Source organism: Moritella sp. (genome assembly GCF_033791185.1).
In the GTDB taxonomy this organism is placed as follows: domain Bacteria; phylum Pseudomonadota; class Gammaproteobacteria; order Enterobacterales; family Moritellaceae; genus Moritella.
Genome location: NZ_JASJHF010000079.1, coordinates 1 through 40,516 on the forward strand (window position 1 = coordinate 1; position 40,516 = coordinate 40,516).

Sequence of the window (40,516 nt, forward strand, 5' to 3'; positions counted from 1 at the left end):
CAGCATGATTAGTGAATTTCAGACATAAAAAAACGCTAACTGATAACAGTTAGCGTTCTCTCGAATGGATGGCGGAGGAGGAGAGATTTGAACTCTCGAGGAGCTATTAACCCCTGCTGGTTTTCAAGACCAGTGCATTCGGCCACTCTGCCACCCCTCCGCAGCAATGGAGCGAATATTAGAGTAAGTTCAGTATCATGTAAATACACTCGGCTAAATAAAATAAAAAAAGTGGTTATTGCAAATTCAAACGCTCAACATACCAACAAATAGCACTCATTTAGATCGACACTTACACTTTGCTATTATTTATCCATCGATGTAGCACCAATTCTATGTATAGAAATATCGGCACCGTGATATTCTGATTCTTCATCGAGACGTATACCGACCAATTTATGAATCGAACCATAAACGAGGAAACCGCCGACAAGTGCAATAGCTGTACCAGCAAGAGTACCAACAATCTGCGCCATCAGGCTGACACCACCGAGACCACCAAAAGCTTCTGAACCAAATATCCCAGCAGCAATCCCCCCCCAAGCACCACATAAGCCATGCAAAGGCCACACACCTAGCACATCATCGAAATGAGGGAACTTATTCTGCACCAAAGTAAAAGCAGCAACAAATAAACCTCCAGCAACACCACCAACAACGAGCGCGCCAATCGGGTGCATTAAATCGGATCCAGCGCACACAGCAACCAGACCAGCTAAAGGACCATTATGAATAAAACCCGGATCTTTATTACCAACCAGCATAGCAATGAGCGTACCGCCAACCATCGCCATTAAACTATTTACCGCAACCAATCCGGAGATCCCATCTAAAGTTTGTGCTGACATGACATTAAAGCCAAACCACCCTACCGTGAGGATCCAAGAACCCAATGCTAAGAAAGGGATATTTGAAGGCGCAAAAGCAATAACTCGACCATCTCGATAACGTCCCTTACGTGAGCCCAGTACCATTATTGCTGCAAAGGCAATCCAACCGCCAACACTGTGCACCACCACTGAGCCAGCAAAATCATGAAATTCAGCACCAAACGTAGCACCAAGCCAAGCTTGAAAATCATAATTACCATTCCAGATCATGCCTTCAAAAAAAGGATAAACAAAACCAACAATTAGCACAGAGGCGAATAACATCGGATAAAATTTGGCGCGTTCTGCAACACCACCGGAAATAATAGCCGGTATTGCAGCTGCAAAAGTAAGTAGGAAGAAGAATTTTACTAATTCATAACCACTATTCTGAGTTAACTCATTGGCACTGGCAAAAAAGTCCATGCCATAAGCGATTTGATAACCAACAAAAAAGTAAGCTAATGTCGACATGGCAAAATCGGTCATGATCTTAACCAATGCATTTACTTGGTTCTTATGGCGGACAGTACCCACTTCTAGAAAAGCAAAACCTGCGTGCATGGCCAAAACCATGATTGCACCCAGCAGAATAAACATGGTGTTAGAGCTTTGCACTAACGTTTCTACCGCACTATTAACGTTTTCCAATTTTTCATCCCTCTTTTAGTACCAGCGTAATCCACTACGCAGATATCTCATCCTTGTAAACACATAATCAACGGCATTTAATTAACACCTTGATCACATTAACTATACATCAAGTAATTATCATGTCTATAGTAGCGCTATCTGCTGTTCGAAATGAGGGATAACACAGAATATAATACCTAAAAAGGCGTAACCTAAATTACGCCTTTATCAACTACGGTGCTTTTCTTTAGTTATTAAGCCATTTGTAATAACAAGGTAAATACAAATACCGTCACTGCAAATGCAAAACCATAACTCAGGACTTGCTGCCAATCTCGACCACGTTTAATACCCAAGTCATGCAATGCATGGAAGATACGGTGTAAGGTATGCCATAGCGGCAGCGCAACTAATACCAGGATAATTGCTGCGCCATACCAAGTGGTGGCAAGACCATGCAAGCTTTGATAATTAAAGTTGCCTTGATCTATGATACCCAACGGAATTAACAGTCCAGTGATCAAAATCATCACCGGCGTTAAAAATGCAGTTAGCATGCCTCCAGCACCAAACAATCCCCAGAAAACAGGTTCATGCGATCGTATGTAGGTTTTCTTGTTCATCTCAGACATAATCAGCTCCTTACAGCATGATAACTAATAGACAAAAAACAGTCGCTGCAGCCAACGCCGCATAATGTCCCGAGACAATGACCTTGTCATCGAGTCGCTTGCCTTTTATCCATAAATCAACCGCTTTAGGCGCTAAAGAAAACCACGTCACGGTATGATAGAGCGCTAAACCCAATGCGATAAGATGCACAATAATCGCAACAGGACTCTGTAAAGACGTCATCCAAGCATTAAACGCCACTTCACCTTGGCTTAATCGCAATACCCCCCAAGCCAGTATTAAGCTATAAATAGTGATAAACACACTACTGCCTTCGCGGATCATATATTTAGTGTAAAATAGTTGCTTCATCCACCAGTCAGTAGGCAGTTCTCTTGTATACGGTTTACGTTTACTCATTGCTTTCTCCTTACTGCTCGGGTTTAAACATGCCAATTAGATAATCTTTACTACTTTCCACTTTTAACAGCTGAATTGCACCGGCAGGATCAACCCCTTTTGGACAAACCACTGAACAGTAACCAACAAACGTACAACCCCAAACACCTTCTTCTTGATTAACAATCTTCATCCGCTCTGCAGTACCAGCATCGCGACTGTCACGGTTATAACGCGCCAATAGTGCCAGAGCGGCAGGACCAGTGAATTTTTTATCGAGTGCATATTGTGGGCAGGCTGAATAACACAGTCCACAATTGATACACATAGAGAACTTTTTATATTTCTCCATTTGCTCTGGTGTTTGTTTATAAGCACCATCAGATAAGCATCTCTTTTCGTTCGATGCACTTTTCTCTGGAATAATATAAGGTTTTATTTCTTCGAGTTTTTTAATAAAATCATCCATTACCACCACTAAGTCACGCTCAATAGGGAAATTAGCCAGTGGCTCTAAACTGATTTTATTCGGGTAATAATCACGTAGGAATGCCTTGCAACCTAGCTTTGGCACGCCATCAACCATTAACCCGCAACTACCACAGATCGCCATACGACAAGACCAGCGGAAGCTAATCGTGCTATCGAGATTATCCTTAATATATTGTAGCGCTTCTAATACTGACATATCCGCTTTGTAAGGCAGTTCAAAAGTTTGCGTAAATGGCTTGTCATCCATCTCTGGACGATAACGCAGAATATCGATTTTTATATTTGCTTGAGTCATTATTTTGCCTCCTGCGCTAATTTATCGCCAGCAGCACCATAGGCACGGACAGCAGGTTGGCTCTTGGTGATCGTCACTTCGCTATAATCAATTTTAGGGGCTTTATCACCCTGATAATAAGCCAGTGAATGTTTTAAGAATTTGTCATCATCACGCGCTTCAAAGCCATCAATTCGTTGATGTGAACCACGAGACTCTTGACGTAAGATCGCACTATGCGCCATCGCTTCGGCGGTATCAAGTAGATAACCCAGTTCAATGGTGTATAAGAAATCCGTGTTGAACACGCTAGATTTATCTTCAACCTTGACGTTTTTATAACGCAGTTTTAGCTCGGCCAATTTATCAATGGTCTTTTGCATCGATTCTTGAGTACGGTAAATACCAACCCCCTCTTCCATACAATCGCCCATCTCTTGACGGATAACAGCGGACTTTTCACTGCCATCACTGTGCAGCAGATCGTGCATGCGTTTAATCACCGCTTCGGTTTGTGCTTTCAGTGGCGCGATATCTTGATGTTGATTATTTTCGGCATATTTAGCCGCTTCTTGTCCTGCTAGCTGACCAAATACAGCCAGTTCAGTCAATGAATTAGACCCTAAACGGTTAGCACCATGTAAGCCGACCGACGCACATTCACCAATAGCATATAAACCAGCCAGTGAAGTCGCTGTTTTAGCATTAGTGGCAATACCACCCATGGTGTAATGCACCGTTGGACGCACTGGGATTGGTTCATGCACTGGATCAACACCAACATACGCTTTTGCTAACTCTCGAATGAAAGGCAAGCGTTCATTGATCTTTGCTTCACCTAAATGACGTAGGTCTAGGTAGACATAATCACCACGTTCACCTTCAACAACACGGCCTTTTTGTTGCTCTTGCCAGAAACATTGACTCAATTTGTCACGTGGACCGAGCTCCATGTATTTATTCTTGGTTTGGCCGACAGGTACTTCGGGTCCTAAACCATAATCTTGCAGGTAACGATAACCGTCTTTATTAACTAAAATACCGCCTTCACCACGGCAACCTTCCGTCATTAAAATACCACTGCCAGGTAAGCCTGTCGGATGGTATTGCACAAATTCCATATCGCGCAGTGCGATACCATGGCGATAAGCCAGTGACATGCCATCACCCGTAACAATACCGCCGTTAGTATTGTAGCTATAAACACGCCCAGCACCACCGGTTGCCATGATCACAGATTTAGCTTGGATGAGTTTGATTTCACCTTCAGCGATATCAAGAATCACCACACCTTGGATCTTGCCATCTTCAACAATTAAATCTAAACAAAAATGCTCATCGAATCGGGTAATTTTAGGATGTTGAATAGACGTCTGAAACAGGGTATGCAGAATATGAAAGCCACTTTTATCAGCTGCAAACCAAGTACGTTCGATTTTCATGCCGCCAAATGCACGCACGTTTATCGAACCGTCAGGTTTACGACTCCATGGGCAACCCCAATGTTCTAATTGGGTAAGCTGTTTTGCGGCGTTCTCGACGAAGTATTCAACTACATCTTGGTCACACAACCAGTCGCCACCAGAAACGGTATCGTTAAAATGATTATCTAAAGAGTCATGATCTTGCGCAACACCTGCTGCACCACCTTCAGCGGCAACGGTATGGCTACGCATTGGATAGACTTTGGAAATAAGGGCGATATCAAGCTCAGGATGATTTTCCGCTATTTCTATCGCAGCTCGTAAGCCTGAGCCTCCAGCGCCAATAATGGCAACATCTGTTTGAATAATTTTAAATTTATGCACATTTCACCCGCATCAAAAGTTAGCTTAAAAGTAAGTAACCACTAGGGGGTATTTTAATGGGAATTGTCATTACAGGGCTTGATATGAATCAATAACAATATCTAAACTAATCAAGCTTATAAATTGAATTAGGTTTTGTGATCGAGCTTTCGTTATAGGGTTGATTAAACATACTATAGCGCCACACAAGCCATCAATATAGCGTGTGTAGCGTATATTAAAAACCGCCTTTATTATTTTTTCTCCGTCTCTCTATTAGTGACTTTCAATGATGAATAGTAATGACCTGACAGCACTAATAAACCCGCAAAAATACCTAAGTTTTTAATGAAGTTTTGCATTTCATGGGCACCTTCAACGCCAGTCAAATTCCAGAAATCATGTAAGTTGACATTAATCACCAGTACTAAAGCAGCCAATAACAACGCTACAATAGCAGTATAACGATTTGCAATTAGCAAGATGGCAGCGACAATCTGGAATACACCGGCCGCGGCTAACAGCACTGGTACGAACGGCATGTGATGCTTTTCCATTAAACCTATGTGCATGTCCCAAGACACAAACTTCATAATACCAGGGATTAAGAAGTACAGTGCCAACATCACCCGACCAACAGTTAATAATACCTTATTCATCTTATGTTTTACCCTTCATACTAAGTTATATTGCGCGCAATTCAATTGCAGTTACTATAATCCTGATGCAAGTCGATTACAACTAACTTGTGCACAATTTAAATTTCATTGATAAACATAACAGGTACTGATAATTAGAGAAGTAAAAATACTTAAAGGCAAGATAGCAGGAGTATAGATAATAAAAAGCCCCGTCATGCGTGACATGACGGGGCTTTTATAATCACAACAAAAACGAAAGATTATAGGCTTGCTACGTGATCAAGTAGTTGTTGGTTATTAGCAACAGCGACTAACTGGCCTTGATTATAAAAAGCAACATCATTATTGGCTAAACGTTTACCGATAATTGATTGTTCACTACCGTCAACGTAAGCAACGTGTAACTCTAGGCTATCATCATCAAGTACTTCCATCGAAGTCGATTGTACCGATACTTGCAGATTTTTCAGGGGGGCACTGCGTAATGAAGGATCGATATCATTATTCACCTTCATCCATGCTTCAACTGGCGTATCAGCAACAGCAGGACCTTTCTTGGTGATAGGGTTAGTGCCCGTCCAAAACTCAATACTGTTAATAACCATTAAATCAACTAATGAAGTAATCGCATAAACAGGCGCTGCAACAACATAGATCCCAGCGCGACCATAACGGTTATCAACGGCTTTTAAATTCACGCCCACTGCTAATTGCGTCAGACCCATTTGACCAATACAACCCGTTAACCCAGATACAGATACTGCGATAACCGTTGCACAAATCTATTTTTTCATTTTCATTTTCATTTCCATTCGTTATTTATAAATATGACGGTTGTTAATAAATACGAATGATTACATACCGTATTTATTTGTTTTCTTGTGCGGTGAATTGCCCTAAAGCAATACCGACATTACTGTATAAAGTTAATGTATTATCAATCACTTTATAATTATCAGTTTCTGCTAATGCAGTTAAAAATTGGGTTTCCAAGTTCATTTGTTGAAAACACAGTTTCTTTGTTGCTAGCAACTGAGTCAGATTAACGTTGCTCGCCAGCACGTCATAACGCCCGCTAAAACGGTTGCAGCCAGCAAAGCCAACGACTTGGTTATCACCTTCAGTAAATGTAAGGTGAGGCTGTTGCTGAGTCACATCCGCAGTAACTGCTTGCGTACCTAACATAGACAGCTGCCACTGGGTGTTGGTCAAACTTACCAGCCCATTATCTTGGACTGCAGCGCGTACTTGTGACACTAAAATTTCGCTTGGTGTAACACCTTGATTAGCAAACGCATCTACCTGCTCAGTATTGGTAAATAATAATTGGCCATCAAGAGTGATCTTCGCACGCAAAGCATAACGATGCTGCGGCTTAATTTGTGCCACGTTATAACTTAAATTAAGTTGATATGGCGGAGCGCCAACCGCTGTCATGCTTTGCTCAGCGATCACTTCAGCTGGTGCATCCATTTTTGAAACGTCCTCTAATACCAGACTCACTTGCGCTCCTGGTGGTAGGGCAATACGCTGTAAATAGAATACGTTCGCTGTCATAGTCTGTTGTTGGAGAGCTTGCCCACCATTATTCGCCAGCTGGTCTGTGGTTACACAGCCGCCTAAACTCATTAATAAACCCGTGATCACGGCAGCGGTTAATACCGTTTTACGATTTAGTCGATGTTTATTTTTTTGCATGTAAATAGCTACCTTTAAAGAATATTTTGCACTTATTGCTTGAATCCAGTATCACACTCTCGAGATTAGAGCTAACCACCTTAATTAGCAAATGATAACACTCTTAGATAGCTAAAAGTAAGAGACTAAATACCGAGTCACAACAAGAGCTATACACCTCAATACTAAATAAAACGGCGATAGGCTAAATCACGGTTAATAACCCGAGACGGCATAGTACACAATAAAATAAAGCATACAATAGCACAAAGTATTATTCACCGATAAAACCGAGATTATGTCAACATAATGCTCGATCTCATCAAAACAAAACCTATATATAAGAAAGACTTACCGTAATGAAAGGCGTTATTGTGCCGGAGCTGATTGTAATTCTGGTTCGAGGTCATTCTCTACTGTTATTGGCGGCGGTGGGATAGCCTTAACGATTAGCTCAAATAACTGCCCTGACAACTGATTAAACTCAGGTAAATCTAACGTCGCAGAGTACAAAGGCTTACCATTATTTTCAATTCTCGCCCTCACCACATACTCACCGCTATTATCGAATTGAGTAGGATCATACTGCAGAGAAATATTATAAGGTGGTGGTGTCGTAGCCGCGATTGTTTTCTGTCCCAACATTGAACTGCTAATATCAGTTTTAGAAATATCTTCAAGTGTCACAGTGATCGTTGACGAGGCAGGTAAACTGGTTCGTTCTAAATAAATTACCCGCACTTCTAAATTTTGTTTTTTAGGCGTCACCGCAACCGTATTCACTTGGTCTTCAAACACCACCCCCCATACAGGTATATCTTTAATCTGCATCGGCGTGACTTTTAAAGGATTTTGTTCAAGCAAAGTAAAGTTAGCGGTTTTACCCACGCTGATTGAGCCAATACTCGCTTCGAGCCTTAACGTATGTGCCGCGTTAATGGTAATTGCTTGCATCGCTTGATACGCACTAATACGCTCTTCTTGTGATACTTTATTTAGCTCCGATGTTTGTCGATTAACCGCTGTCCACGCTAAAGTTAGCGGTTCCATTGGCGCCATTGAAAAATCTGAATGGAATGAAACAGGAACCTTACTTTTCATTAAACTATTAACACGCACTAAATTTTCGGCACGCTCGCTACCCAAGCCCACTTCCGAATACTTATCTGCTAATGCCCATAAATAATAAGGATTAACCGATGTTTCGATACCTAAGTCAACCAACTGCTTAACTTGATCTTTATTGAAATAGCCCATGTGATGTAAGGTAAAACGATGATCTTCACGCGCTAATTTAGCTTGGTCGGCTTGGTTAAAGTCCAGTACTTGTTGAATACCTAAATCGCCATTGGCATGCACATGGATCTGATAGCCTTGTTGCCAGTAAAAGCTGAGTTGTTGTTGAAACAGAGCCAGCGGTGTCATCCACTCCCCTTCATGACCGTCAAGATAACCGTCTTTCATCTGCATCAGCTGCGAATAAATCGCCCCATCAGCAAACAATTTAACTTGTTTAGGCAAAAATTTAATATTATCGGTATTGTATTTATCTGCTAAGGTTTCGATAAAAGCGAGCGCGTTTTCATTACTCCGCCCTTCGGCATTGTATAAATAACTGCCACTCGGAATTAAGAACACATCGTAAGGTGGTTGCTGATCCATTTCAGACTTTAGTAACTGATATTCTAAATCGAAATTAGAACTTGGAAAACCCGGCTCTGCAATTGTGGTGATACCATTTTTCAGTACCAACTTAGACATGATATTTAACCCGAGTTTATAACTTTCAGGGTTAATTAAATCTGCTGAAATTTTAGGTACTAATGCTAACCAGCCTCCTTCATAAAAATGGCCTTTTTGCCAATCAACTTGTGGGTTGTCAGCAAAATCAGCTTGTTTAAGACCAAACTTTTTAATCGCGGCATCGTTTAAGAAAACTTCGTGAAAAGAACGGTGAATAACGGCAACGGGTTTATCTGGAGACAGCTCATTTAACATCGCACGGGTTAACTCACCATGCCAAAGCTGATGATAGCCCCATACAAAAAATACCTTATCTTGTTCGGCATTTGCATCGATAGATTGTTTTAAACGTTCAAGGTAAGCAAAATGACCAGACACACCTTTCTTAACTTCGTGAGGTAACACCCAGTCATAAGGTGCAATTATTTCATTGGGCAGCATGATCGCAGCAATAGAAGGGTGTACATGAGGTTCGATAAACCCTGGTAGCATGGTTTTGCCACTGATATTAATGAGCTTGGTATTATCACCACTGAGCTTCATCGCTTCAATTTTTGTACCAACAAAGATGATTTTCTTATCTTTAGTGGCAACCGCTTCGGTATAACTTGGCAGCGCTCCTTCCATGGTCAGAATATCACCACCAAAATAAATTGCATCAGCAATCACTGGCAATGCTTTGACCGGGAGTACTTTGACAGGTGGCTCATTAACAGGTACGACTGTGGTACTTTTTATTGATGCATTCGTTGTGGTTTGAATTGCAGAATCTGTAGGCGACGGTGTTGGTAGCACATCGCTATCAGCAACTTGCGTTGCCGCTAGCGTTTTAGTTTTAGCTTGGTCTTCACTTAATGGAGTGGTCGTCAGCTCATTCGGTGCTGCATTTAAGCTTGTATTCACCTCAGCCTTATCCGTTGCATGAACTTGCAGGCTAAACAGTAGACCGCACAATAGTGTCACTTGCATAACCCATTGCACAAAAACAGAAAACCATCGAATAGGGCTAGTTAAGCCTTGAGTTGACATTACGCCACTCCCTTATAACTCAGTGAAAGTAGGCATAAAATAACATATCAGTCGCTATAAGACCATAAAATCACGGCCACAGCAGGACTGTTAACTCGCCGCTTTTGCTAATTCATAATCACATTGAGCTACAAATTTACCAATTTCAATATAAGCCTCATCAGCCTCTTCCAAATCAAATAAATGCCAAACATGTAACATATTCGACCAGGTTTGCAAGCGCACATCAGAACCTTGTGCACGGGCTTTATTGGCATAACGACGAGAATCATCGACCATCATTTCGGTATTACTGGCTTGGATCAAAATAGGGGGTAAATCAGCTAAATTGGCGAAAATCGGTGATACTTGCGGATCGCGAGGATTGATACGAAACAATATAGCGATCCAGATCAGTAATAAAAACTGCGGTAGGTGATGAAACTTACCCATAAAAGGATTTAATAAAAAGTCAGTTTTAGCGTTATAATTCAAGCTGTCGTAACTAAAGGTATTATCAATACAGGGGCATATTGCAATCGCAGCATCAACCTGACGAATGCTTTGGTGTTTAAGCCAGCCAATAAGCGCAAGGGTTAAATTGCCTCCCGCAGAATCACCCGCCGCGTAAATACGATGACATTCCTGCTTATGATAAGGGTTATTGGCCAGTAGCCATTGATACGCATAACGACAATCTTGAATACCCTTGGCACGTTTACCATCGGGGAACATGTCATAATTGACTGCAAACACGGCAACCCCAAGTTCGCGAGATAAGCGCTCGGTAACCACGCGATGACTTTTAGCACTGCCCACCGCAAAACCACCGCCGTGGATATAAAGTAAGCGCTTATTTACATCACTATTTTTACTGATCACCCACTCCCCAAGCACACCTTGATCTTGAAAGTGACTAGAGACGGGAATAATTTCACAATCTAATTCAACGTCACCTAGACGATCAATATTTTGACGTAATGCATAAAGATACTTACTCGGTTTCATAAAACGAATTGGTTCTTGGATACTTTCGATAAGTTCTAAGGCTTGCGGATATTTATATGACGGTTTAGGGCGATAGAAAGTTGCACTGAAATCGGTACTGTCATACTGACGTAGGTCTTCACCGTACAAGTTACGAATAAGCAGTACAAGGATAACGGCGATAATAGCAACAATCAAAAACCACATATATTGATAACTCCCAGTATTTAGATGACTCGACTCAGCCATTCAGTCGCCATTAATCTATAACAATAGCATCGTAAAAATACAATCTATGCATAGCAAAAAATGATAACAACTGCGCCATAGCCTCAAAATTAAGATAACAATATGAAGCTATGTCACATGGCACACTAAAAATAACTAAATCATCGAATTGAGCTGAGGTCTATCGCCTAATTTAAAATAACCAGATCATCAATTTGTACATTCGCCGTCGGCTGTCGATCAAGAGTAACGAGACTCGCTTGTTGATCGTAAAGCTTGGTTACTTCCACTTTACTACTGCTATTAATCTCTTTTTTGCGATTAATACCAAATTGATCGACATAGCTGCCCGTGTGCTTGATCATAAATTGGTCGCCTAATTTGAGCCCATTGTTACGGCCAATATTAATGTTCACTTCATTACCATCAACAGCAATAACACGTGCTTCAACCAATTTACATTGCAAGCTTGCATCTAAATCAAATAATACATCATCAATAATTAACTGCAAAGATACCCCAAATTCAGAACGCCAAAATTTTAGCGTATCAGTATCAACAATTCGATGCTTCGCAAATTCCCATTTGGTGACTTTACTGTAATTACGATCAAACAATAAACTACCGTTAAAACCATCAAAAACTCGGACATTAATCCGGAAGTTACGCTCCGGTAAATCATCTTTAAGTATTTTGGCCATGCCACGAATAACAGGTTTAAATGTTGATATATCGGTAATTGAGCCCAAGATTATATACTGGCTATCTGCAGACTTACTGATTTGCTTCACTTCATGTGACGTTAGATTTCCACGCAGCGGCAAAGAACTGCCGCTAAAACCGATGTTTTGATTAATAAATTCACGTGCATCGAACGTTTGGCTATTTTTACGCAGACTTTGGTATAACAAACGGCTAAATGACTCATTGATATTATAGATAGCACCGTAACTGGCTTGTTCACGGTGACGAATATCAAAACGTAATAGCGACACTGATTTTTGATAACCAGCACTTAAACACTTATTACGGTCCGCAACGATATCAGTAACTATCTGCACAGTGATTTTATCTCGTTTTATCGATTCACTTTTTAAGCGAATGTCCCTTACTTCACCATCCATCCGTACTTGAAAGCTATCCGACAATATTTTACCACCATTAAAAGATTGCAAGCTTGAAACCGATGCTCCGGCATAAAGTAATGCTTGTTTCAATGCGTTGCGTACCGCTAATTCACGGGCAATGTCCACATCATTGTCAATAATAATCGCTTCACCCTCAACCTCATACCACTCAGCATGTAAGGTGAACGAACAACAGACCAATAATAGTAATAGCAGTTTTTTCATTTTTTAATCGCATATGAATTCTGGAGATGTCTATTTTAAAAGCAACATTTGTACCAGATCAAATATTTATAAATATAAATTCATATCTAGGTTAATTTCATGGTTAATAACGCTATCATAGTAAAAATCAAACGATAAACATGTTTTGGCAAGCTATTTGCTTACACTAATTCATTAACCACGTATTTAACTAGCCATATACACTTTGTTGCCACTGACTAGAAGCACATAGCGTAAATTTAGGAAACAATATGAAGCGTTTTTTACTACCGTCGTTAGCGGTTGTGTTGACTTCAGCATGTACCGTGATTGAAGAACCAGGGCATGTATTACTGACAGGTGCGAATACCAAAGTACAGCCAGTCGTTATTAAACAAGTTATTGTTCAGCCTGTTTATCAATCAAATGGTTATAATGCAAATATGGCACAAAGTGTGCTTACTAAAGAACAGTATAACAATATATTTAGAAGTCCTTATACCTATCCTTACCGCCGCGACGTTTCAACCAGCGGTAAATAACGGTTTAACGACAATAATTAAAGCACTTAAGGAAGTAATATGAAAAAGGCAGTCATAGCTATCAGCCTAATTACCCTACTCACTGGTTGCGCATTAAAACAACCCGTACAACCAGAAGAAGAGAAGGATACACCGCCTCACTCAACCTGGGATGGTAATTCTTATGAACCAAAGTATCCAAGAAGTTTGTTACCAAACCAACCGATAAACTACACACAAGAACTCAGTTTTATCGTACGTGGTTTAGCGGATCAGCTGATCGTCAATGATTTGTCGATTATTCCGAACAATGAACCAATTGCCGTCACTTCCTTTGTAAATCTTGACGATCTATCGACGACCAATTGGCTCGGCCAAACGTTATCAGAATCGTTCATACACGAATTAACAATCCGTCGGATTCCGGTTATTGATTATAAGACAACGGGAACAATCAGCGTAACAGGTCAAGGTGACTTTGTATTTACACGTGATTGGAAAAAACTACGTGGTCAATTACCTGTCTCTCGCATCCTAACAGGTACCATGTCGCGTAACAGCGAAGGCGTTATTGTGAATATGCGTGTGATTAATATGGAATCAGGTTTTGTTGAATCTACCTCACAGGGTATCATTCCTAACCATTTAGTCATTGGTGGTTCAAATAGTATGGGGCCGCTAGAAGGTCGTGGCCGTTATATTTATCGTACCGGTACAGCACCTTCTGTTCGTATTACTAATTAAGGTTTATCAATGAAATATCTGCGTTTACTTATGCTTGCAACTTTGATTAGTTTAACAGGCTGTTCACTATTAGAAAAAAATACGGTTTATGATATCAAAGAACCAAAATCATTCCCTGTGCTTAAAGCCGTTGGCTATGCAGCTTTAAGTTCGCAGCCGGGCAATAGTGACAGTGAACGTATGCTTAATGCAATGCGCGCATCTAAATTAGATGCTTATCGTGAATTAGCAGAGCAAGTCAGTGGACAAGAGATTTACAGTGATACCAACTACAAATCACGTTCACTGCAAGGGGAGTCAATGGAAGCTTCGGTATCCGGTATCATCCGCGGTGCACGTGTGGTCCAAACTTACCCAGTAAATGAAGATGTCTACGCGACTGAATTAGAGCTCGACTTTAAACGTGTTTTTGAACTATATGAAAATACCTCATCAATGCCAACTCGCGTACAAAAGACTCGCTATTAAGCACTGAGCATATAAAAAGATAAGCGAAAAAATACCGCGTTAGAGTCTTAATCTAACGCGGTATTTTTTTAGCTATAAAACAGCTTGTGCTTTAACATCAAATTAAATCAATCATTTAATTATCAACGCAATATTAAATCCACGGCGTATAATGCGCCCCACAATAAAACCACCAACGAAGTTTGCGCTAACTGTCTGTTTAATTGCTTGCCATCACGTTGATAAATCGCTACGCATAAAGCCAATTGGACAGGCAATACCAAGATCATCATAAGTCCTTGATAGCTGTCAACAAGCAGTAATAACGACGGTAATAATACTGTAATACAGTAAAGATGTTTACTTGCCTTTACGCCTAAACGCGTCGCTAAGGTAAACTTTTGAGCTCGACGATCCGAAGCCACATCACGGATATTATTCACCAGCATAATAGCGACAACCAAAAAGCCGATTTGGCTGGCAGGAATAAATATATCGAGCGTCAGTACTTGAGTTTGTAAATAATAACTGCCAACGACAGCCAACCAACCAAAATAAAGAAAAACCGCCACTTCACCGAGTCCATGTGAAGCCAAAGGTCGCGGGCCACCGCTATAAACATATACGCCAACGAGGGATAGCACGCCTAACACCACGTAAGCCCAGCCACCGACGTAAATAAGATAACTACCACTGACAATAGCCAGTAAACACATCACGATAATGCCAGTACGTAAATGGTCTGCGGATATCAAGCCTTTTTGCAAAGCACGATCAGGCCCTAATCTATCATCGCCATCAACGCCACTCTTACCATCAAAGTAATCATTAGAAAGATTCACTGCAATTTGTAATGCCATGCAGCAAATCATACATAAGCTAGCTATATAAAAACTAAAATTAGTTGGAGAATCGACCCAAGCGAGCGTTTGCCCAAGTAAAATAACCGCCAATGCCACCAGTAGGGTTTTCGGACGCGTAACAAGAAACCAAGAAGATAATGTAGTCATAACATTTAGATATTCGAAAAATAAATAAAATCAGCATAAAATACCTATTTGGTAATGTCTACTTATATTGTTTGAATAAAAAGCTCATCCCAACGGGAATGCTCCAACGCACGATTACTAACCAATAAATAATATATTACTGTCCAATAGAGCGAAGTTACTAACTAACAATACTAATAGGCTTAGATCTATTGCAAGATATTTTCATAAGTGTCAAAACGCCGTTTAATTTTACGGATATAATTCACAGGCTCTTGTCCTCGTACATAACCGTAACGGGCTTTTGCTGCATACTGAGATTTCGACAGCAATAACATGGCTTTTTCAACATTGCCAAACCAAACATCATCTCGCCAGCCTTTTTGTTTAGCCAAACGCATGGCGTCACGAACATGCCCAGCACCCGCATTATAAGATGCTAACGTAAACCAGATTAACTGGTCGTCTTGCACTTCATCTTTACGCATACGTTCACGCACCCAGTTCATGTAAAGCACGCCAGCTTTAATTCCCTGCTCTGGTAGATGCACATTTTCGATCCCCAATTGTTTTGCAGTACGCGGCATTAATTGGAATAAACCTTTTGCGCCCGCCATTGATTTAGCGTTAGGGTTAAAGCGGCTCTCTTGATGCATCTGCGACACCAATAAGCGCCAATCAAAGTTATGCTGACGGGCATATTTTTTCACAATTTCATCATATGGCGATAAAACACCGGAATCATTCTGCTGTGCATAATCTCTATAATGCCTATCTAAGCGCTTTTGGTTTTTAAAGTATTTATTGTAAATCACATTATAGAATAAGCCTTTGTAATGCTTCTTAATAAACGCATTAGATTTTGCTAACAGCTTATCGTGACCTGATGCCACAGCCCAACTTTGAGATTTAGGCACACCCAGTGCGATTAACGATTGGATATCGTCACGAAAAGTCATCTCAATATCGACAATATGGCTATCTGCAATCGTCATTTCGTATTCTTTTTCCCCTACCTTATCAATGATGAGCTCGGTTTCTTGGCTTTCTGCTACGCCAACTAAGTTAATACCCTCGACTGTTTTCTTTAACGCGACCGCACTTTCCCAATACGAACTTGATGGGCGGATATAAATCGTACTGTTAGCCAGTTCAGTTGCAGCATTGATCTCGGCGCGATCCTTATGAGCAACCACCAATTCAGAAGCGTAATGATAAGGACGTGAGAAAGCGATACCTTTATTGCGTCTCTGCGCAGTGGGGGTTAAAAATCCCAACGCGATATCGGCTTTATCTTCAAGCAGATAATCAAGCAAGGCCACGTTGTTGGGTGCAACAATAATTTCATAACGTAAGTGATGCTCTTTAGCAAAGCGCTTGGCTAACTCATAGTGAAAACCGAGCAATTCTCCCCGCCAAATATAATAAGAAGAAAGGTTGTTGCGCAGCACAAAACGCACGGTTTTGGTTGCCTGGATTTTTTGCCATTGGGTTTTGTAACCATGCTTGGTTTTCGGCTTAGCTCTAGCAACTAAATACTGGTTTTTTAGAAATTGATTTAACTCGGTTAATAAGGCTTTATTGCTCGGAGCAACCCCCCACGCCAGTTGACGTGTAGCACTTGCTTGCAAACTCATCTTAATATCATCACGGTAAGTACTGGCTGACTTAAGTAAATTGTTATCCTGGATACTTATATCATATTCACCACTGGCGAGTTTATCGTATAAAGTTTCGTGGCTAATCGCGCTATCCACTAAGCGTATTTTTAGCTGTGGATAGATCTTTTGCAGTCCTAATGCCGTTGATTCATAGCTTTTACCCTTTTGAATCACAATCTCTCGTCCGTTCAAATCTTTACCCGATGTTAAGCTTTTGCTTTGGCTGCCCATCACCAGATATTCTTTGCTCAGTAAAAAAGGTTCACTAAAGCTGAGCAATTTTTCGCGTTCACGGGTCTTGGTTAAATTAGCGGCAATAACATCGCCTTCACCGGCTAATAACATGGGAATAAGATCAGCAAATTTTGTCACGCGGATATGCTTAATTTTCAGGTTTTTTTCATCAGCAAATTGCTGAAGATAATCTAATTCGATGTCTTGCGGGTGACCTCGACGAGGAAGGATAATCTCGCCCCCACCCCAGATAAGTACGCGTAATGTTTTTTGATTTGGCTCCGCTGCGGGTGTAACAGAAGCAGCCTGACTATCACGGCTAATCGCTTGACTGGAACTGGTCACTATATTTGACGATGAAGATACAATAACCATGGCAAGAATAAACATAGCAAGCAGTACCACATATACTTTTTTAGCTGTCTTAGTGATTAAAAATTTATACATTACATTCCTTTATAATGTTTATAGTCAAACTCGAGTGTTTTACAGCTACCTGATTATGTTATTGTAGATATCTTTAATTCACTCTCATATGAGGCTCTCTTTATGCTTATCTCTTTCTTTGTTGGCGTTACCTTGGTTGTTTACATTAAGCAAAAAGCCCTGAAACCACATTCAAAAGATACGATAGTAATATTAATTACTGATGGTTATAAAGCACTGCTCGATGACGTTAAGAAAGTAATGAAATAATTACACAGCAATAACAGAATCGTCAATAGTATCTCACCTTGATTAAACAAAGTTTACTTAATCAACAAAAAAACCAATCAAAACACATGATAAAGGGAATATAGCTAAGAATTAGATAAAATTAAGCATGAATGGCTTTACATTTACATCCTGACCGATAGACTTGACTTTCTTAACTGTGCTAACTGACGCTAAATACGCAACAGGTTATGCTCCACATTACGATACAGCAAGCAGAGGACGTCGATTTTGAGTAATATTGAATCCGTAGATACCCCCACTTTAGGCCAAAAACTATGGTTTAACTTACCCCTTTGGCAGAAAATTGTGGTCGGCATGATCCTCGGTATTACCGTAGGTATTATCTTCGGTGAAGATGCAGTGATCTTGAAACCAATTGGGTCGTTATTTGTAAACACCATTAAGATGTTGATTGTGCCACTGGTTTTCTGTTCAATCATTGTTGGCATTACCTCAATGCAAGATACCAGTAAAATGGGACGTATTGGTTTTAAAGCCGTGATGTTTTACTTACTTTCAACAGCTGTTGCGATCACCATTGGTCTTGCATTAGGTCATATACTACAGCCTGGTGCTGGTTTAGGCCTTATAGCAGAACAAGCTGAAGTGGTAAAAGCATCACCTTCGCTAGCCGACACCCTAGTGGCATTAGTACCTACCAACCCAATTAGTGCCCTTGCTGAAGGTCATATCCTCCAAATTATTGTATTTTCTGTTGCACTTGGCGTATCTCTGACGCTTATTGGTGAAAAAGGCAAACCTGCTGTAGCCGTTTTCGAAAGCCTTGCTGAAGCCATGTACAAACTAACAGACCTAGTAATGAAACTTGCACCCTACGGCGTATTTGCATTAATGGCATGGGTAGCTGGTAAATTTGGTTTAGCATTATTATTACCATTAATGAAAGTAATTGGTGCTGTTTACCTCGGTAGTATTTTACACGTACTAGGTGTATACAGTGCCTTGATTTTATTTATCGCTAAACTTAGTCCAGTACAATATTTCCGCGGTATTGTTGATGCGCAAGTGGTTGCATTCACCACGACATCGAGTGCTGGTACCTTACCTATATCAATGAAATGTGCACGTGAGAAATTAGGTGTATCGAAAGGCGTATCAAGCTTTGTACTGCCATTAGGTACGACAATTAATATGGATGGTACCGCGCTTTATCAAGGTGTAACGGCATTATTCGTGGCGCAAGCATTTGGTATTGATTTAGGCATGCCTGAATACATCACGATTATCTTAACAGCAACATTGGCATCAATTGGCACAGCAGGTGTTCCTGGTGCAGGTCTTATTATGTTGACGCTAGTACTGACGACAGTTGGTCTACCTGTTGAAGGCGTGGCACTGATTGCCGGTATCGATCGTATTCTTGATATGGCACGTACCACCGTTAATATTTCTGGTGATATCGCGGCATCAGTGATCATCGCGAAATCAGAAAAAGAATTAGATATAGAAATTTATAACGCAGAGTCATAATAAACCATCATTATTACGAGTTATAACTCGTACTGCTTATTTAAATTGTCTAAAAAAGCCACTGATGATCCTCTAAAAATTAGGGGTGATATCAGTGGCTTTTTCTTTTCTTTTCTTTTCTTTTCTTTTCTTTTTAAAGATAGCTGAAAACGCGATGATAAAGCAACTTACATAAACGCTAATTTAGCCACAAATATAGCCGTTAGTACCCAAATACTAATTGATACTTCTTTCGCTTTACCTGAGCCGACTTTCAAGAATGTGAACGCGATAAAACCAAGTGCAATACCGTTAGCGATAGAGAAGGTGAATGCCATCATGATGGCGGTAATACACGCAGGCACATAATCTGTGAACTCATCCCAGTTAACTTTACTTAAGCCACTCATCATTAAGAAAGATACAAAAATAAGCGCACCCGCAGTCGCATAACTTGGAATAATCAACGCAATATCAGTAAAGAAAGTCGCCGCTAAGAATAACGCACCGACAGTCACTGCCGTTAAACCCGTTCGACCACCAGCAGCAACTCCTGATGCACTTTCAACATACGATGTGACTGGCGGACAACCAACGCACGCCCCCAATACACTTGATACTGAATCGGCTTTAAGTGATTTTTTCAGGTTTTCGATCTCACCTTTTTCATTCACTAAGTTGGCTTTATCGGCAACGCCCATTAAGGTTCCGGCAGTATCAAACATGTTGACAAACAAGAATGAAATAATGACGCTGATCATACCAACATTAAACAGGCCTTCAGCACTAAAAAATAAGTGTTCAAAGTCCATCGCCATGAATAATGGCGCAATACTTGGTGGTGTCGAAATAATTGATGCTGGCGCAGACACTAGGCCCAGAGGAATGCCGGCAAGAGTGGTCACTAACATACCGATTAATACCGCCCCGAATAAATTGCGGCGAAATAACGAACCTATGATTAAGAAGGTTAACGCAGCAAGTAATACACTCGGCTCTTTAAAGTTACCCAAGGTAATTAATGTCGGTTCAAATGCAACCACAATACCTGCGTTTTTAAAACCAATAATACCCAAGAACAGACCAACACCCGCCGTCATCGAGTAGCGCAAACTCTGCGGTATACTGTCTAATATCCACTCTCGAATTTTATAGAAACTCATTATTGCAAACAGTACACCAGAAACAAAGACAGCAGCCATCGCCACTTGCCATGTGTAACCCATGTCAAATACAACAGTATAAGTAAAGAAAGCGTTTAGTCCCATTCCCGGCGCTAATCCTACAGGCCAGTTAGCATATAAGCCCATTAACATACAACCAATAGCCGCACCAATACAGGTAGCAACGACCAGCGCATCTTTATCCATGCCTGTTTTGGCCATAATTTCGGGGTTTACAAAAATAATATAGGCCATAGTAACGAAGGTGGTTAAACCTGCCATAAGCTCCGTTTTCACCGTAGTACCATGCTCTGAGAGTTTAAATAACCGCTCTAGTAAGCCAGCTTTAGCTGACCCCTGTAACTCAGATCCTTGTTGTGTTTTGTCCATCATACTTTCCTTGTTGTATTTGGTATTACCGATTTACGTTTTATAATATCTACATTCATTGTTAATTCGTTATTAACTAGCTACCACGATAAGTTGAATAACTGAATGGTGAAACCAGTAACGGCACATGATAATGCTCTTCGGTATTATTAATACCAAAGCGGATCACAATATCATCTAAAAAAGCGGGATCGGGAACAAGCGAACCTCGAGAACGAAAATAATCAGCCGTATCAAATTGTAGCTGATACTTGCCAACACGTAGTTCACCACTGGTTAATAGCAACGCATCAGTACGTCCATCACTGTTGGTGACAGTTGACGTCACCAAGTGTAATTGGTCCGCTTCAACCCTAAACAATTTAATACAGATACCCGCACCGGGTACACCATTGGCTGTATCAAGTACATGTGTACTGAGTCCACTCATAATTAAAACACCTTACTATCGCGATTAAATATCACTGTTGAAATATCGTCTAAACTCAAGATTGAATACATAGAACGATACAATATGTTAATTTTATGTTTCACATGATTACAGAAAAATACTAGAAAGTTAAATTATTAATCTTAGTTTTATTTAAAAATCACAAAAAAAGCAGCCAAAATATAATGATTAGCACTTAAATAGAGAATAAATCAACAATCTAACAGTAACCCCCCTCTGAACTAGGTATAAACATAAATATTACAAAGTTGTTACATATAGCTATAGATTTTGTATACAATAATTGCAATAATTGTTTAACAAGCTGATTACCTAGCTACGAATTACAGTGTGATTGGCAAACATAAGAGTAACAAGGAATCATAATGACCGTTGCCTACCCTCGAGATTTAATTGGTTATGGCCAAGCTGTACCACACGCCAACTGGCCTAATAAAGCACGCTTAGCGATCTCGTTTGTGCTTAATTATGAAGAAGGTGGTGAGCGCTGTATCTTACATGGCGACAGTGAATCAGAAGCCTTTTTATCGGAAATGCCAGGTGCAGTACCATTACAAGGGGTGCGTAATCTCAGCATGGAATCTTGCTATGAGTACGGCAGTCGCGCTGGGGTATGGCGTTTACTAAAATTGTTCGCTGACTATCAAATACCATTAACAGTATTCGCTGTCGCCATGGCACTAGAAAGACATCCTGATGTCGCCAAAGCATTTGTCGCCGCAGACCACGAGATCTGCAGTCATGGCTATCGCTGGCTTGATTATCAATACACAGATGAAGCCGAAGAGCGTGCGCATTTATATAAAGCTATCGACATCATCAAGGAACTCACAGGGAAACGCCCTACAGGCTGGTACACCGGCCGCTTGGGTCCAAATACTCGGCGTTTAGTCGCTGAGGAAGGTGGTTTTTTGTATGACTCAGATGCTTATGATGATGACCTGCCATATTGGGTTAAAGCCAACAATCAACCGCATCTAGTGATCCCTTACACCTTAGATGTCAACGATATGCGCTTTGCCACCCCACAAGGATTTAATAGTGGCGAACAATTCTTTCAGTATTTAAAAGACAGCTTCGACACGCTCTATGCCGAAGGTGCTGAATCACCAAAAATGATGTCAGTGGGTTTACATTGCCGCTTAATTGGTCGTCCGGGTCGTATCGCCTCACTAAAGCGATTCTTAGATTACGTAAAACAGCACGATGATGTGTGGCTATGTACACGTGAGCAAATAGCAAACCATTGGATCGCACATCATCCACATAAGGAAGCGTAACATGACACATTTTAATACCTGCACGCCAAGTCAGTTATCACAATCCGCTTTTGTCGCCGTGTTTGCTGACATTTATGAGCACAGCCCTTGGGTTGCAGAAGCTACATTTCAACAATTCAAACACCAAAGCATTGATGGTGAGATAGATGATGTTGCCACACTGCAACACTGCATGGCAGACATTTTACTGGCCAGTAGTCATGAACGACAACTTGCCTTAATCAATGCTCATCCAGACTTAGCTGGCCGCGCAGCCGTAAACGGTGAGCTCACTGCAGCGTCGACATCAGAACAAGCCGGTGCCGGTATTGATCAATGTAGCGCTGAAGAATTTGCCAGTTTCACTCGACTCAATGATGCCTATAAAGCGAAATTCAATTTTCCATTTATCAAAGCCGTGCGTGGCGCAAACCGTTTTTTAATCTTGGCTGACTTTAAACGCCGTATTCAAAATGATGCCGACACCGAGTTCAAGCAAGCATTATTAGAAATAAACAAAATAGCTGCATTTCGCTTAAACGATTTATAACAAGGACGACAACAATGACTACTGAATTAAACTTTGACCGCCATATTAACCTTGCAGATGAAAAACTCGGTGCTGAAGCTATTTTTGCTACGGATGACTTTTTTGCAGATAAGCAGCGTATGCTAAAAACAGCAGCGGCAGTATTTGTACCTGATTTATATGATGAAAATGGTAAATGGATGGACGGTTGGGAGTCTCGCCGTAAGCGCCATGAAGGTTATGATTACTGTATCGTTCGCCTTGGTTTACCTGGTTCAATTGCAGGTTTAAATATTGATACAGCAAACTTCACTGGTAACTATGCACCTTCAGCCTCGGTAGATGCGTGCAGCATTGCTGACGGCCAAGATCCACAAGCAGAAACACAGTGGACAGAGATCTTAGCGTCAGAATCATTACAGGGTGATAGTGAGCACTTATTTAGTTTAACAGACAGTACCGTTTATACCCATGTACGCCTTAACATTTATCCTGATGGTGGTGTTGCTCGGTTACGTGTTTACGGTAAGCCAAGTATTAACTGGGATAGCATCAGCGCCGATCAAGAAATTGACCTCGCCGCTACTGTTAACGGTGGCCGTGCGATTGCCTGTAACGATGAACACTTTGGCGTAATGGGCAACTTATTAAACCCAGGTCGTGGTATCAACATGGGTGACGGCTGGGAAACGGCACGTCGTCGTACACCAGGCAATGACTGGGTAATTATCGCCTTAGGTAATAAAGGCTGTGTTGAGCGCATCGAAATTGATACCGCGCACTTTAAAGGCAACTTCCCTGATTCAGTCAACATCCAAGCAGCTTGTGTGGCAGGCGGCACGGAAGAACAGATCCAAGCACAGAGCTTATTCTGGCGTGAACTGTTACCAGCACAAAAATTATCTGCAGATAATATCCACAACTATCAAGAACAAGTGAATGCACTGGGTGATATTACCCATATCCGCGTCAACATTTATCCAGACGGTGGCATTAGCCGCGTTCGTATGTTCGGTACTGTATCGAAATGATGACTAACATGATCACACTTGAGCCATTAACTGCAGATGCGTTTAAGCCTTATGGCGATGTGATAGCAACAGCTGACTGTGATCATTTTATGATCAACAATGGTTCTACCCGTCGCTATCATCAGCTTGCGAATGTTGATACCGAGGCCGAAGATGGCCGTACGATCATCAGCATTTTTCAAGCGACGCCACTGGATTACCCACTATCAGTCACTATGATGGAACGTCATCCACTCGGCTCACAAGCGTTTATTCCTTTATTTGGCAATGCCTATTTAATATTAGTGGCGGCACCAACTGGCGATCTTAATAATGATCGGTTAGACAGCCAAACCATTCGTGGTTTTATCAGTGATGGCAGCCAAGGCGTCAACTATCACAAAGGTGTCTGGCACCACCCTATTCTCGCGTTAACAGACCAAGATCAGTTCTTAGTTGTCGATCGCGCAGGTTCGGGGAATAACTGCGAAGAAGTGCATTTTAGCGATGCTGAAACGCGGGTATTTGCAAAGCCAGAAAATTAATTTAAAACGTACACAGTACGTAACTATAATAACAGGGAGTATTTATGGATCCGCATATTACGGAATGGCTGAATCTTGCGATTCGATGGATGCATATGATTTTTGGTATCGCTTGGATTGGTGCCTCATTCTATTTTGTATGGCTAGAAAACCACCTTAATCGTGTTAACCCAAAAACCGGTTTAGCAGGCGATCTTTGGGCTATTCATGGTGGTGGTATTTATCACTTAGAAAAATACAAACTCGCGCCCAGCAAAATGCCAGAAACCTTACATTGGTTTAAATGGGAGGCGTATACCACTTTTATAAGCGGTATTTCGTTATTAACCGTGGTTTATTACTTCAATGCCCAATCTATGCTTGTTGCACCAGAATCAGGCTTAGTCGAATGGCAAGGCATTGCTATTGGTATCGCAACGATCGTTGTCGGTTGGATTGTTTACCACCTATTATGTGAATCACCACTAGCACAAAAGCCAGCCTTGATGGGCGCGGTATTAATGCTGATGATCATTGCCGTGGCTTATGGTTTATCACTGGTATTCACTGGTCGTGCTGCTTATATCCATGTCGGTGCAATGATAGGGTCCATCATGGTCGGTAATGTATTCTTTGTGATCATGCCGGGTCAACGCAAAATGGTCGCCGCTGTATCAAAGGGTGAAACGCCGGATCCAAAAGATCCAGCCAAAGCGCTGTTACGCTCGCGCCATAACAATTACCTGACATTACCCGTGCTGTTTATTATGATCAGTAATCACTTCCCAAGTACTTATGGCAGTGAATACAACTGGTTAATATTAGCTGCGGTATCGATTATCAGTGTATTAGTGCGTCATTACTTCAATACGCGCCACCAACATCAGAAATATGCCTGGACCTTACCGTTTGCTGCTTTTGCGATGATCACGTTAGCCTATGTAACTAAACCAACGGTAGACAACAGTGCGCCACAAGTGGCCTTTAGTGAAGTTCAAAGCATAGTGGTAGAACGTTGTGCTATGTGTCATGCCACTAATGGGGTAGCGCCAATGGCAGGCGTACATCTTGATACACCCGAAAACATTAAGCTCAATTCAGATCGGGTATTATCGGCAGTACGCAACCGCGTCATGCCACAAGGTAATATCACCAAGATGACCACCGATGAACGAACGGTCGTGGTTAATTGGATCAACCAAGGCGCTAAGATTTAAAACCAATCCCTATTCTAAATTATGAATAGGGATTTTTTAATTTAAATGGAACAAAACTCTACAGTTGTTGTCTTAGCGCTATATAAAATAACGACAAGACCTTCAATGGAACAATTAAACAATAATCTTTTTTTAGCTATTAACCAATTTGCAGGCCAAAATAAATTCACTGATTACATTTTCATGTTCTTTGCCGAAGCAATGCCCTACCTCTTTATCATCTTGGTGATCGGCATTTGGTTTCGCAGTGACGAACAAACTAAACGTTTCCTTATTGGCGCAACATTAGCGTCCGTTGTTGGTATCACGATCAATTCGCTTATTGCACAAGTTTATTTTCACCCGCGCCCTTTTATGAACGACTTAGGCACCACACTTGTCGCGCATGCGCCAAATTCATCATTTCCTTCTGATCACACCACATTTATGTTTTGTATCGCATTCAGTTTGTTGTTTCATCAAGCAACAAAAAAATTAGCCTTGGGACTGACAGTATTCGCCATTATAGGTGGGTTGTCACGCGTATATATTGGTGTGCATTATCCTTTCGATATTGCAGCCGCATCAGTCATGGGGATGCTGTCAGCAATGCTAGTACACACCACTCGGTATAAACTTACTGGCATTTATAACCTGATTATTGCTATTGGCGATCGCTTAACCAATCGACTGTTATAAGAAAAGAGTCATGCAAGGTAGTTATAGATAGGTAATAGGGATAGAACCACCAGCAGCACATAAGGGGTTGCTGGTTATTACGCTTCACTAACCAAGAAACGCATGATCTCTTCCATGTCTAAGTCAAAATCATCAGCTCTCACCGACTGGGCTATTTCATCATCCCCCATCGACAAATCAATCTTATTCGAGAGTTCAAAATCACGCTTATCTAAACTGTAAAACGAGTTCACTTTAGGACGAATCGGATCAGCTTGATTATAGCCTTCGACAATCGCCAAACGATTAGAGTTTAACTTAACCAATGAACCGACTGGATATACCCCCATGCACTTGATGAAAGCATTCACTAGACTTAAGTCTAATTGACCCGATTGAGCCAAGTTACGCAAAATACCAAATGCTTGTAACTGCGTCGAGCCTTCTTTATAACAGCGGTTTGCCGTTAAGGCATCATAGATATCACAAATAGAAAGCATGCGGCCATAACGCGAAATTTGCAGCCCTGCTAAGCCGTAAGGGTAACCGCTACCATCTAATTTTTCATGATGTAAAGCTGCGACATCCAAACTAGTTTGAGAAATACCGGCAATGGATTTAATAATATCGATAGAGTGATTGACGTGTAACTGCATAACCCCAAACTCATCAGCTGTTAATTTTCCCGGTTTATTGAGGATCTGATCAGGTGTACGGATCTTGCCAATATCATGTAAAAAAGCACCGATGGCTAGCTCTTTGATGATCGTTTTGTCAATATCAAGGTAACGAGAAAATAACGCCATCAACATCGATACCGCAAATGAATGCTCTAACAAATATTCATTTTTTTTACGGATATTGATTGCACACATGAGTGCGTCAGAATCGGTGAATAAGGTATCGATTAACTCTGTGGTGAGACTTTTTACTGAACAAAGGTCTATCTGAGACCCTTCTTCAATATGCTGAAATAATTTTCTCTGTACATCTTTAGAGGCTGAAATAAGCGCCTTAGCTTGAACCATCTTCACATTGAAAGCTTGCTTACGTTCAAGTGCGTCTGAATTTAAGGCTGCGGCAACCGCTGCCATTTGCGCATCAAACTTTTCGGTATCCACTAATACCCGTTTAATTCCCAGCTCAATCAGTTTGTTAAGGACAACATCATTTTTTACCCATTCTGCTTTTGTCAGCCTAAAACTACCGGTTTGTAAAATGATTTTTTCAATGTAAGTACCCGCAGTAATTTCGGCAATATCTTGTTCGACAAGCATAATAAGTAACTCAAAAAAGTATAGATAATCTGATTAGAGCGTACTTTATCACCATATAGCTTGTAAATATACTGAGGTTAGCGCCTTAATTAAAGGTATAATAAAGCACCAAATTAAATTATTATATTAAACCTTATAAAATCAGTAATAATGCATTTATCCCTGATTCATTATTGACTTAACAAAGTCATTATTTATGCTAATGCTGCTTTTTGCATTTTATGTTCACTGTACATATTTTGTAGTTTAGTCATTAAACATTGTAAGTAGCATACACTGACCCAAATTACGACAAGGGTCGCCAGCAATAATTCAAACAAAGCGATGACATGAAGTTGCGAGATATAGTGTGCATTAATACCGATGCTGGCAAACCAATCTTCGGTACTATAAAGCGCTTTAGCACTGATAACTAAAGGGAATGTAAATGCCGCAAAACCGGGGTTAAAGGTTAACCGAGATAAGTGTAATAGCGCCATATAAATGACAGCTGTCATCAGAACCGCAATACCCAATAATACCGCCACAATGACCGGTGATGGTTGTGCCATAAACGCTAAGTAACCTGTTAAACATAAACTCGCAGGTGCTGCTAATATTGCAATTGACGGTTTTTCACTGGTTGGTATTTTTTCACCAAAAATAAGGCGATTGAGCATTACAGGTAATAGCAATGCATAATTAATAATGCCAAATACCAAAATCGCATAACAAATCGGTTTAAACACTTCAGGTTGAGGGCAAGTAAACACAGCAACAATCAAACCAATTGGTGGCACAAACCAACTCGGAACCATATGTTGTAATTGCATGTCTTGAAAACGATGATAAAGGAACAATAATAAAAAGATCACGTGCATGACAATCGCGGCTAACCACATAATAGAAGATGTCGCAGGGTAAGCAGCGGTGAGCGAACTTGAGACCACCATGATAGCCATTGCAAATGTAGGTACCACACTACCAACAACATGATGAGAAAGATCATTCCATAAAGTTTGTGGGTGAATAATAAAGCGTAACAACAAAACTAGCAAGATCGTTGCCGCTATCGCTGACGTTGCAGTTTGTATATAACCATTAAAATCATATAGCGATTCCCACAATGCGCCCAAAGACGATATACCCAGAGCAAGACCAGCAGCAGGAGTTGGTAATAATTTAAAGTTAATTCTAATTTGATTTAACATAACGCACCTCACTTATTGATGTAGCCATTATAACCCTAGCCCTGTGTTAATAAAAACTGTATATTTTTAACATTAGGTTAAAAAAAGTTGAACCAAAATGAATTTATCATTAAAACAATTACGCGTTTTTGTTGCCGTTAGTCAGCAGCAGAGTATTACCCACGCAGCAAAAACCTTATTTCTTACTAAGGCGGCCGTGAGTATGGCATTAAGCGAGCTTGAAAATCAATTAGGTCAGCAACTGTTTGATCGAACCAACAATCGTTTACACCTCAATCCATATGGCCAACGTTTATTACCGATTGCTGACGAGTTACTGCACCGTGCAGCCAGTATTGATACCCTATTTCAGCAATCAGGACAACTGATAGGTGAACTCGCACTTGGCGCAAGTGAAACCATTGGAAATCAAATATGTCCTTGGTTGCTGGCACAATTTCGACAGCAGACAGCCCATACCCAGCAAACGCTACATATCAAGAACAGCGCGAAGATTGCTGAAATGATATTAAACTACCAATTAGATATCGGTCTGATTGAAGGTGATGTAAACCATAATGACATCGAAGCCACACCTTGGATAAAAGATGAAATGTGTATCATTGCCGCTGCTAATCACCCATTGCTGACTACATCCTCCTTACAGCTAAGTGATTTAGCTGACCATGCTTGGGTGCTCCGTGAAGCAGGTTCCGGTAGTCGCGCTTTTTTTGATATCCATGTTGCTCCCGAGATCCAACAATGGCAACTGGCTTATCAACTAAATTCTATTGAAGCACAACTTAACTTTGTTGCCGCCGGATTAGGCCTTGCCTGTGTGTCTAAATTCAGCGCCACGCATGCCCTCGCCAATGGACGAGTGCGGATATTACCGCTCGATAGCAAATTAGAACGACAGTATAAAATAATCATGCATAAGCAGAAATACAAAAGTGAGTTAATATCTACGTTTATCGAATTTAGCCAGCACTGGGATAGCAGCAACTTAATCGTTAACTAGCACGTGTAAATCAGCCATATCGAGCAGCTACAAGCAGAAATATACACTAGTATTAATACCAATATAGGCTGATACTTGAGGCAATTAAATGTTGAATGGACGCATATTACATACTCTGCTGTGGCTAGGGATAGCCATAACAAATAACCCAGTGCATGCACATGATTCCCCCACTCTCACGATACAAGGCACGCCCTCACAGAATATTATTGTCAATCAGCTCACGGCCGGGGTTAGCAGCGAACAGCGCCATGGTCCGGTACGCTCAGGGGAAACCTTATCTTCGATAGCCAAACAGCACGCACCGACGAATATGTCACGTTCCCGATACATGGATATGATTTTTCAGCTCAACCCACAGGCCTTTATTAATCAAAATATAAATAAGTTAAAAGTGAAGAGTTTGCTTATCTTGCCTAGTTATCAAGATAACAATAAGATAGCTGATACCAGTATCGCCAAACAACGCACCCAGTTTAATAACCAAAAAATTCAACTGACGGAGTATAATTCAACATTACAGATTAAATCGAGCTCAGGACCCACCCCCTTTATTCCGCAAGTCCCTATTCGCGTCATAGTACCGAATACATTAAGCCAACAACAAAAACAGGCTAAGTTACAAGCACAGATGCAACAAACTCAGCAATCAGGGATGCACCAACAACGATTGTTATTACAACAGATTAGCGAATTAAAGCAACAGCTCAGCGCCAGTCAGAAAACCGTGACAGGGCTTAATCAGCAGCACCAACAACTCAGTTTAAAAAATCATAACTTGCTGCTACAAATCCAAGATTTGCATGTCAAATATGAACACATCATCAGCAATTATATTTTCACCCCTAAATTCTAGGTAAAAAGGAAAAGGAATAGCAACTGCCACTGCTATCGTAATAGTTAATTAAATTATTACGCCTGAATAGATAACCAACCTAGCTGTAAATTTCAGGATAAAGTATACTTACTTCTTTGCTATAAAATATTCAAATAGCTGTTGCTAGGCAAGTGGTCGAAAGGAATAAAAATACCCTTGCCAAATAAGTAAATATAATACTCAAACTTGTGTGAAGCTTAAGTGCCTGTACTAAGACCATCAAACAAAAACTGACCAGCAGGTCAAATTCATATGCGGCTTTTGTAAGTTTCCGCAACACAACTATAACTTTTATATAAGTAACGGCGAAGGGATGAATATAAGTATGTCTACCATACGGAAGAAAAACGAAGGAAAGATTTTAAAGGCTGCCAGTCAAGTGTTTGCCAGTGAAGGTTACGCAGCAACAAAAACCATAGATATCGCGAAGCTTGCCGGTGTACCTAAGGCTAATGTCTATTATTATTTTAGTAATAAAGAGACACTATACTCAGCGGTATTAGAAACTATCATTGAACCCTTACTCAGCGCAACCCATCCGATTGAAACCATCGATAACCCCGCAATTGCTTTAACCGAATACATCAAGACTAAGCTAATCATCTCACGAGATTATCCTCATGCATCCAAAGTATTCGCCAATGAGATCATGCGTGGTTCGCCATTGTTATCAGCGGAGATACGTCAACGTTTAATGAATCAAAGTACCTTTTTACTCGGCAAATTTAGCCAATGGATTGATGCTGGTCAGATGGACAACGTATCGCCACACCACCTGCTATTTATGATCTGGTCTTCGACACAGACTTATGCCGACTTTAGCTGGCAGATAAATGCGGTAATGGGTAAATCATCGCTGGCAGCCAGTGACTATGATGATGCTGCACAACTCATCAGTCAATTAGTGTTAAAAGGCTGTAATGTAAGGACTTTTGACGATACAGCGAACGCTTAATAAGCGTTAGACACTTGGGTTTAAAATTACTTTTTTGATATCCCCTAAACCATTTTTAATACGTCGCATTTGAGGGTTAAGTAAAAAAGCATAACCCTCATAACAAAGCGCACTCATAAACTTCTTCTGGGTACGGTAATAATCAGCATAGCCTTCTTTTAATTTGGCATCCGCTAAGGCAAACGTACGCTTACTTAATCCCACATCTCGCTGTTTATAATCTGCAATAATGTGTTCGATACACGCGAGATGCTGTAAACGCTTATTATCCGTCTGAGTAATAGAATCACTGCGCATAAGATAACCGGTATAGCTTTTAGTTAAGACCGCCACTTCAAAATGCTCACAAATCTTTAGCCATAACTGCCAATCTTCGCAATAACTCATATCAACATCAAACAATCCAACCGTCTTAAAAACAGACGCTTTCACCATCACAGTTGATGTACCAACTACATTATGAGCCAACACCAGCGCTAAAGGTTGGTTGATATAATGACTCGCCGTTTTCACTGCTGTAAATTGATTCCAATAACCGAAACAATCAACAATATACTGATATTGCTCGTTCACATGATCATAATTAGTAAATGACATCGCCACGCTCGGATTCGCCTTATGCAAGGCTAACTGCATAGTTAACTTTTCTGGGTACCAATAATCATCAGCATCTAAAAATGCAATGTACGTGCCTTCAGCTTGTTCTATCGCCATATTACGCGCGCCCGAAGCTCCGAGCCCCGAGGTTGTAATAACCTTAACGCAAGCCTCCTGCAGACTTAAAGCGTCAAGGTATTGAGCCGTCTCATCAGTGCTATTATCATTGACAATAATGATTTCAACATCGTTTCTGTCTTGCTGTAAAATACTCTCTACCGCTTTTGGCAAATATACCAAACAGTTATAACTGGGAATAATCACAGAAACTGTAAACACCATAACACCACTCCTTATGTTACCAGCTGAAACCTTTGTTAACAGCCCCAAAAAAATCCCATTTATATACTATTATTGACCAAAGGCTCATTTATTTATCAAAGGCTTAATTTTTATTAATTGATGTTGATAAGCCTAGTTAAGAAATTGATTTTTGGATGCTAGATAGAATAAATTATGGATCATCGAATACAGAAAGAAGGACCTTAGAATGAAAAAAGTGGCATTTATCGCCCCTACATTTCCCGAACTGAGTGAGACATTTATTCGCACAGAGGTTGATTCAGTAAAAGCCTGCGGCCACCACGTTTGTGTCATGACATTTATCAAATACCATGACTGTAGTGAATTTAGTTATGCGATTCATGTTATCGGTGTGAACGTTTCGCTGCCTTTATTTACTACTCTTAGCCCCGTTGGAATGGGCAAAGCACTGTCTTTTATTGCCAAACAGCGTTCTATGCCTAAATTATCTTTATTTCTGTCCAGTCTTAAACTGGCATTGCAAATGCGAAAAGAAGGCATTGATCATGTTCATGCCCATTTTGCCCAACATACCAGCGCACATGCTATTTCAGCCGCGAAAATGCTGGGTATCACCAGCTCCTTTGTCGCGCATGGCCATGATCTTTATGAAACCCCTTTTGATGTTGATTTGAAGGTTAATCACAGCGATTTTGTGGTGGCGGTGTGCAAAGATATGGAAAACGATTTAAAGAAAATAAACGATGATAAAATAAAATTATTACATTGTGGTGTGGAAACCAATAAATTTAAGCCGCCCCAATTAGTGCCAATCCAATACCAAGATAAACAGCCGATTAAACTGGTATTTTTAGGCCGCTTAGTTGAACAAAAAGGCATTAATTACCTGATCCAAAGTATCTATGATTTAGAACAACCTCACCGAGTCACTTTAGATATTATTGGTGATGGGGAGCAACGCGCAGAGTTGCAGCAGCAAGTGGATAGTTTAGGTTTATCAACATCGGTGAATTTCCTCGGGGCTAAATCGCCATATTGGGTAAGCCAGAACCTTGCTAGCTTTGATTGTCTCATCGCACCATTTTGTATGTCTCAGTCAGGGTGCGTAGATACCGGCCCGTTAGTATTAAAAGAAGCGATGGCCGTCGGCGTCCCAGTGATAACCACTGACCTAATGGGCTGTAAAGAAATTGTCGCGCCTGGGACAGGCTTAATTGTACCACAACAATGTAGTCAATCATTGACTCACGCTATCACTGAGTTTATCCATTACCCTCCACAAAAACGTCAAGAGATGAGGCGTTTAGCACGATTAAATATAGAGCAGAACTTTGATGCCTTGGATCAGGCCAAGAGTCTATCGAATTGGATTGAGGATTGCGCCAGCTAGCGGGAAGCTTAATAGAACCTAGAAAGTAGAGAATACAGGCAGCAGTAAACAAGCTTGTTTACTGCTGCCTCATTACGTTAGATCACCACGATTAAACTAAATCGTTACAGACTGCTATAACGATTTTCACCGTATACGTAAGTTTCACATACCACGCGATCATCACCCATTAACATTAACGCGAACAAGGTTTCTTCTAATGACGTTGAGTTATCCATACGGAATTTAAGTAACGGTGTTGCGGCTAAATCTAATACCACGAAATCAGCTTCTTTACCTACCGCTAAGTTACCAATCTTGTCTTCTAAGCGTAATGCTTTGGCACCACCTAATGTCGCTAAGTATAATGATTTAAACGGGCTTAGTGCCTGTCCTTGCAACTGCATTACTTTATACGCTTCATTCATTGTTGACAGTAATGAGAAGCAGGTACCCGCGCCTACATCCGTACCCATGCCGATATTAACACCGAATTTCTCTAACCGTGGTAAATCCAATAGACCCGAACCTAAGAACAGGTTTGAAGTTGGGCAGAAAGCTACTGCAGAGCCAGTATCAGCCAAACGTTGACATTCGCTATCACACAAATGAATACCATGTGCGAATACCGACCGTTCACTCAACAGACCATGATGGTCGTATACGTCAAGATAGTTAGCGCGCTCAGGGAATAACTCCTTAACCCACTCAATCTCTTTTAAGTTTTCTGATAAATGCGTGTGCATATATAAATCAGGGTATTCGCTTAACAAACGCGCCGCAACATCAAGCTGTTCAGGCGTACTTGTTGGGGCAAAACGAGGCGTTACCGCATAATGTAAACGGCCTTTTTGATGCCAGCGCTCAATTAATTCTTTACTGTCTTCGTAACAGCATTCTAACGTATCCGTTAAGAAGTCAGGTGCGTTACGATCCATCATAACTTTACCGCAAATAATACGTAAGTTACGTAATTGTGCTTGAGTAAAGAAGCTATCAACTGACTCTTTATGTACAGTACCGAATACTAACGCTGTCGTGGTACCGTTACTCATTAATTCTTGTAAGAAAATCTCCGCTACTTTCGTCGCATGCTCTGGATCATCAAACTTACCTTCTGCAGGGAAAGTATAATTATTTAACCAATCGAGTAATTGCTCGCCATAAGAGGCAATCATACCCGTCTGTGGATAATGTACATGGGTATCAATGAAACCCGATGTAATGATCTTATTTTCAAAGACTTTAACATCGATATCACTGCTTTCATTCGCGAGAATGTCATCGGCGTTACCGACTGCTTGGACGATACCATTTTCTATAATCAAGGCACCGTCAGCAAAATATTCGTACGAATTTTCCATGCCAACTTTATCGGGATCACCAATGCTATGCAATATTGCAGATCGGTATGCTGTTCGAATTGTACTCATTTAAAACTTCCTTCATTATGCTTCTGCATCGTATCTGCCGCTATCCTAATACTCTCGTGATAGCGTGTCCACAAAACACTGCCTATATTAGGCTAACTTAGCGATATCACTATTTACTTGCACTAAATTAGGTTTTTGTTTGTTTTCCAGCGTTCGGCCTTGGTATGTCGCGATTAGCTCACCAGCCACCGAAATCGCAATTTCAGCTGGATGTTTGCCCACCACTGCGCTAATACCAATCGGGCAGATCATTTGATTTATCTGTGTATCAGTAAAATCACGTGAACGCAGTCGGTGTTGAAAGCGTTTCTTCTTGGTTAATGAGCCAATCATGCCAAAATACTTGGCATCACCACGTTTTAAGATAGCGCGAGCTAAATCAAAATCAAGTTGGTGGTTATGCGTCATCACCAGATAGTAGCTATCTTTGGGCATATCGCGAACATCACCCGCCGGATCATCACTGACCAGCTTGCTGACATTATCCGGGAATTGTGCCGGGAATTGATCTTCACGCTGATCAATCCAAGTCACACGAAATGGAAGTGTTGCCACAACATGCAGTAACGCTTTCGCTACATGCCCTGCACCAAACACCACTAAATGCTGTAATGACTGACCAATGGGTTCAAACATCAAGGTCGCACTGCCACCACAACATTGACCTAAGCGCGCGCCTAAATCAAAGCGCTCGACAACCAGTGATTCTTTACCATCATCTAACATTTTTCGCGCCATTTTAGTGGCAAGATGCTCTAAATGTCCCCCACCAATTGTGGCATACAGCTTATCTTGCGTTACTAACATTTTGGTCCCCGAATCGCGCGGTGTTGAACCGTGATGTTCAAGCACCGTTACCATGATGCATGCTTCGCCACGTTGCTTTAACTCGGCAAGTGGATCAATCCAATTATCTTCAAACATCACAAATCCTCCTTGCAGAACCACATTATTATGCTGTCACACTGTCTACATCAGTCACACGAACCGCAACCCTCTTTGCTTGATCACGTTTAAAATCTTCCGCATCCAGTACCGCCCATAACACCCGTTCTGGTGTAGCAGGAGTATCTAAATGTGGCACATATTGATGGTCAGCAACACTGGCGGCGGCATCTCGCAATGCACTCCACACTGACATGCTGAGCATAAACGGCGGTTCACCCACGGCTTTAGAGTTGTAAACGGTTTGCTCTGGATTAGAACGGTTTTCAACTAAGTGCGTTCTAAAATCAATCGGCGTATCGGTGATAGCAGGGATCTTGTAACCCATTGGGCCATTGGTAGCCAATTTACCTTTGTCATTCCAGACTAATTCTTCAGTGGTTAACCAACCCATACCTTGAATAAAGCCACCTTCAATCTGACCTATATCAATATCAGGATTGAGTGACGCACCAACATCATGAAGAATATCCACACGCAGCGTCTTGTACTCCCCGGTTAAGGTATCAATCAGCACTTCAGAGCAAGATGCACCATAAGCAAAGTAATAGAATGGACGCCCTTTCGCTGTAGCGTGATCGTAATAGATCTTCGGCGTTTTATAGAAACCCGTGCTCGATAACGAGATTTGATTAAAATAAGCCTGTTGGATCAGCTCTGCAAACGTCATGATCTTCTCGCGAATGGTCACGGTATTATTGCTAAAGATAACCTCTTCATCGGTAACACCAAAATGCGCCACACAGAAATCAATCAGGCGTTGTTTAATAGTACGCGCGGCATTCTGCGCAGCTTTACCATTTAAATCAGTCCCTGATGACGCCGCTGTTGGTGAAGTATTCGGTACTTTACTGGTATTGGCCGAGGTGATTTGGATATTATCAATGTCCACTTGGAATTCTTGCGCCACGATCTGCGCGACTTTAGTATTAAGCCCTTGACCCATTTCGGTGCCGCCGTGACTTAACTGCATACTGCCATCAGTATAAACATGCAGTAGTGCGCCAGCTTGATTTAAGAAGGTCGCCGTAAACGAAATACCAAATTTAACCGGTGTTAGCGAGATACCTTTTTTCAAAATAGGACTGGTTTTATTATATTCATCGATCGCTTTACGACGCAGCGCATACTCACTCGTCGCTTCTAAATCTGCAACTAAATCATGAATAAAGTTATCTTCTACTTTTTGATAGTAGTGCGTGATGTTTCTATCTTCGATACCGTAAAAATTCACTTTACGCACATCAAGTGGATCTTTACCTAACTTACCGGCAATTTCATCCATAATGTGTTCAATGGTCATCATGCCTTGCGGGCCACCAAAACCACGGAATGCGGTATTTGAGGCGGTATTAGTTTTGCAACGATGACCTGTGATCGTCGCATCACCTAAATAGTAGGCGTTATCGGAATGGAACATAGCACGATCGGTGATCGAGCTAGAAAGATCCGGTGAATAACCACAGTTACTGGCGACAATAATTTCAATGCCATTAATTTGGCCATCGTCATTAAAGCCGACTTTATATTGATTAAAGAATGGGTGACGTTTACCTGTCATCATCATATCTTCAACACGCGGTAAGCGGATCTTTGTTGGTCGTCCTGTGAGTTTGGCAAATACCGCGCAGAGACAGGCAGGCCCTGCAGCTTGGGTTTCTTTACCACCAAAACCACCGCCCATACGACGCATATCGATGACGACTTTATGCATAGGTACGCCAATCACTTCCGCCACCAGCTTTTGTACTTCAGTTGGGTTTTGCGTTGACGCATAAACGATCATGCCACCATCTTCGGTTGGCATTACTGACGCTGCTTGCGTTTCTAAATAGAAATGCTCTTGACCGCCAATATGAATACTGCCTTCTAGGATATGCTTGGCTGCTGATAATGCTGCTGCCGAGTTACCGCGTTTTTGCTGGTGTGATTCGGTCACAAAGCTCTTTTTAGCCAATGCTTCTTCCACACATAAAATAGCGGGGAGTTCTTCATATTCAATGATTGCCGCTTGCGCTGCTTGGCGCGCTATTTCCATCGAACTTGCCGCAACCGCAATAACAGCTTGGCCGAGATATTCGACTTTGCCATCGGCTAATAATGGATCGCCCGGTAAAATAGCACCTATGTCTAATTCGCCTGGTACATCTTTGGCTTGAATAGCTAATTCAACACCGTCAAATTCATAACAAGGGGTTAAATCGATCTTAGTAATATTAGCGTGTGCAACGTCACTCATGCGCACATACACATGTAATTGATTTGGATATTCCAGACGATCATCAACATAAACGGCTTCGCCAGTTACCTGAATACCGGCACTGTCGTGTTTCACATTTTTACCAACACCAGTTTTGATCGAGCCATTCGCTTGCGCTAACAATTGCTGCTGTGATAATTGTGCTTTATTGTGATTAGACATAAGACGTTACCCGCGTTTCAATTGTGGTATTTTGCAATTCTAAATAGAATTTCTTCAGTAGATTTTTAGCTGTTAATGAGCGATATTCTTTACTGGCACGGAAATCAGAGAGTGGAGAGAAGTCTTTCGCGAGTGCTTGCATTGCCGCTGCTACATTGTGGTATTCCCACGTTGCGCCAAGTAAGATTTTCTCTGCATGTTGTGCGCGCATCGGCGTCGCCGCCATACCACCAAACGCAATACGAATATCAGTAACAACATTATCTTTCAAGGTAATATTAAACGCGCCCAGTACCGCAGAGATATCATCATCCAATCGTTTAGATAATTTATACGTACGAAATACTTGTTCAGGCGTTGGCAGAGGAATGATAATCTTAGTGATAAATTCAGCCGCTTGTTGCGCCGTGATTTTATAACCAACAAAGTAATCGTCGAGATCCATCAAGCGCACATCATCACCGCAACGCAGTTCAACTTGTGCGTTCAGTGCAATTAACGCTGGCGGCGTATCACCAATTGGCGATGCGTTACCTATGTTGCCACCGATCGTACCTTGATTACGTACTTGCAGTGACGCAAAACGATGTAAGAGTTCAGCGAAATCAGGGAAATATCGCGCTAACGTGCTGTAGCTATCGGTTAAACTTCTCGCCGCACCAATCTCAATATGACAGTCAGTCACAGTGATGTCTTTCATTTCAGCGACATTGCCCACCGAGATAAGGGTATTGATAGGACGGTGGAATTGGGTTATTTCCAGGGCTAAATCGGTGCCACCGGCAACAATACGTGCATCAGGATGCTTCACTAACAATGCTGCTAACTCAGCCACATTATCTGGTGAATAAGCCGTTTGACCATTACCTGATAGAGTTTGAGTGCCATTACGCTCAATAGTATTAAGTTTAGCGACCGTTTCAGCTTCTAAACGCTCAAAGGCATCAACAACGTGCGGTTGCTCTGCCAAAGACATCGCAGAATCAATAATGGAGCGGTAACCCGTACAACGACATAAGTTACCCGCGAGCGCTTCAAAAATGACCTGTTTATCGGCTGAAGGCGTGTTTTTGCTTAATGCAAACATCGACATGACAAAACCAGGGGTACAATAACCACATTGGGTACCGTTATTATCAACAAGCGCTTGCTGCACTTGATGTAAGGTACCGTCTTTTGCTTTAAGGTCTTCGACCGTGATCAGCTGCTTTCCATGTAATGCGGATAAAAACGTAATACATGCATTAACGGATGTATAGCGGATCCGCCCATCGACAACGTCACCAAGTACAACGGTACAAGCACCGCAGTCTCCTGATGCACAACCTTCTTTAGTACCTTTCTTCGCTTCTTCTTGGCGTAAGAAATTCAGTACCGTGGTATTGGGTGAACGGTCAGATACCTGACACATTTTTTGGGTAAGTAGAAACTTAATCAAGCCGTACCTCCTGCGTTTTGCCGTA

At 41.3% G+C, this 40,516-nt stretch carries 37 protein-coding genes and 1 tRNA gene; 15 read left to right on the forward strand and 23 right to left on the reverse strand.

The window, feature by feature from the left end; translation table 11 throughout:
• Nucleotides 1-69: 69 nt before the first annotated feature.
• The 12 genes from QNK26_RS04800 to QNK26_RS04855 form a co-directional block, all read right to left on the reverse strand.
• Nucleotides 70-160: transfer RNA gene (locus tag QNK26_RS04800), tRNA-Ser, on the reverse strand.
• A 145-nt stretch (nt 161-305) separates the two neighbouring features.
• Complete coding sequence (locus QNK26_RS04805) at nt 306-1,520, reverse strand: ammonium transporter (RefSeq protein WP_319221170.1); 1,215 nt, start codon at nt 1,518-1,520, stop codon at nt 306-308.
• A 236-nt stretch (nt 1,521-1,756) separates the two neighbouring features.
• Nucleotides 1,757-2,134, reverse strand: coding sequence for a fumarate reductase subunit FrdD (frdD, locus tag QNK26_RS04810; RefSeq protein WP_319221172.1), 378 nt, complete (start codon nt 2,132-2,134; stop codon nt 1,757-1,759).
• A 10-nt stretch (nt 2,135-2,144) separates the two neighbouring features.
• Nucleotides 2,145-2,534: a fumarate reductase subunit C gene (locus QNK26_RS04815; RefSeq protein ID WP_319221173.1), complete on the reverse strand. Its 390-nt coding sequence runs from the start codon at nt 2,532-2,534 to the stop codon at nt 2,145-2,147.
• Between the two features lie 10 nt (nt 2,535-2,544).
• Nucleotides 2,545-3,300 (reverse strand): succinate dehydrogenase/fumarate reductase iron-sulfur subunit, encoded by a 756-nt coding sequence (locus tag QNK26_RS04820; RefSeq protein WP_319221174.1) that lies wholly within the window; start codon nt 3,298-3,300, stop codon nt 2,545-2,547.
• Nucleotides 3,300-5,087, reverse strand: a complete 1,788-nt coding sequence (gene frdA, locus QNK26_RS04825) for a fumarate reductase (quinol) flavoprotein subunit (protein ID WP_319221176.1) — start codon at nt 5,085-5,087, stop codon at nt 3,300-3,302. Before frdA ends, QNK26_RS04820 begins: the two co-directional genes overlap by 1 nt.
• Nucleotides 5,088-5,320: 233 nt before the next feature.
• Complete coding sequence (locus QNK26_RS04830; protein ID WP_319221177.1) at nt 5,321-5,725, reverse strand: DoxX family protein; 405 nt, start codon at nt 5,723-5,725, stop codon at nt 5,321-5,323.
• Nucleotides 5,726-5,967: 242 nt separating this feature from the next.
• A complete protein-coding gene (locus QNK26_RS04835; protein ID WP_319221226.1) occupies nt 5,968-6,489 on the reverse strand; it encodes a DUF3332 family protein in 522 nt (173 codons plus the stop codon).
• Between the two features lie 85 nt (nt 6,490-6,574).
• Nucleotides 6,575-7,405, reverse strand: a complete 831-nt coding sequence (locus QNK26_RS04840; protein ID WP_319221178.1) for a YbaY family lipoprotein — start codon at nt 7,403-7,405, stop codon at nt 6,575-6,577.
• A 348-nt stretch (nt 7,406-7,753) separates the two neighbouring features.
• On the reverse strand, nt 7,754-10,156 hold the full coding sequence (locus QNK26_RS04845) for an amidohydrolase family protein (protein ID WP_319221180.1): 2,403 nt from the start codon (nt 10,154-10,156) through the stop codon (nt 7,754-7,756).
• Nucleotides 10,157-10,246: 90 nt separating this feature from the next.
• A complete protein-coding gene (locus QNK26_RS04850) occupies nt 10,247-11,329 on the reverse strand; it encodes an alpha/beta hydrolase (protein ID WP_319221182.1) in 1,083 nt (360 codons plus the stop codon).
• 209 nt (nt 11,330-11,538) lie between these two features.
• A complete protein-coding gene (locus tag QNK26_RS04855) occupies nt 11,539-12,702 on the reverse strand; it encodes a flagellar assembly protein T N-terminal domain-containing protein (protein ID WP_319221183.1) in 1,164 nt (387 codons plus the stop codon).
• A 251-nt stretch (nt 12,703-12,953) separates the two neighbouring features.
• Here QNK26_RS04855 and QNK26_RS04860 point away from each other — a divergent pair, with 251 nt between their 5' ends.
• From QNK26_RS04860 to QNK26_RS04870, 3 genes are read left to right on the forward strand one after another with little or no spacing between them, the layout of a single operon-like run.
• The gene (locus QNK26_RS04860; RefSeq protein ID WP_319221185.1) at nt 12,954-13,223 is read left to right on the forward strand and encodes a hypothetical protein; all 270 of its coding nucleotides are present in this window, start codon (nt 12,954-12,956) and stop codon (nt 13,221-13,223) included.
• Between the two features lie 39 nt (nt 13,224-13,262).
• On the forward strand, nt 13,263-13,946 hold the full coding sequence (locus QNK26_RS04865) for a FlgO family outer membrane protein (RefSeq protein WP_319221187.1): 684 nt from the start codon (nt 13,263-13,265) through the stop codon (nt 13,944-13,946).
• Nucleotides 13,947-13,955: 9 nt separating this feature from the next.
• Nucleotides 13,956-14,414, forward strand: a complete 459-nt coding sequence (locus tag QNK26_RS04870) for an LPP20 family lipoprotein (protein ID WP_319221189.1) — start codon at nt 13,956-13,958, stop codon at nt 14,412-14,414.
• 122 nt (nt 14,415-14,536) lie between these two features.
• Here the strand turns inward: QNK26_RS04870 and menA are convergent, their stop codons facing one another.
• Complete coding sequence (menA, locus tag QNK26_RS04875; RefSeq protein WP_319221190.1) at nt 14,537-15,403, reverse strand: 1,4-dihydroxy-2-naphthoate octaprenyltransferase; 867 nt, start codon at nt 15,401-15,403, stop codon at nt 14,537-14,539.
• A 188-nt stretch (nt 15,404-15,591) separates the two neighbouring features.
• Nucleotides 15,592-17,724, reverse strand: coding sequence for a transporter substrate-binding domain-containing protein (locus tag QNK26_RS04880; protein ID WP_319221192.1), 2,133 nt, complete (start codon nt 17,722-17,724; stop codon nt 15,592-15,594).
• Between the two features lie 102 nt (nt 17,725-17,826).
• On the opposite strand from QNK26_RS04880, the gene QNK26_RS04885 reads away from it, so the two are divergent.
• Together QNK26_RS04885 and QNK26_RS04890 are read left to right on the forward strand one after the other, a co-directional pair.
• Complete coding sequence (locus tag QNK26_RS04885) at nt 17,827-17,973, forward strand: hypothetical protein (RefSeq protein WP_319221194.1); 147 nt, start codon at nt 17,827-17,829, stop codon at nt 17,971-17,973.
• 258 nt (nt 17,974-18,231) lie between these two features.
• Nucleotides 18,232-19,485, forward strand: coding sequence for a dicarboxylate/amino acid:cation symporter (locus QNK26_RS04890; RefSeq protein WP_319221228.1), 1,254 nt, complete (start codon nt 18,232-18,234; stop codon nt 19,483-19,485).
• Nucleotides 19,486-19,652: 167 nt separating this feature from the next.
• Here QNK26_RS04890 and QNK26_RS04895 read toward each other — a convergent pair whose 3' ends face one another.
• Nucleotides 19,653-21,017, reverse strand: a complete 1,365-nt coding sequence (locus tag QNK26_RS04895; protein WP_319221229.1) for an NCS2 family permease — start codon at nt 21,015-21,017, stop codon at nt 19,653-19,655.
• A gap of 76 nt (nt 21,018-21,093) precedes the next feature.
• The gene (uraH, locus tag QNK26_RS04900; protein ID WP_319221196.1) at nt 21,094-21,447 is read right to left on the reverse strand and encodes a hydroxyisourate hydrolase; all 354 of its coding nucleotides are present in this window, start codon (nt 21,445-21,447) and stop codon (nt 21,094-21,096) included.
• 386 nt (nt 21,448-21,833) lie between these two features.
• Between uraH and puuE the strand changes: the two genes are divergently transcribed.
• From puuE to QNK26_RS04930, 6 genes are read left to right on the forward strand one after another with little or no spacing between them, the layout of a single operon-like run.
• Nucleotides 21,834-22,748 (forward strand): allantoinase PuuE, encoded by a 915-nt coding sequence (puuE, locus tag QNK26_RS04905; protein ID WP_319221198.1) that lies wholly within the window; start codon nt 21,834-21,836, stop codon nt 22,746-22,748.
• Nucleotide 22,749: 1 nt separating this feature from the next.
• The gene (uraD, locus tag QNK26_RS04910) at nt 22,750-23,277 is read left to right on the forward strand and encodes a 2-oxo-4-hydroxy-4-carboxy-5-ureidoimidazoline decarboxylase (protein ID WP_319221200.1); all 528 of its coding nucleotides are present in this window, start codon (nt 22,750-22,752) and stop codon (nt 23,275-23,277) included.
• A 14-nt stretch (nt 23,278-23,291) separates the two neighbouring features.
• Nucleotides 23,292-24,287, forward strand: coding sequence for an allantoicase (gene alc, locus QNK26_RS04915; RefSeq protein ID WP_319221201.1), 996 nt, complete (start codon nt 23,292-23,294; stop codon nt 24,285-24,287).
• Nucleotides 24,287-24,811, forward strand: coding sequence for an ureidoglycolate lyase (locus tag QNK26_RS04920; protein WP_319221230.1), 525 nt, complete (start codon nt 24,287-24,289; stop codon nt 24,809-24,811). Before alc ends, QNK26_RS04920 begins: the two co-directional genes overlap by 1 nt.
• 44 nt (nt 24,812-24,855) lie before the next feature.
• Nucleotides 24,856-26,007, forward strand: a complete 1,152-nt coding sequence (locus tag QNK26_RS04925) for a urate hydroxylase PuuD (RefSeq protein WP_319221202.1) — start codon at nt 24,856-24,858, stop codon at nt 26,005-26,007.
• A gap of 45 nt (nt 26,008-26,052) precedes the next feature.
• Nucleotides 26,053-26,685: an undecaprenyl-diphosphatase gene (locus QNK26_RS04930; protein ID WP_319221204.1), complete on the forward strand. Its 633-nt coding sequence runs from the start codon at nt 26,053-26,055 to the stop codon at nt 26,683-26,685.
• Nucleotides 26,686-26,762: 77 nt separating this feature from the next.
• Here the strand turns inward: QNK26_RS04930 and QNK26_RS04935 are convergent, their stop codons facing one another.
• Together QNK26_RS04935 and QNK26_RS04940 are read right to left on the reverse strand one after the other, a co-directional pair.
• On the reverse strand, nt 26,763-27,941 hold the full coding sequence (locus QNK26_RS04935) for an HD-GYP domain-containing protein (RefSeq protein WP_319221206.1): 1,179 nt from the start codon (nt 27,939-27,941) through the stop codon (nt 26,763-26,765).
• Between the two features lie 194 nt (nt 27,942-28,135).
• The gene (locus QNK26_RS04940; protein WP_319221208.1) at nt 28,136-29,131 is read right to left on the reverse strand and encodes a TDT family transporter; all 996 of its coding nucleotides are present in this window, start codon (nt 29,129-29,131) and stop codon (nt 28,136-28,138) included.
• 97 nt (nt 29,132-29,228) lie between these two features.
• Between QNK26_RS04940 and QNK26_RS04945 the strand changes: the two genes are divergently transcribed.
• The 3 genes from QNK26_RS04945 (at nt 29,229) to QNK26_RS04955 (ending at nt 31,963) form a co-directional block, all read left to right on the forward strand.
• Nucleotides 29,229-30,131: a LysR substrate-binding domain-containing protein gene (locus QNK26_RS04945; RefSeq protein ID WP_319221210.1), complete on the forward strand. Its 903-nt coding sequence runs from the start codon at nt 29,229-29,231 to the stop codon at nt 30,129-30,131.
• Nucleotides 30,132-30,219: 88 nt separating this feature from the next.
• Nucleotides 30,220-30,987 (forward strand): FimV/HubP family polar landmark protein, encoded by a 768-nt coding sequence (locus QNK26_RS04950; RefSeq protein WP_319221211.1) that lies wholly within the window; start codon nt 30,220-30,222, stop codon nt 30,985-30,987.
• A 346-nt stretch (nt 30,988-31,333) separates the two neighbouring features.
• A complete protein-coding gene (locus QNK26_RS04955) occupies nt 31,334-31,963 on the forward strand; it encodes a TetR/AcrR family transcriptional regulator (protein WP_319221212.1) in 630 nt (209 codons plus the stop codon).
• A 6-nt stretch (nt 31,964-31,969) separates the two neighbouring features.
• Here the strand turns inward: QNK26_RS04955 and QNK26_RS04960 are convergent, their stop codons facing one another.
• Nucleotides 31,970-32,902, reverse strand: a complete 933-nt coding sequence (locus QNK26_RS04960) for a glycosyltransferase family 2 protein (protein ID WP_319221214.1) — start codon at nt 32,900-32,902, stop codon at nt 31,970-31,972.
• 208 nt (nt 32,903-33,110) lie between these two features.
• Between QNK26_RS04960 and QNK26_RS04965 the strand changes: the two genes are divergently transcribed.
• The gene (locus tag QNK26_RS04965; RefSeq protein ID WP_319221217.1) at nt 33,111-34,274 is read left to right on the forward strand and encodes a glycosyltransferase family 4 protein; all 1,164 of its coding nucleotides are present in this window, start codon (nt 33,111-33,113) and stop codon (nt 34,272-34,274) included.
• Between the two features lie 104 nt (nt 34,275-34,378).
• Here the strand turns inward: QNK26_RS04965 and guaD are convergent, their stop codons facing one another.
• From guaD to xdhA, 4 genes are all read right to left on the reverse strand, one after another.
• Nucleotides 34,379-35,686 carry a guanine deaminase gene (gene guaD / locus QNK26_RS04970; RefSeq protein ID WP_319221219.1) on the reverse strand — a complete coding sequence of 436 codons (1,308 nt, stop codon included), beginning with the start codon at nt 35,684-35,686 and terminating at the stop codon, nt 34,379-34,381.
• An 87-nt stretch (nt 35,687-35,773) separates the two neighbouring features.
• Nucleotides 35,774-36,610, reverse strand: coding sequence for a xanthine dehydrogenase accessory protein XdhC (xdhC, locus tag QNK26_RS04975; RefSeq protein WP_319221221.1), 837 nt, complete (start codon nt 36,608-36,610; stop codon nt 35,774-35,776).
• Nucleotides 36,611-36,638: 28 nt separating this feature from the next.
• Entirely contained in the window at nt 36,639-39,053 is a 2,415-nt protein-coding gene (gene xdhB / locus QNK26_RS04980) for a xanthine dehydrogenase molybdopterin binding subunit (protein WP_319221222.1), read from the reverse strand.
• On the reverse strand, nt 39,046-40,516 hold a 1,471-nt coding region (gene xdhA, locus QNK26_RS04985), incomplete at its 5' end, for a xanthine dehydrogenase small subunit (RefSeq protein ID WP_319221224.1). The genes xdhA and xdhB, both read right to left, overlap by 8 nt.

Bases quoted from the DNA above. Each gene is read 5' to 3' on its own strand.
- frdD (WP_319221172.1), bottom strand. From the start codon at position 2,134: ATGTCTGAGATGAACAAGAAAACCTACATACGATCGCATGAACCTGTT.
- QNK26_RS04815 (WP_319221173.1), bottom strand. From the start codon at position 2,534: ATGAGTAAACGTAAACCGTATACAAGAGAACTGCCTACTGACTGGTGG.
- QNK26_RS04820 (WP_319221174.1), bottom strand. From the start codon at position 3,300: ATGACTCAAGCAAATATAAAAATCGATATTCTGCGTTATCGTCCAGAG.
- QNK26_RS04830 (WP_319221177.1), bottom strand. From the start codon at position 5,725: ATGAATAAGGTATTATTAACTGTTGGTCGGGTGATGTTGGCACTGTAC.
- QNK26_RS04840 (WP_319221178.1), bottom strand. From the start codon at position 7,405: ATGCAAAAAAATAAACATCGACTAAATCGTAAAACGGTATTAACCGCT.
- QNK26_RS04845 (WP_319221180.1), bottom strand. From the start codon at position 10,156: ATGTCAACTCAAGGCTTAACTAGCCCTATTCGATGGTTTTCTGTTTTT.
- QNK26_RS04850 (WP_319221182.1), bottom strand. From the start codon at position 11,329: ATGTGGTTTTTGATTGTTGCTATTATCGCCGTTATCCTTGTACTGCTT.
- QNK26_RS04855 (WP_319221183.1), bottom strand. From the start codon at position 12,702: ATGAAAAAACTGCTATTACTATTATTGGTCTGTTGTTCGTTCACCTTA.
- QNK26_RS04860 (WP_319221185.1), top strand. From the start codon at position 12,954: ATGAAGCGTTTTTTACTACCGTCGTTAGCGGTTGTGTTGACTTCAGCA.
- QNK26_RS04865 (WP_319221187.1), top strand. From the start codon at position 13,263: ATGAAAAAGGCAGTCATAGCTATCAGCCTAATTACCCTACTCACTGGT.
- QNK26_RS04870 (WP_319221189.1), top strand. From the start codon at position 13,956: ATGAAATATCTGCGTTTACTTATGCTTGCAACTTTGATTAGTTTAACA.
- menA (WP_319221190.1), bottom strand. From the start codon at position 15,403: ATGACTACATTATCTTCTTGGTTTCTTGTTACGCGTCCGAAAACCCTA.
- QNK26_RS04880 (WP_319221192.1), bottom strand. From the start codon at position 17,724: ATGTATAAATTTTTAATCACTAAGACAGCTAAAAAAGTATATGTGGTA.
- QNK26_RS04885 (WP_319221194.1), top strand. From the start codon at position 17,827: ATGCTTATCTCTTTCTTTGTTGGCGTTACCTTGGTTGTTTACATTAAG.
- QNK26_RS04895 (WP_319221229.1), bottom strand. From the start codon at position 21,017: ATGGACAAAACACAACAAGGATCTGAGTTACAGGGGTCAGCTAAAGCT.
- uraH (WP_319221196.1), bottom strand. From the start codon at position 21,447: ATGAGTGGACTCAGTACACATGTACTTGATACAGCCAATGGTGTACCC.
- puuE (WP_319221198.1), top strand. From the start codon at position 21,834: ATGACCGTTGCCTACCCTCGAGATTTAATTGGTTATGGCCAAGCTGTA.
- uraD (WP_319221200.1), top strand. From the start codon at position 22,750: ATGACACATTTTAATACCTGCACGCCAAGTCAGTTATCACAATCCGCT.
- alc (WP_319221201.1), top strand. From the start codon at position 23,292: ATGACTACTGAATTAAACTTTGACCGCCATATTAACCTTGCAGATGAA.
- QNK26_RS04920 (WP_319221230.1), top strand. From the start codon at position 24,287: ATGACTAACATGATCACACTTGAGCCATTAACTGCAGATGCGTTTAAG.
- QNK26_RS04925 (WP_319221202.1), top strand. From the start codon at position 24,856: ATGGATCCGCATATTACGGAATGGCTGAATCTTGCGATTCGATGGATG.
- QNK26_RS04930 (WP_319221204.1), top strand. From the start codon at position 26,053: ATGGAACAAAACTCTACAGTTGTTGTCTTAGCGCTATATAAAATAACG.
- QNK26_RS04935 (WP_319221206.1), bottom strand. From the start codon at position 27,941: ATGCTTGTCGAACAAGATATTGCCGAAATTACTGCGGGTACTTACATT.
- QNK26_RS04940 (WP_319221208.1), bottom strand. From the start codon at position 29,131: ATGTTAAATCAAATTAGAATTAACTTTAAATTATTACCAACTCCTGCT.
- QNK26_RS04945 (WP_319221210.1), top strand. From the start codon at position 29,229: ATGAATTTATCATTAAAACAATTACGCGTTTTTGTTGCCGTTAGTCAG.
- QNK26_RS04950 (WP_319221211.1), top strand. From the start codon at position 30,220: ATGTTGAATGGACGCATATTACATACTCTGCTGTGGCTAGGGATAGCC.
- QNK26_RS04955 (WP_319221212.1), top strand. From the start codon at position 31,334: ATGTCTACCATACGGAAGAAAAACGAAGGAAAGATTTTAAAGGCTGCC.
- QNK26_RS04960 (WP_319221214.1), bottom strand. From the start codon at position 32,902: ATGGTGTTTACAGTTTCTGTGATTATTCCCAGTTATAACTGTTTGGTA.
- QNK26_RS04965 (WP_319221217.1), top strand. From the start codon at position 33,111: ATGAAAAAAGTGGCATTTATCGCCCCTACATTTCCCGAACTGAGTGAG.
- guaD (WP_319221219.1), bottom strand. From the start codon at position 35,686: ATGAGTACAATTCGAACAGCATACCGATCTGCAATATTGCATAGCATT.
- xdhC (WP_319221221.1), bottom strand. From the start codon at position 36,610: ATGTTTGAAGATAATTGGATTGATCCACTTGCCGAGTTAAAGCAACGT.
- xdhB (WP_319221222.1), bottom strand. From the start codon at position 39,053: ATGTCTAATCACAATAAAGCACAATTATCACAGCAGCAATTGTTAGCG.